Source organism: Streptomyces sp. WM6386, assembly GCF_000972385.1.
Lineage (GTDB): Bacteria > Actinomycetota > Actinomycetes > Streptomycetales > Streptomycetaceae > Streptomyces.
Window position 1 is genome coordinate 165409 of the sequence record NZ_JXTE01000004.1, and the last position, 41075, is coordinate 206483.

At 71.3% G+C, this 41075-nt stretch carries 35 protein-coding genes and 2 pseudogenes (1 of these 37 running past the window's edge); 13 read left to right on the forward strand and 24 right to left on the reverse strand.

Annotated elements, in window-relative coordinates:
* Positions 1 to 1716: the 3' portion of an RICIN domain-containing protein gene (locus TN53_RS04145; RefSeq protein ID WP_046256936.1), read on the forward strand. 144 nt of this gene lie to the left of the window's left edge; 1716 of the gene's 1860 nt are visible here — the last part of the coding sequence; the start codon falls outside the window, past its left edge; the stop codon is at positions 1714 to 1716.
* Between the two features lie 9 nt (positions 1717 to 1725).
* Here the strand turns inward: TN53_RS04145 and TN53_RS04150 are convergent, their stop codons facing one another.
* The 3 genes from TN53_RS04150 to TN53_RS04160 all read right to left on the reverse strand — a co-directional run bounded on the left by TN53_RS04150 (position 1726) and on the right by TN53_RS04160 (position 5136).
* The gene (locus tag TN53_RS04150; RefSeq protein WP_046256937.1) at positions 1726 to 2982 is read right to left on the reverse strand and encodes an arsenic transporter; all 1257 of its coding nucleotides are present in this window, start codon (positions 2980 to 2982) and stop codon (positions 1726 to 1728) included.
* A gap of 75 nt (positions 2983 to 3057) precedes the next feature.
* On the reverse strand, positions 3058 to 3702 hold the full coding sequence (locus tag TN53_RS04155) for a DUF4232 domain-containing protein (RefSeq protein WP_046256938.1): 645 nt from the start codon (positions 3700 to 3702) through the stop codon (positions 3058 to 3060).
* Positions 3703 to 3783: 81 nt separating this feature from the next.
* Complete coding sequence (locus tag TN53_RS04160) at positions 3784 to 5136, reverse strand: serine/threonine-protein kinase (protein ID WP_046256939.1); 1353 nt, start codon at positions 5134 to 5136, stop codon at positions 3784 to 3786.
* Between TN53_RS04160 and TN53_RS49460 the strand changes: the two are divergent.
* A pseudogene (locus tag TN53_RS49460) lies at positions 5053 to 5355 on the forward strand (RNA polymerase sigma factor); the annotation flags it as partial. The gene TN53_RS04160 and the pseudogene TN53_RS49460 overlap by 84 nt on opposite strands.
* A gap of 5 nt (positions 5356 to 5360) precedes the next feature.
* On the opposite strand, the gene TN53_RS04165 reads toward TN53_RS49460, so the two are convergent.
* On the reverse strand, positions 5361 to 7739 hold the full coding sequence (locus tag TN53_RS04165) for a SpoIIE family protein phosphatase (RefSeq protein ID WP_046256940.1): 2379 nt from the start codon (positions 7737 to 7739) through the stop codon (positions 5361 to 5363).
* Positions 7740 to 7998: 259 nt separating this feature from the next.
* Here TN53_RS04165 and TN53_RS04170 point away from each other — a divergent pair, with 259 nt between their 5' ends.
* Entirely contained in the window at positions 7999 to 11097 is a 3099-nt protein-coding gene (locus TN53_RS04170; protein ID WP_046256941.1) for a glycoside hydrolase family 2 TIM barrel-domain containing protein, read from the forward strand.
* 224 nt (positions 11098 to 11321) lie between these two features.
* Positions 11322 to 13565: a glycoside hydrolase family 9 protein gene (locus TN53_RS04175; RefSeq protein ID WP_046256942.1), complete on the forward strand. Its 2244-nt coding sequence runs from the start codon at positions 11322 to 11324 to the stop codon at positions 13563 to 13565.
* A gap of 62 nt (positions 13566 to 13627) precedes the next feature.
* Here TN53_RS04175 and TN53_RS04180 read toward each other — a convergent pair whose 3' ends face one another.
* Positions 13628 to 14350, reverse strand: coding sequence for a 2OG-Fe(II) oxygenase (locus TN53_RS04180; protein ID WP_046256943.1), 723 nt, complete (start codon positions 14348 to 14350; stop codon positions 13628 to 13630).
* Between the two features lie 14 nt (positions 14351 to 14364).
* On the reverse strand, positions 14365 to 14856 hold the full coding sequence (locus TN53_RS04185) for a methylated-DNA--[protein]-cysteine S-methyltransferase (RefSeq protein WP_046256944.1): 492 nt from the start codon (positions 14854 to 14856) through the stop codon (positions 14365 to 14367).
* Between the two features lie 192 nt (positions 14857 to 15048).
* Between TN53_RS04185 and TN53_RS04190 the strand changes: the two genes are divergently transcribed.
* From TN53_RS04190 to TN53_RS04200, 3 genes are all read left to right on the forward strand, one after another.
* Positions 15049 to 15294 (forward strand): hypothetical protein, encoded by a 246-nt coding sequence (locus TN53_RS04190; RefSeq protein WP_046256989.1) that lies wholly within the window; start codon positions 15049 to 15051, stop codon positions 15292 to 15294.
* Positions 15295 to 15297: 3 nt separating this feature from the next.
* Positions 15298 to 15675, forward strand: a complete 378-nt coding sequence (locus TN53_RS04195) for a toxin Doc (RefSeq protein ID WP_046256945.1) — start codon at positions 15298 to 15300, stop codon at positions 15673 to 15675.
* 522 nt (positions 15676 to 16197) lie between these two features.
* Entirely contained in the window at positions 16198 to 17799 is a 1602-nt protein-coding gene (locus tag TN53_RS04200) for an RICIN domain-containing protein (protein ID WP_046256946.1), read from the forward strand.
* Here TN53_RS04200 and TN53_RS04205 read toward each other — a convergent pair.
* The 4 genes from TN53_RS04205 to TN53_RS04220 form a co-directional block, all read right to left on the reverse strand.
* Entirely contained in the window at positions 17796 to 18773 is a 978-nt protein-coding gene (locus TN53_RS04205; protein WP_046256947.1) for a 2-hydroxyacid dehydrogenase, read from the reverse strand. The genes TN53_RS04200 and TN53_RS04205 overlap by 4 nt on opposite strands.
* Positions 18770 to 19939 (reverse strand): lactate 2-monooxygenase, encoded by a 1170-nt coding sequence (locus TN53_RS04210; RefSeq protein WP_046256948.1) that lies wholly within the window; start codon positions 19937 to 19939, stop codon positions 18770 to 18772. The genes TN53_RS04205 and TN53_RS04210 overlap by 4 nt, the downstream gene beginning before the upstream one ends.
* A gap of 81 nt (positions 19940 to 20020) precedes the next feature.
* Positions 20021 to 21604: a purine-cytosine permease family protein gene (locus TN53_RS04215; protein ID WP_046256949.1), complete on the reverse strand. Its 1584-nt coding sequence runs from the start codon at positions 21602 to 21604 to the stop codon at positions 20021 to 20023.
* Between the two features lie 204 nt (positions 21605 to 21808).
* A complete protein-coding gene (locus TN53_RS04220) occupies positions 21809 to 22360 on the reverse strand; it encodes a hypothetical protein (RefSeq protein WP_046256950.1) in 552 nt (183 codons plus the stop codon).
* A 324-nt stretch (positions 22361 to 22684) separates the two neighbouring features.
* Here TN53_RS04220 and TN53_RS04225 point away from each other — a divergent pair, with 324 nt between their 5' ends.
* The gene (locus TN53_RS04225; protein WP_046256951.1) at positions 22685 to 23107 is read left to right on the forward strand and encodes a subtilase-type protease inhibitor; all 423 of its coding nucleotides are present in this window, start codon (positions 22685 to 22687) and stop codon (positions 23105 to 23107) included.
* A gap of 133 nt (positions 23108 to 23240) precedes the next feature.
* Here TN53_RS04225 and TN53_RS04230 read toward each other — a convergent pair whose 3' ends face one another.
* The 8 genes from TN53_RS04230 to TN53_RS04260 all read right to left on the reverse strand — a co-directional run bounded on the left by TN53_RS04230 (position 23241) and on the right by TN53_RS04260 (position 28925).
* A complete protein-coding gene (locus TN53_RS04230) occupies positions 23241 to 23642 on the reverse strand; it encodes an STAS domain-containing protein (protein ID WP_046256952.1) in 402 nt (133 codons plus the stop codon).
* 204 nt (positions 23643 to 23846) lie between these two features.
* A complete protein-coding gene (locus TN53_RS04235) occupies positions 23847 to 24044 on the reverse strand; it encodes a CDGSH iron-sulfur domain-containing protein (RefSeq protein WP_046256953.1) in 198 nt (65 codons plus the stop codon).
* The gene (locus TN53_RS04240) at positions 24025 to 24675 is read right to left on the reverse strand and encodes a HemK2/MTQ2 family protein methyltransferase (RefSeq protein ID WP_095046284.1); all 651 of its coding nucleotides are present in this window, start codon (positions 24673 to 24675) and stop codon (positions 24025 to 24027) included. Before TN53_RS04240 ends, TN53_RS04235 begins: the two co-directional genes overlap by 20 nt.
* A gap of 21 nt (positions 24676 to 24696) precedes the next feature.
* Positions 24697 to 25710 (reverse strand): iron-containing redox enzyme family protein, encoded by a 1014-nt coding sequence (locus tag TN53_RS04245; protein WP_046256955.1) that lies wholly within the window; start codon positions 25708 to 25710, stop codon positions 24697 to 24699.
* 124 nt (positions 25711 to 25834) lie between these two features.
* The gene (locus tag TN53_RS47765; protein ID WP_199924509.1) at positions 25835 to 26011 is read right to left on the reverse strand and encodes a hypothetical protein; all 177 of its coding nucleotides are present in this window, start codon (positions 26009 to 26011) and stop codon (positions 25835 to 25837) included.
* A gap of 32 nt (positions 26012 to 26043) precedes the next feature.
* Positions 26044 to 27051 carry a hypothetical protein gene (locus TN53_RS04250; protein WP_046256956.1) on the reverse strand — a complete coding sequence of 336 codons (1008 nt, stop codon included), beginning with the start codon at positions 27049 to 27051 and terminating at the stop codon, positions 26044 to 26046.
* 27 nt (positions 27052 to 27078) lie between these two features.
* The gene (locus TN53_RS44670) at positions 27079 to 27354 is read right to left on the reverse strand and encodes a hypothetical protein (protein ID WP_199924510.1); all 276 of its coding nucleotides are present in this window, start codon (positions 27352 to 27354) and stop codon (positions 27079 to 27081) included.
* Positions 27355 to 27422: 68 nt separating this feature from the next.
* Positions 27423 to 28925, reverse strand: coding sequence for an MFS transporter (locus TN53_RS04260; RefSeq protein WP_046256957.1), 1503 nt, complete (start codon positions 28923 to 28925; stop codon positions 27423 to 27425).
* Between the two features lie 124 nt (positions 28926 to 29049).
* On the opposite strand from TN53_RS04260, the gene TN53_RS04265 reads away from it, so the two are divergent.
* Genes TN53_RS04265 through TN53_RS04275 form a run of 3 tightly spaced genes read left to right on the forward strand, consistent with a single transcriptional unit; the run spans position 29050 to position 30776 of the window.
* Positions 29050 to 29880: an alpha/beta fold hydrolase gene (locus TN53_RS04265; protein ID WP_046256958.1), complete on the forward strand. Its 831-nt coding sequence runs from the start codon at positions 29050 to 29052 to the stop codon at positions 29878 to 29880.
* A 32-nt stretch (positions 29881 to 29912) separates the two neighbouring features.
* A complete protein-coding gene (locus TN53_RS04270; protein ID WP_046256959.1) occupies positions 29913 to 30257 on the forward strand; it encodes an ArsR/SmtB family transcription factor in 345 nt (114 codons plus the stop codon).
* Between the two features lie 6 nt (positions 30258 to 30263).
* Positions 30264 to 30776, forward strand: a complete 513-nt coding sequence (locus tag TN53_RS04275; protein WP_046256960.1) for an SRPBCC family protein — start codon at positions 30264 to 30266, stop codon at positions 30774 to 30776.
* A 4-nt stretch (positions 30777 to 30780) separates the two neighbouring features.
* Here the strand turns inward: TN53_RS04275 and TN53_RS04280 are convergent, their stop codons facing one another.
* The 5 genes from TN53_RS04280 to TN53_RS04300 all read right to left on the reverse strand — a co-directional run bounded on the left by TN53_RS04280 (position 30781) and on the right by TN53_RS04300 (position 37815).
* Positions 30781 to 33597 carry an NHLP bacteriocin export ABC transporter permease/ATPase subunit gene (locus tag TN53_RS04280; RefSeq protein ID WP_046256961.1) on the reverse strand — a complete coding sequence of 939 codons (2817 nt, stop codon included), beginning with the start codon at positions 33595 to 33597 and terminating at the stop codon, positions 30781 to 30783.
* A gap of 1 nt (position 33598) precedes the next feature.
* Positions 33599 to 35821 (reverse strand): NHLP family bacteriocin export ABC transporter peptidase/permease/ATPase subunit, encoded by a 2223-nt coding sequence (locus tag TN53_RS04285; RefSeq protein ID WP_046256962.1) that lies wholly within the window; start codon positions 35819 to 35821, stop codon positions 33599 to 33601.
* Complete coding sequence (locus TN53_RS04290) at positions 35818 to 36624, reverse strand: HlyD family efflux transporter periplasmic adaptor subunit (RefSeq protein ID WP_046256963.1); 807 nt, start codon at positions 36622 to 36624, stop codon at positions 35818 to 35820. Before TN53_RS04290 ends, TN53_RS04285 begins: the two co-directional genes overlap by 4 nt.
* A gap of 116 nt (positions 36625 to 36740) precedes the next feature.
* Complete coding sequence (locus TN53_RS04295) at positions 36741 to 36956, reverse strand: hypothetical protein (RefSeq protein WP_046256964.1); 216 nt, start codon at positions 36954 to 36956, stop codon at positions 36741 to 36743.
* A 445-nt stretch (positions 36957 to 37401) separates the two neighbouring features.
* Positions 37402 to 37815, reverse strand: a complete 414-nt coding sequence (locus tag TN53_RS04300) for a PaaI family thioesterase (protein ID WP_046256965.1) — start codon at positions 37813 to 37815, stop codon at positions 37402 to 37404.
* Positions 37816 to 38004: 189 nt separating this feature from the next.
* Here TN53_RS04300 and TN53_RS04305 point away from each other — a divergent pair, with 189 nt between their 5' ends.
* Positions 38005 to 39405, forward strand: coding sequence for a S1 family peptidase (locus tag TN53_RS04305; RefSeq protein ID WP_046256966.1), 1401 nt, complete (start codon positions 38005 to 38007; stop codon positions 39403 to 39405).
* Between the two features lie 234 nt (positions 39406 to 39639).
* Positions 39640 to 40224, forward strand: a pseudogene (locus TN53_RS48130) (LuxR C-terminal-related transcriptional regulator); the annotation flags it as partial.
* Here the strand turns inward: TN53_RS48130 and TN53_RS49270 are convergent.
* Positions 40147 to 41075, reverse strand: a 929-nt coding sequence (locus TN53_RS49270; RefSeq protein WP_159038096.1) for an ABC transporter ATP-binding protein, incomplete at its 5' end; no start/stop codon positions are given. The pseudogene TN53_RS48130 and the gene TN53_RS49270 overlap by 78 nt on opposite strands.

Sequence of the window (41075 nt, forward strand, 5' to 3'; positions counted from 1 at the left end):
GAAGCGGCCTTCGCCTATGCCCGGCTGTGCACCGACAGCGCGCGTTCCGCCGGAATGCTCACGACCGCGGCTTTCACCCGGCTCTTCGGTGAAACCCTGCGACAGAACGGGCCGACGGCCGCCTGGCGTCCCCAACTGCTCGTCACCGTGCGCCGGATCGCCGCGGAGTGGGACGGCGACCGCAGACGGGAACAGCTCCACCCCGAACTGCGCTCCGGGGCCGAGGACAGCGACCGCGCCGCCGTCCGGCTGCTGCCGCCCGCGGAGCGGCGACTGCTGTCCGGCGCGTACCAGCGGCTGCCCCAGTCGGCCCGCTGCCTGCTGTGGCACAGCGAGGTCGAGGCCGAGCCGCTGTCCGTTCCGGCCTCCCTGCTGGGACTGGACGAGGAGGACGCCGGCGTCGAACTGCGCCGGGCCCAGGAGCGGTTGCGCGAGGAGTGCCTCCATGTGCACCGCGAACTCGCCCCGGAGCAGGAGTGCCGCAGCTACGTCAGGATGCTGGACGTCACCTACCGGCGCGGTGGCGTCGACGTCGACCCCGATCTGCGCGCACACCTGGACCGCTGCAAGCACTGCCGCGACACCGCCGACCAGCTCCACCAGTTCAACGACGGCCTCGGCGTCGCCCTGGCGGAAGCGGTGCTCGGGTGGGGCGGCCGCGCCTACGCCGAATCCCGCAGTGCCGCGCACGAGGAGCCGGCTCAGGCGCCTGAGCCGCCGCAGGCGCAGCCCATGGCCGTTCCGGGCGAGCCCTTCTTCGACGTGACCCCCGCCGCGCCGCGCGCGGCCCGCGGAGCCTGCCCCTCGCGCACGGCACGCAAGGAAGCCCGCCGCGCCGCCGCCCGGCGCCGCAACCTCGCCGCCGCGGTCCTCACCGTCAGCGGGCTGGTCGTCCTGCCCCTCGTCCTGTGGTCGGTCCTCAGTGGCGGGGACACCACCCCCTCGGCCGGCGGCACCCAGGCCTCCGAGACACCGGACACCGGAGCGGGCAAGTCCTCCTCCGACTCCTCGTGGGTCGGCTCCGGCAAGGACGTGGAAGGCACGCTGCGCGGCCGGCTGCACAACGTCGACTCCGGACTCTGCATAGGCGTCGTCGGCAAAAAGGCCGTCGAGGACGCGGAGACCGAGCTCGCCAAGTGCTCCTCGAAGACCGACCAGCAGTGGACGTACGAGACGAACGGAACGCTGGCCAGCGTCGCGGCCCCGGACCTGTGCCTGGACTCCCACCTCGGCTACTCGGTGCGGCTGGCCCCGTGCACCGGCACCGACAAGGCGGAGACCAAGAACATCCGCTACGACTTCACCCTCCAGGGCAACCTGGTGCCGCGCTGGGACCAGGACCTGGCCCTGACACCCGCCGCCACCGACGGCACGGGCGCTGTGGTCCTGAAGTCCCGTGCCGACATCGCCGCCCAGCGCTGGGTGTTCGACACTTCCAGGACCGACCCCCAGATGGAGGTGGTCAACTGGGACGCGCAGGTCGGCACCACGAAGAAGGCGCCCGCCGTGACGCCTACGCCGACGCCGACGAAAAAGGCCTCACCGACGCCGTCCCCGAGCCCCTCGACCGCTGGGCCGACCCCGACGAGCCCGTACCCCAGCGGCATGCCCTGCTACGGGTACTACTGCTCCTGGGACGGCCAGTACGGCAGCGGATACGGCGGAGGTTACGGCTACGGCTACGGGGGATACGGCGGGTACGGCGGCCGGCGCTGACCGCCCGGCTCACACCCCGACGACCTGTTGCGACACCCACAGCGCCAGTGTGGCCGGCACCAGCGCGGCCGGGACGGCGAGCAGACCGAGCCGGGTGAACTCCCCGAGCCCGACCTCCTGCCCGTGCCGCTGCACGATCCGCCGCCACAGCAGGGTGGCGAGCGATCCGGCGTACGTCAGGTTCGGGCCGATGTTCACCCCGATCAGCACCGCGAGCACCGCCCCGGGACCGGCCGTGGCGGTCAGCGGCAGCAGGACCAGCACCGCGGGCAGGTTGTTGATCAGGTTCGCCAGGACGGCGGCCAGCGCGGCGATCCCGAGCAGCGCCACCAGCCCCGAGCCCTCGGGCAGGACGTGCCGCAGCGCGTCGGCGAGCCCGTTGTCGACGACCGCGCGCACGACGACGCCGAGCGCCAGCACGAACGCCAGGAACCCCGGAGCGGCGGACTTCACCACCGTGAGCGGGGTGGCCTGCCGGCGTACGAGCGCACGCCCCGCCAGCACCAGCGCGCCCACGAGGGCCACCCACGCCGGCTCGATGCCGACCGCGGACGCCACGACGAACCCGGCCAGCGTGCAGCCCACGGTGACGAGCGCGAAGACCGGCAGTTCGGGCGTCTCAGCGGTGTCGGACCGGGCCACGGGGGCTTTGAGGTCGTCCTCGAAGAAGCGCCGGAACAGCAGATACTCGGCGCCGATCGCAACCAGCCAGGGCAGTGCCATCAGCGCCGCGAACCGGGTGAAACTCAGCCCGCTCGCCGCGAACGCCAGCAGGTTGGTCAGGTTGGACACCGGCAGCAGCAGCGACGCCGTGTTCGACAGGTGCGCGCAGGCATAGAGGTGCGGCTTGGCCCGGACGCCGCCGCGGGCCGCGGTGGCCAGCACGACCGGCGTCAGCAGCACCACCGTGGCATCCAGGCTGAGCACGGCCGTGATCGCCGACGCCAGCGCGAACACCGCGGTCAGCAGCCGGCCGGGGCGGCCCGCGGAGCTGCGAGCCATCCATGCCCCGCAGGCCCGGAAGAGTCCCTCGACATCGCAGAAGTGGGCGAGGACCAGCACCGCGGCCAGGAAGCCGACCACCGGTCCGAGCCGCTCGACCTCCGCCCACGCATGGTCCGGGGAGATCGCCCCGGTCGCGATCACCAGCCCCGCCGCCGGGACCGCGAGCACCGCCTCCGGCAGGCCCTTGGGGCGGACGACGGCCCAGGCGAGTACGGCGACGAGCAGGGCTATGGACAGGGTTTCGGCGAGCGGGGTGTTCAGGAGCGGTCCTTCGAGACGTGGTCGTGCCGTACCTCTGCATGAAAACAGCCCGAGGTAAGAGCCCCGTGCACCGGGTCAGGCGCCGGGCCCCTTGTCGAAGAACGTGATGGACACCGCGGACTCGTTGCCGGACACCGGCACCTCACCGGCCGACCACGCCACCTTCAGCGGGTCCCGCTCGTCCGGCGGGGTCACCAGCAACGCGTCCGGGTTGGCGGTACGGGCCCCGCTGACCTCCGGGTTGGAGAACGTGATCCCCGACCACGCGTTCTGCCCCGGCGCCAGCTTCACGGTGACCGGCGTGCCGGGGGTGCGCTTCGGGTCCGGCCCCAGCTGTTCGCCGGAGGCGTCGACGAACGCGGCGCCCGGATAGCCGTGGAGGGTGCAGGTACGGGACGAAGTGTTCGTCAGGATCACGGGGAAGTTCTCCTGCCCCGCCCCCGGGTCGTTGCGGCCGAGCGTGGCCTCCAGCTCGGAGGTGTGGCAGCGGGTACGCCTGCTGGGCGTGCCGGACGTGCTGGTGGCGGGGGAGGGCGTCTCGGCTGTGGCGGTCGGTTCCACCGTGGACGCGGCCGTCGTGCCGTCGCTGGTGGCCGGGGCGGCCGTGCCGGGCAGCGTCCGCGGCGCGGACGCGGAGCCGCCGCCGTCACCGCAGGCGGTCAGAAGGCCCAGCAGTGCGGCCGCACTCACCAACAGAGCCGATCGGTACGTGTTCACCATGACTCTCCACACTCCTCCTATGGCGCGGTGTGCCCCGTCATGAAGGTCCGATGCGGGCGCGGCCGGAAAAAGTTCGCGCGGTCAGCCCCCGACCCGGACCGAGCCGAGGACCCGCCGGATGCCCGACGGCTCGCTCTGCTCCCGGATCTGTACGTACACCTGCGGCTGCCCGCCGCCGTCCGGGGGAGTCAGCCCGGCCTCGACCACGGAACCGCCGCCCGGGCAGTCGCTCCACGTGCGGACCCGGCCGTGCCACACGGACAGGGTGTGGTCGCGGGCCCCGTCGTAGTGACAGCCGGGATGAGTGAGGGCGTTCACCAGGGCCGTGACATCGCCCCGCCCGACCATGCCGACGAACATTCCGTCGACGTCCGCGCCGAGGTCCTGCCACCGCGCCAGGTCGTCCGCGACGGCGAACCCCGGCTGATGGCCGGCGGGCAGACCCAGCACACGCGGATCCCACCCCGAGCCACGCACCTGACCGGCCCACGTGGCGGGCACCACGGCCGCGACCCGGCCGGTGGCGTCCTCGATCCGCAGTTCGGTCGGCGCCGACCCGTGGTCCATCAGCGCGAAGGCCGGGCCGGCCACGGCCACCCCGGCCGCCAGAACGAGCAACCGGTGGCGCCGCCGCCGGGGCCTCGGACCCGTCGCCAGCCGCTCCAGCTCCTCGGCGAAGGCCCGCGCATCGGGCCAGCGGCGCTCCCGGTCCGGCCGCAGCGCCCGCATCAGGGCCCGCCGTACGCCGGGATCCAGGCCCGGACGCAGCCGGTCCGGCCGTACGACCTTCCCCGGCGCGCCCGGCACGCTGCCGGTGACCAGGTGATAGCCGACCGCGCCCAGGCTGTACACAGCGGCCCGCGCGTCGATGCCCGCACTCGGCTCGGCCTGCTCGGGCGGCCGGTATGCCGCCGAACTCGCGGCCGGCGTGAGCCCGGACGCCTCGGCCGGCGTCTTGGCCGGCCCGAGGTCGGCGAGCAGGACCTCCCGGGCGCCGTCCGGGCCGGTGCGCAGCAAGAGGTTGGACGGGTTGACGTCCCGGTGCCCGATCCCCGCCTCGCGCAGCGCGGCGGCGGCACGGGCCGCCAGCGCGGTGAGCCGCAGCGCCTCAGGGACGGGGAGCGGACCGTCGTCGAACAGGTCGGCGAGGGTGCCGCCGTCGGCGTACTCCATCACGAAGTACGGTCTGCCATCGGGCAGTTCGCCGATGTCGTAGACCTGCACCACCCGCCGCGAACCGGCCCGGCGCAGCAACCGGGCCTCGGACAGGAAGAGTTCGCGGATGTCCAGTCGGTGCGACCAGTTGTCGGCGAGGACCTTCACGGCGACCGGCGCGTCGAGTGTGTCGTCGTGCGCGAGCCACACGGTTCCGAACGTGCCTGTACCCAGGGGGCGTTCGATCCGGTAGCGGCCGATGCGCTCGACGGAGTGCATACGACCATCATGCCTGCCCCGCGATCCACAGTGAGGGGAGCGCCGCGTGCCGTCCTCGACCGAGGAGCGGAGGCGGCGCAGGACGTGCTGCTCCAAGTCGCCCGGAAGATCGGCAGGTTCGAGGGCCGCAGCCGATCCAGCACCTGGCTCCACACGGTCGTCGCCAACTGGGCACGCCAGAAGTACCGCGAACTGAAACGCCGTTCGGCCGAGCGGCCCGACCGTCAGTCGTCCTCCTCGAGCAAACCGATCTCGGCCCAGATCGTCTTGCCCTCGGTGGTGTGCCGGCTGCCCCAGCGCTGGGTGAGCTGGGCGACCAGGAGCAGTCCGCGGCCACCCTCGTCCCACGTCTTGGCGCGCCGCAGATGCGGGGCCGTGTGGTTGGTGTCCGACACCTCGCAGATCAGCGTGGTCTCGTCGTGGATTAGCCGCAGCCGGATGGGGCGCGCGCCGTAGCGGATGGCGTTGGTGACGAGCTCGCTCACCACCAGCTCCGCGGTGAACGACGCCTCCAGGAGCTCCCAGGTGCCCAGCTGGTCGACGACCTGTTTGCGGATCGGGCCGACGAGCGCCGGGTCGGCGGGGATGTGCCAGGTCGCGACCCGGGCGGCGGGCAGCCCTCGGGTGCGGGCCAGCAGCAGCGCCACGTCGTCGGCGGAGCCGCCCGCCGGGAGCAGGGTGTGCAGGACCCGGTCGCAGGTCTCCTCCAGCGACTCCGAGTACACCGACAGCGCCTCGCGCAGCAGTGCGTGACCGGCGTCGGCGTCCCGCTCACGGGACTCGATCAGGCCGTCGGTGAAGAACGACAGCACGGTGCCCTCACGCAGCTCCAGTTCGGCGGACTCGAAGGGCAGTCCGCCCACGCCCAGCGGCGGGCCGGAGGGCAGGTCGACCAGCTGCGGAGCGGCGCCCGGCGTGATCATCACCGGCGCGGGATGTCCGGCGCGGGCCAGGGTGCAGCGCCGCGACACCGGGTCGTAGACCGCGTACAGACAGGTGGCGCCGACCTCGCCGGGGCTGCCCTCGCCACCGGCCTCCGCGGACAGCCGGACGACCAGGTCGTCGAGGTGGGTGAGCAGTTCGTCGGGGGCGAGGTCGATGTCGGCCAGCGTGCGAACGGCGGTGCGCAGCCGGCCCATCGTGGCGGAGGCCTGGATGCCGTGGCCGACCACGTCCCCGACGACCATCGCGACCCGCATCCCGGACAGCGGGATCACGTCGAACCAGTCGCCGCCTACCCCGGCCCGCGCTGCCGGGAGATAGCGCGAGGCCGCGTCCACGGCGGCGGTGCGCGGCAGCTTGCGGGGCAGCAGACTGCGCTGCAGGGCGAGGGCGGTCTCCCGCTCGCGGGAGAAGCGGCGGGCGTTGTCGATGCACACGGCCGCGCGGGCCGTCACCTCCTCGGCCAGCAGCACATCGTCGGGCGTGAACGGATCCGGCCGCCGAAACCGTGTCAGCACCGCGACGCCGAGGGTCAGACCACGGGCCTGGATCGGCACCGACATCGTCGAGTGGATGCCGTACTCCTGGACCCGCTCGCTGCGCGCCGGGTCCCAGGACAGCCACTGGTCGAGCTCCCCGGAGGCCACGGTGGCGACGATGGTGGCGCCCGCCACCAGTGAGTCGGCCTGGGGTGAGGTGGCCGGGTACGGCTCCAGCTGTCCGGGCTTGACGACGGCCTCGGGGGTGCCGGGGTTGACCGACTGGTGCGCGGCTCGGCGCAGCCCGACCGGCGCGGTGAGCACCGGCGGCGGATCGCCGTTCTCCTGCGGGTCCAGCAGGTCGATGCTGACGAAGTCGGCGAGCGCGGGCACACAGACGTCGGCGAGTTCCTGCGCCGTCCGGGTGACGTCGAGGGTGGAGCCGATCCGCACGCTCGCCTCGTTGACCAGCTGGAGCCGCTCCCGGGCGAGGTAGTTCTCGGTGAAGTCGTGCGCTGCCAGGCACACCCCCCGCACCCGCCCCTCGGCGTCGGTGACGGGGGCCATCCGGGCCAGCCAGGCGTGCGCGGCCCGCTCCCCGCCGGTCCGCATGTACGTCTGGACGTCCTCGGCGCGGCCCGAGGCGAGCACCCGCAGCAGGTGCCGCTCCAGCTCCGCGCTCTCCGGCTTGCCGCCGATCTCCGACAGCCTGAGGCCCCGGATGCGCTCCTCGGGCAGCCCGATCACCTCGGCCATGGCGTCGTTGACCCGGGTCAGCCGCAGCCGCTCGTCGTAGACCGCGACGGCGCAGGGCGACTGGACGAGCGCCGCCGTGGCGAGGGGGCCGTCCGGGGAGCCGGTGACCTCCAGCGGGGTGACCACGAGCCATTGACCCGGGCTGCCGTCCCGCGAGCGTCTGTGGTGGGCGAGCAGCCAGACGGACACGGTGCCGCCGTCGCGGTGGCGGAGCGTGACGGTGCCGTCCCAGCGCGGGCCCCCGGGCGCGAAGACCGCGTCCGGACCGCCGTTGACCAGCAGATTCGCGGCGGGGCGACCCAGGACATCAGGAGCGGGGTGGCCCAGCAGGCGCTCGGCGCCGGCGTTCCACTCCCGCACCGTACCGAGGTCGTCGATGACAGCCCGTGCCGTCGCGGCATCGTCGAACGGGTAGTCCGGGCTCATCGTCGCCACTCCATCGCGGACACTCACAGTGAACAGGCGCGTCACTTGAGTGCCAGCCTAGTCCGTCACGCTCGCGCGCGGACGGGAACCCCCTGGGCACCCGGAGGCACCGGCATGGGGGACATCCGGCCGTTGTGACGCGCGGGGCAGCCGTGTGTGATCGCACCCTTGACGGCCCGGTGTGGCACGGCGTCAGAATCTGTGTGTTCACGATCAGTTGTGAGTACTTCTGGGCCCTGATGAGGGAGAGCCGCACGCCATGACGGTCACTCGCAGATCTGTCCTGATCGCCTCCGCCGCCGCGCCCGCGGCCGGAGCGTTCCTGAGCCCCTCGGCGGCACTGGCCGCCGAGGCCGCCGCGCAGGGCGCCTCGGGCCGCAGCACGGTCGCCCTGCGCGACGGCTGGCGCTTCGCGCTGGTCAACCCGGGCGGGATCACCGACCCGACCGGCGCCTACGCCGGCGCCGCCGACCCCGACTACGACGACTCGGGCTGGCGTCAGGTCGCCGTGCCCCACGACTGGAGCATCGAGCTCGCCCCCACCACACAGAACGGCACCACCAGCGGCACCGGCTTCTTCCCGGGCGGCCTCGGCTGGTACCGGCTCGCTTTCACCCTGCCGCCCGCGTACGCCGGCAAGCGGATCTCGGTGGAGTTCGACGGCGTCTACATGGATGCGTACGTGTACTGCAACGGCACCGAGGCCGGCCGCCACCCCTATGGCTACACCGGTTTCGCCTTCGACGTCACCGACCTGCTGCACACCGACGGCTCCACCGAGAACGTGATCGCGGTCAAGGTGCAGAACCGGCTGCCCAGCAGCCGCTGGTACTCGGGCAGCGGCATCTACCGCGAGGCCCGCCTCGTCGTCACCGAGCCGGTGCGCGTGAAGCGCTGGGGCACCTACGTCACGACACCGCAGGTCACCGAGGAACGGGCGCTGGTCCGGGTGCAGACCTCCGTGGTGAACGGGTCCGGCACCGCGAGCCGGGTCGAGATCCGCTCGACGGTCCAGGACGCGCGCGGCCGGACGGTGACCCGCGCGGCGACCACGCTGGCCGTCACCGACGAGGCCACGCAGACCCATGAACTCACCGTCCCCGAGCCCAGGTTGTGGGACTTCGACGACCCGCACCGCTACACCCTGCTCACCGAACTCCGCGTGGCCGGCAAGACCGTCGACACCCACCGCACCCCCTTCGGGATCCGCACCTTCGGCATCGACCCCGACGAGGGCTTCCACCTCAACGGCACCCACGCCAAGTTCAAGGGCGTCGACCTCCACCACGACCTCGGCGCGCTCGGCGCCGCCGTCAGCATCGACGCGATCCGCCGCCAGATGACCATCATGAAGTCGATGGGCGTCAACGCCTTCCGCACCTCCCACAACCCGCCCTCGCCGGAGATGATCCGGGTCTGCGAGGAGCTCGGCATCGTGATGCTGGTGGAGGCGTTCGACTGCTGGAAGACCGGCAAGACGCGCTACGACTACGGCCGGTTCTTCGACGAGTGGTGCGAGAAGGACGCGACCGAGATGGTGCTCGCGGCCCGCAACTCGCCCGCCGTGCTGCTGTGGTCGATCGGCAACGAGATCCCCGACTCCACCTCCACCGCCGGACTTGCCATGGCCGACCGGATCATCGACGCCATCAGGGCCGTCGACGACACCCGCCCGCTGATCATCGGCTCCGACAAGTACCGGCGGCTGCCCGCCAAGGGCTCGGCGGCCGATCTGATGCTGGCCAAGCTGGACGGCCTCGGCCTCAACTACAACACGGCCAAGTCGGTGGACCAGTTGCACGAGGCGTACCCGCATCTGTTCCTCTTCGAGTCCGAGTCGTCCTCCGAGACCTCGACCCGCGGCGTCTATCAGGAGCCCGAACACCTCAACACCGGCGAGAACCACACCCCGGGCGGACGCGCGGTGTCCTCCTACGACAACAACCTCGCCTCCTGGACCATGAGCGGCGAGTACGGGCACAAGAAGGACCGGGACCGTCAGTGGTTCACGGGCCAGTTCCTGTGGTCGGGCATCGACTACATCGGCGAGCCGACGCCGTACGACGTCTTCCCGGTCAAGGCCTCCTTCTTCGGGGCGGTCGACACGGCCGGCTTCCCGAAGGACATGTACTACCTCTTCCGGAGCCAGTGGACCAGCGAGCCGATGGTTCATCTGCTGCCGATGACCTGGAACCACACGGAGGGTGGCACGGTCGAGGTGTGGGCGTACTCCAACGTCGCCACCGTCGAGCTGTTTCTCAACGGGAAGTCCCTCGGCACCCGGACCTTCGACACCAAGAAGACCGTCGACGGCCGGGAGTACCTGGAGACCACCGAGGCCACCGGCGACGACAAGACCTTCACCGACGGCCCCTACCCCGGCAGTTACACGAGCCCCAACGGCAGCGCGGGCAAGCTCCATCTGACGTGGAAGGTGCCGTACCGGGCGGGGGAGTTGAAGGCGGTGGCCCGCCGCGGCGGCAAGGTCGTCGCCACCGACGTGCTGCGCACGGCAGGCCCGGCGCGTGCCGTACGGCTCAGCGCGGACCGCAAGTCCCTTTCGGCGGACGGGCGTTCGCTGGTCTTCGTGACCGCGGAGATCGTCGACGCCCGCGGAGTGGTCGTACCCGACGCGGAGAACCTGATCACCTTCGAGGTGAAGGGCGGCTCCCTCGCCGGACTCGACAACGGGCGTGAGGAGAGCGCCGAGCGCTACCAGGCCGCCACCCGGACCGCCTTCTGCGGGAAGGCGCTCGCGATCGTGCGGTCGGGCACGGAGCCGGGCGCGCTGAAGGTGATCGCCCGCGTGGAGGGCCTCAAGGCGGGCACCGCGAGCCTGCACACCGAGCCGGCCCGGTCGGCCGCGACCACTCCTGCGGCCGATTTCGCCCCGGACCACCCGGCACCGCCGAACTATCCGTACGCGGACGCCAGTTACTCGGGCCGTCCGGACACCCTCCCCGCCGCCATGCTCGACGGCGACGCGACCACCGGCTGGTCCAACGCCTTCAGCAAGGCCGCCACGGCCCTTCTGCCGCTCTTCAACGGTGCCAGGGCCGAGGACTGGGTCTCGGTGGACCTCGGACGCACCCGGACCTTCGACCGCGTGGAGGTCTCCTTCACCTTGAGCGCCACCCACGCCCTGCCCGCCTCCGTCGAGGCCGAGGTGTGGGACGGCAAGCGGTATGTGCGGGTACAGGGCGCGGCGGTCGAGTGGGCCTCGGACTCGGACGCGCCGACGGTGATGACCTTCGCTGCGGTCCGAGGCTCCCGACTGCGGCTGAACCTGACCAGTAGCCGCCCGGGAGAGGTGCAGGGGGCGATCCGCATCAGCAGGCTGGAGATATCCGCCACCTGAGTAGCGTCACGGTCCGGACAGCCGGTTCCGGCAACACCCCAGGGGCGCGGAGAACTGCGGACCAGCCACGATGGCGCCGCAGCCGAAAACGGCCCACCCAGCGGAGTGTTTCGTCTCGTCCGGACCGTTGACGTGGTGTCATGCCTGCAACAAGCATGACCTCGACCGTCTATTGGGAGCGCTCCCATACCGATCGCACCCGCAGCTCACCGAGGAGCCCGGACGTGAAAAGACGCAGAACCGCCCTGTTGTCCCTGACGGCCCTGCTGGGAGCGGCACTTGTGGCCTCCCCGGTGTCCACGGCCGCCGCCGAGGAGGTCGAGCAGCTCAAGAACGGCACCTTCGACACCACCACCGAGCCGTGGTGGGCGTCCAGCAACGTCACCGCGGGCCTGTCCGGCGGACAGCTGTGCGCGCAGGTGCCGGGCGGCACCACCAACCGCTGGGACGCCGCCGTCGGCCAGAACGACGTCACCCTGGTGAAGGGGGAGTCGTACAAGTTCAGCTTCACCGCGAACGGTTCGCCCGCGGACCACGTCGTCCGCGCGATCGTGGGCCTCCAGGTCGCGCCGTACGACACCTACTTCGAGGTCAGCCCCCAGCTCAGCGTGTCCGGCGACTCCTACGCGTACACCTTCACCTCGCCCGTCGACGCCACCCAGGCCCAGGTCGGCTTCCAGCTCGGCGGCAGCGCGGACCCCTGGCGGTTCTGCGTGGACGACGCCTCACTGCTGGGCGGCGTGCCGCCCGAGGTGTACGAGCCGGACACCGGGCCCCGGGTGCGCGTCAACCAGGTCGCCTATCTGCCCTCCGGTCCGAAGAACGCCACGCTGGTCACCGACGCGACCGCGAAGCTGCCCTGGCAGCTGAAGAACGCCGCGGGCCGTGTGGTCGCCCAGGGTTCGACCACGCCTCGCGGCACGGACGCCTCGTCCGCGCAGAACGTCCACTCCATCGACTTCGGTTCCTACAAGAAGCAGGGCAAGGACTTCACCCTGGTCGCCGACGGCGAGACCAGCCGCCCCTTCGACATCGGCACGAGCGCCTACGAGCAGCTCCGCACGGACGCCGCGAAGTACTACTACACCCAGCGCAGTGGCATCGCGATCCGTGACGACCTGCGCCCGGGCTACGGCCGCGCGGCCGGCCACATCGACGTCGCGCCCAACCAGGGCGACGGCGACGTGCCCTGCCAGCCGGGTGTCTGCGACTACACCCTCGATGTCACCGGCGGCTGGTACGACGCCGGCGACCACGGCAAGTACGTCGTCAACGGCGGCATCTCCACCTGGGAGCTGCTGAGCACCTACGAACGCTCCCTGCACGCCCGCACCGGACAGCCCGCCAAGCTCGGTGACGGCACCCTCGCCATCCCGGAGAGCGGCAACAAGGTGCCGGACATTCTCGACGAGAGCCGCTGGGAGCTGGAGTTCCTGCTGAAGATGCAGGTGCCCGCCGGTCAGCCGCTGGCCGGGATGGCGCATCACAAGGTCCACGACGAGGCGTGGACGGGCCTGCCGCTGCTGCCGAGCGAGGACCCGCAGAAGCGCGAACTGCACCCGGCGAACACCGCGGCGACCCTGAACCTGGCGGCGACGGCCGCACAGGCGGCCCGCCTCTACCGGCCCTACGACAAGGCGTTCGCGTCCAAGGCCCTCACCGCCGCCCGCAACGCCTGGACCGCGGCCCTCGCCCACCCGGACATCTACGCCGACCCCAATGACGGCACCGGCGGCGGCGCCTACCCCGACAGCGACGTGACCGACGAGTTCTACTGGGCGGCGGCCGAGCTGTATCTCACCACCGGGGAGAAGACCTTCGCGGACCGCGTGCTCGCCTCGCCCGTCCACACCGCCGACATCTTCGGCCCCCTCGGCTACGACTGGGCCCGTACCGCCGCGGCCGCCCGCCTGGACCTGGCCACCGTGCCGAACAAGCTGCCCGGCCGGGACAAGGTGCGCCAGTCGGTGGTCAAGGGCGCGGACGGCTACCTCGCGACACTCAAGGCACAGCCGTACGGCATGCCGTACGCCCCCGCCGACAACCTCTACGACTGGGGCTCCAACCACCAGATCCTGCACAACGGCATCGTCATCGCCACCGCGTACGACATCACCGGCGGCTCCAAGTACCGTGACGGCGCCGTGCAGTCCATGGACTACATCTTCGGCCGCAACGCGCTGAACATGTCGTACGTGACGGGCTACGGAGAGGTGAACTCCCACAACCAGCACGCCCGTTGGTACGCCCATCAGCTCGACCCGAGCCAGCCGAACCCGCCGAAGGGAACCCTGGCCGGCGGACCGAACTCGAGCATCCAGGACCCCTACGCACAGAGCAAACTCCAGGGCTGCGTCGGTCAGTTCTGCTACATCGACGACATCCAGTCCTGGTCGACCAACGAGCACACCATCAACTGGAACTCCGCCCTGACCCGGATGGCGTCCTTCGTGGCCGACCAGACGTAGCGCGGAAACTGCTCGCCGAGGGGCCCCATGACACTCCCACGAGGTCATGGGGCCCCTCGCGGTCAGGACGCGTCGTGGAAGACGAGCCCCAGTGCGTGCCGCCGGCCCGAGCGCACCGTGCTCACGCCGTGCCGCATCGCCCCGGCCGACCAGCCGCGCCGGGTGCGCACCGGCCGGTCCCGGGTGGTGAACACCAGACCGTGGCCCTGCCGCAGCACGGTGGCCGTGCCCCGTGACTGGGCCCTGGGCCGCTGCTCGACCATCAGGAACTCACCGCCCGTGTAGTCCGTGCCGTACGCGTCGAGCCCGACCACCACCTGGAGCGGGAAGACCAGTTCGCCGAACACGTCACGGTGCAGGGCGTTCCAGTCGCCCTCCCCGTAGCGCAGCAGGATCTGCGCCGCCCGGTCCTGCCCGGCTGTGTGACACCGCTCCAGCCACTCCTCCAAGGAGTCCGGCCACGGTGCCGGACGGCCGAGCCGGTCCGCCCAGTCGCGGGCGACGGTCAGCAGGCGCGGATAGAGCGCGGCCCGCAGGGCGGCCACCGGGGCGGGCAGGTCGTGGGTGAAGTACCGGTACTCGCCCGAACCGAAGCGATGCCGGGCCAGGTCGACGGTGGTGCGGAACAGCTCCGGCTTCTCGTACAGCGCGGCCAGGTCGGAGCACTCGGCGGGCGTCAGCAACTGCTGGGTGGGTGCGCTGCCGTGCTCGTCCAGTGCGGCGGCCAGCGCGTCCCAGTCGGTCCGGGCGACGCGCCCGCGGGCCTGTGTGAGGGTGGGGGTCATGGTGGTTCCTCCCGTCATCCGAGCATCGGCTGCAGCGCACCCTCGAGCGTGAGCAGCCGCACCTTGCGCTCCACGCCGCCCGCGTAGCCGCGCATCGAGCCGTCTGCGCCGATCACCCGGTGGCAGGGCCGCACGATCAGCAGGGGGTTGGCACCGAGCGCGGCGCCCACCGCCGGGGTGTCGGCCCGCGCCACACCGAGCTTTTGGGCGAGCGCGCCGTACGTGGTCGTGGTGCCGTACGGGACGCTGTCGAGCGCCTGCCACACCCGGTGCCGGAAGTCCGTGCCGTCGGCGGCGAGCCGCAGCTCGAAACGGGTGAGCCGGCCCGCGAAGTAGGCGGACAGCTGTTCCTCGGCCTCGGCGAAGGCCGCATCGTCGCGCCGCCACTCGGGGCGGACGGCCGGCGCACCCCGCTGCCCCGGCATCGACAGCGAGGCGAGTCCCGACTCCCCGCCGACCAGGAGCAGTTCACCGAGCGGGCTCTGCATCGTCGTGTACGTCGTCATGGGTCCGTTCCCTTCCCTTCCCTTCCCTTCCCTTCCCTTCCCTTCCCTTCCCTTCCGCTACGAGTCTGCTGCGCGGACTGGGAGGGTGCTGGCGGAAATCGGACAGGGTGCTCAAGCCTCGCGGTACCCCTGTGCACTGGCTTTGAGCAGGGAGTATTTACGAGTAAGTACCTCAGCGGTACCGTGAAGGGCATGCCAGCTCTCAACGTGGAGTTCAGTGACCGCGAGCTAGAGGACCTGCGGCAGATCGCCAAGGAGCGCGGTACGTCGATGAAGGCCCTCGTACGGGAGGCGGCCGCGGCCGACATCGCACGGCATCGCGCGCTCCAGGAGGGTGCGGAGGCCTTCCGGCGGTTCTTCGCGGCCCATGCCGACGAGTTTGCCGCCGCGTTCCCCGACGACGAACCGGCGGTCAAGGGCGAGGGACGGGTCGTCTGACCGATGTCTCCCGTGGTCCACATCGACGTGCCCTGGCTGCTCCAGCGTCACGAAGAGGTCCTGCCCGACCAGCCCACGATCAACGACTTCTCCGCCTTGGTGGCAGCCGTCGCCCGCCACCGTGTCGACCCGCCCCGCCTCGGCGTGGACTCCGACCCGGCCTGGCGGGCCGCCGCCCTGCTGCACACCCTCGCCCTGCTCAAACCCCTGCCGTCGGCCAATGCCCGTTTCGCCTGTGCGACGGCGGTGGCCTACATGTTCGTCAGCGGCGTCGGCATCGACCCGCCCTACGGCGCCCTCGTCGACCTCGCCCGCGATCTGATATCCGGCAAGACCGATGTGTACGGCGCGGCCGACCGGCTGCGCTCCTGGCAGATATAGGGCCTGACCGCCGACCGGCCGCCTTCGCCTCAGGCCGGGGCCGACCCCGTCCCGCCCTCGGGGCCGCCGACCGAGGGCGGGAGGATCGGGGTCGGCGGCCGTTTCGCGCAGGAGAGCCGCCGTCCCGCGCGTGGCCTTCGAGGGGCCGGTACCAGTGCACTACGGGGTGGTGCGCGCCGGGAGCGTGCGCGTCGCTCCGGCGCGTGCGCGTGTTTCACACGGGGCGCCTGAAATGCCGTGGAGCACCACGGACGACCTGCGTGGCGACCGGTTCTGACTTTCCTTCAACGGTACGTATGTTGCTCAAGTGCCTTGTTGGTCATGACAGTGTTGTGCAAGGGTGAACTGCCCGTGCGGGGGGTAATGGCCGGGTCTTCTTTCGTCCGGTGGGGAACCCGGGCGGACGGGTCTGGTGAATTCGTGCTCCTCGCGCCTCGCCAAAAAAAGGTATACACCAATCCCCGACTTTTTCGGCGAGCAGAACTTCTCAGAGTCACCTGCGCGTGGGAAGGAATCCGCTCAGTGCCAACCCCCCACCCCCCTCGCCCTCCTTACCCGCCGCCAGGCGGAGTTGCGGGCGAATCCGACGACGACCTCGCCTCCCTGCTCAGAGGTCGTCCGGACGGCGAGGCTGCCCAGGCCGCCGCGCTGTTGATGGCGCGGCACTGGCCGCCCGTCCACGAATACGCCGTCATCTGTCTCGCCTCCCGGTCGGACGTCGCCTCCATGGTGACCGCGGCCTCCTTCCACCAGGTCATGGACCGGCTGGCACTCGGCGAGCAGGCCACCGCACTGCGCCCGAGGCTTCTGGTACGGGTGCGCGACACCGTTCGTGAGTGGTCGGCCGAGGACCGAATATCCGGTGTTCTGCCGGACCTCGGGAAACCGGCCGGCGGCCGCGGTATGCGGGCGGCGAAGTCCATGACGCCCGAAAACCGGAAACTCGCCGAGCGTTCTTTCCAGCTTCTGCCCGGACTCGCCCGCTGTCTGCTCTGGCACACCGAGGTCGAGGCCGAGCCGATTGCCGTCCCCGCCGGTCTCCTCGGCATGGATACCGACACCGCGTCGGCCGCTCTCGAACAGGCGCGGGAAAAATTCCGCGAGGGTTGTGTACATGCCCATCGGGAACTCGCGCCGACCAAGGATTGCCGGTTCTACAACCGTCTCCTCGACGTCCCGATACGCCGTGGCGGAGCCCTGCTGCCGGATGTGCAACAGCATCTGACCGAGTGCCGCTACTGCCGATTCGCCGCTGAGCAACTGAGCCATTTCGAGGGCGGCCTGGGCGTCCTGCTCGCCGAGGCGGTGCTCGGCTGGGGCGCCCGCCGCTACCTCGAGTCCCGTCCGGGACGTACCGATTCCGGCCCGCGCGGTCGTGGCGGTGCCCGGCACGGTGGTGGACGCCGTGGCCTCCTGTCCCGTATCCCGTCCCCCGGCCGCCGCCCCCCGGAGGGGCCGCGGCCCTCACGGGTACTGCTCACCGGGGCGGGCCTGGCCTCCGCCGGACTGCTCGCCGGCGTGCTGGCCGCGAACCTGTGGTCGGACGACGGCGGCGCCGAGCCGGCCGCATCCACCAGCGCCTCAGGGGGCCGCGCGTCGGCCTCGGGCGGCGTGTCCGCCTCCCCGCCGGGCACGGCCCAACTCCCCCTGATTCCACAGCAGTCCAGGCTGCGGAACGTGGCCGCTGACCTCTGCCTCGACATCCGGGGCGAGGTGAGGAAGGGAGCCGGCACCGAGCTGGAGACCTGTTCGGACGCGGAGAGCCAGAAGTGGACGTACGACGACGACGGACTGCTGCACAGCGCCGCGAACCCCGACCTCTGCCTCGACTCGCATGTGGACGCCGGTGTGGTGATCCTCGGAACCTGCGCGGACGAGAAGACCAAGCGCGCGGACGACGTGCGCTACGACATCACCGTGCAGGGCGAGTTGCTCACCCGCTGGGACGAGCAGCTCGCCCTGACCTCCACCACCGGGGCGGCGGACGCCGACATCGTCGTCAAGGTGCGTGACGGTTCCGACGGGCAGCGCTGGGTGACCGACCCGGTGTCGCCGACCGCCGGTGCGCTCTCGGTCCCGGGCACCGGCACCCCGTCCGCCCGGGCGGTCGGGGGACCCGTCTAGTTCACGACGTCGCGGGGCGGGTCGCCCGCCAGATGGCCGGCCACGTTCTGGACGGCGGCCAGGGCGATCCGCACCAGCGTCTCCCGGGTGACACCCCCGACGTGCGGGGACAGCACCACGCCCGGGGCCCGCAGCAACCGCAGGGCCGGCGTGGGCGGTTCGGGATCGAAGACGTCGATGCCCGCCCCGGCCAGGGCGCCCTTCTCCAGGGCGTCGGCGAGGGCGTCCTGGTCGATCAGGGCGCCCCGCGCCGTGTTGATCACGAACGCGGAGGGCTTCAGGAGCGCGAGCCGGCCGGCGTCGAGGAGATGGCGGGTCGCGTCGGTCAGGGGTGCGTGCAGGGAGACGTAGTCCGACGTGCGCAGCAGTTCGTCGAGGGGGACATGACGGGCGCCGCCCAGCTGTGCCTCGGTCTCCTCCGGCAGTCGGCCCCTCCCGGCGTAGACGACGTTCATGTCGAACGCGACCGCGCGCCGCGCGACTTCCCGCCCGATCTGCCCCAGCCCCACGATGCCGAGCGTCTTCCCGGACAGTTCGGTCAGGGAGCGCTGGAGTCGGGGCAGCGCCCAGTCGGCCTCGACGAGCGCGGTGTGCGCCGGGACGAGCTGCTTGGCGAGCGCGAGCATGAGGGCGAAGGTCTGCTCGGCCACGTTCTGCGCCTCGGCGCCGCTGGAGCCGATGGTGCAGACGTCCACCGCGCGGGCCCGCGCCGCCTCCACGTCGACATAGTCGAAGCCGTGGCTGGCGCACTGCACCAGCTCCAACGCGGGTGCGGCGGCGATGTGTTCGGCCGTCACGGGGGAGAGCGCCGTGATGATCACATGCGCAGCGCGCAGCGCCTGCGGGTTCTCGTCGGCCTTCTCCACGACGGTCACGATCGCCTCGCCCGGGAAGAGCGTGGCGAGCCCCGCCCCGGAGGTGCGGCCGCCCACATGGGGCGCGACGACGGCGAGCACGTTCTTCGGGGTCGTCATACGGGGTCCTCGATCAGGTCGGCGGGGCCCACGGTGGTGGGGGAGGCGTGCCCGGACAGGGCGAGCGTGAAGTCCAGCTCGGCGAGCAGACAGCGGATCACGTGCTCCACGCCGGGCTGTCCGTCCAGACCGAGGCCGTACACGTACGGCCGCCCGACGAGCACCGCCTCCGCCCCCAGCGCGAGCGCCTTGAAGACGTCGTCGCCGGTGCGGATCCCGCTGTCGAAGAGGACCGTCAGCCGGTCCCCGACCGCCTCCGCGACCCGTGGCAGCGCATCGGCCGCCGCCACGGAACCGGCCACCTGCCGGCCGCCGTGATTGGACACCACCACCCCGTCCATCCCGGCGTCCGCGGCCGCCCGTGCGTCGTCCGGGTGCAGGATGCCCTTGAGGACGATCGGCCCGTCCCAGTTCTCCCTCAGGAACGCCAGATCCGGCCAGGTCTTGCCGGGGTCCGCGAACATGCCGACGAAGTGCATCACGGCCGCGTTCGGGTCCTCTGCCACCGGCTTGGCCAGGCCCGCCTGGAACGCCGGGTCGGAGAAGTAGTTGGCGGTGCCCACCCCGTGCAGGAACGGCAGATAGGCCTGGTCGAGGTCGTGCGGCCGCCAGGCCAGCAGCGGGGTGTCCAGCGTGACGACGAGCGCGGTGAACCCGGCCGCCCTGGCCCGCTCGAGGAAGCTCAGGGCCACCTGGGGGTCCTTCGGCCAGTACAGCTGGAACCAGCGCTCGGCGTCCCCCATCGCCTCCGCGACCTGCTCCATCGGGGTGCTGGACGCCGAGGACAGGATGTACGGCACGCCCTGCGCCGCGGCGGCCCGGGCGGCGGCGGACTCGGCGCCCGGGTGCATGATCGACAGCACGCCGACCGGTGCCAGGGCCAGCGGGGCGGGCAGGGCGCGGCCCAGCACCTCGACCGACAGATCCCGTTCGTGCACGTCCCGCAGCATCCGCGGCACGATCCGGCGCCGCTGGAGCGCGGCCCGGTTGGCCCGGGCGGTACTCCCGTCACCGGCGCTGCCCGCCACGTATCCGACCGGGCCGGGGCCGAGGCGCTGCTCGGTGAGCTCCTCCAGCCGGGTCAGATCGGTGGGCAGTCGCGGTACGGCGCCCGACATGCCGTTCAGATAGATCTCGTACTGGAAGTCCGCCCAGTGCTTCGCCATCCGTACGTCCCGCCTCTCGTCGCTGAGAACGCGTTGCGCTCCGACGATACTGGCGAGTAAACGCCGGTCAGAACACCGGGGTCAGCCGCCGTTGGTCACCGCCACGGGCTCCGGTTCGCCGGACTCCGCGCCCGGTCCCGTGATCGGCGGCACCGGCACGTCGACGGTACGGGCCAGCCGCGCGCCCTCGGGCCCGTACACCGCCCGGGGCTCGGGGAAGAACCGCAGCAGCGACAGGAACAGCACCGCGGCCACGACCAGGGACAGCGGCAGACTGATGTCGACGCCGCCCGCGAGCTCGCCCAGCGGACCGACGAACTGGCCCGGGATGTTGGTGAACAGCACACCGATCACCGCCGACACCCACCAGGCGGTCATTCCGCGCCAGTTCCAGCCGTGCGAGAACCAGTAGCGGCCGCCGCGCTGACGGCGGTTGAAGACCTGGAGGGCGTCGGGGTCGTACCAGCCGCGGCGGGTCCAGAAGCCCAGCATCATCACGACCATCCACGGCGTGGTGCAGGTGATGATCATGGTGGCGAAGGTCGAGATCGACTGCACGAGGTTCAGGCCGAACCGGCCGACGAAGATGAACGCGATCGACAGCACGCCGACGAAGAGCGTCGCCTGCACGCGGCTCAGCCGGGGGAACACGGACGAGAAGTCCAGGCCGGTCCCGTACAGCGCGGTCGTGCCCGTCGACATGCCGCCGATCAGCGCGATCAGACACACCGGCAGGAAGAACCAGCCCGGCGAGATCGCCAGCAGGCCGCCCACGAAGTCGGGGGCCGCGGGGTCGACGTAGTCCGGCGCCTTCGCCGCGATGATGCTGGCGGTCGACAGGCCGAAGAGGAACGGCAGCAGCGTGGCGATCTGCGACAGGAAGGCGGCGCCGATCACCTTGCGGCGCGGGGTGCTCGCCGGGATGTAGCGCGACCAGTCGCCGAGGAACGCGCCGAACGACACGGGGTTCGACAGCACGATCAGCGCCGCGCCGATGAAGGACGGCCAGAACAGCGACTGCGTGGCCGCGTCCGCCGAGTCCGTGAAGACGCCCGCGTACGACGGGTCGAAGTCGCCGGCGAACGCGATCGCGCCGAGCAGGAACAGCAGGCTCGCCGCGGCCACCGCGACCTTGTTGACGAACAGCATGAACCGGAAGCCGTACACGCACACCGCGAGGACCAGACAGGCGAACAGCGCGTACGCCACGACGTACGACAGGTCGCCGCGCGGCAGGCCGAACAGCCGGTGGGCGCCGCCGACCAGGGCGTCCCCGGAGCTCCACACCGAGATGGAGAAGAACGCGATCGCGGTCAGCAGCGACAGGAACGAGCCGATCACACGGCCGTGCACACCGAGGTGCGCGGAGGAGGACACGGCGTTGTTGGTGCCGTTGACCGGACCGAACACCGCCATCGGGCACAGGATCAGCGCACCCGCCACGACTCCGAGGAGCGTGGCCGCCAGGCCCTGCCAGAAGGAGAGGCCGAACAGGATCGGGAAAGCGCCCAGCACACAGGTGGAGAACGTGTTGGCGCCGCCGAAGGCGAGCCGGAACAGGTCCAGCGGGGTCGCGGTGCGCTCGGCGTCGGGAATGCGGTCGACGCCGTGGGTCTCGACCTCGGTCAGGGACGGCGCGGGGGAGGTGTCGGGCTGCGGGGACAAGGGGGCTCCAGCGAGGGGACCGGCGGTGGAGCGCGTCGTGACGCGGAAGGGGCGGGGTGAGGGACGGCCGCTCGCCTTGGCGGGGGTGTGCGGCGCGAGGGGATGCCGTCCTCTCGGGGGTCTGCCGACGGTAAGGCCGGGGTCAACAGCCACACCAGAGGACGGTTCATCCATCTTTTGTGTCGCGGCTGTACGAAACCTCCATCACTTGGTGTCCGACGACGTGTCCTCCGGTTCGGCGTCGGGGCCCTGGGCCCGTACCCGCTGGACGTGTTCGAGGGACTCCCGCAGCTCGGCGAGCCAGTCGTCGGTGTGCTTCTGGACCAGGCGCACGCACCAGGCGAGCGCGTCGCTGCGGCTGCGCGCCACCCCGCCCGCGATGAGTGTGTCGAGGACCTGGCGCTCGGGCTGGCGGAGCCGGGTCATGACGGGTGCGGACACATGGGTGAACAGGGCGCGCTCCCCGTCGCACTCCACACCCCAGGAGACCTTCCTGCGGAACCGCTGCTCGGCCTCGACGGCCACCTCGATCCGGGCCTGCCGGGTGCGCTCCCGGAACTCCTGCACACGGCTCTGCACGGCGGCCTCCCGTTCGGTGGCCGAGGCACCCTCGGCGAGCCGGGGCGCGGGGATGCGGCCGATCACGGTGATCTCCTCGCGGTCGACCGTCAGCTCGGCCAGCTCCTCGAAGAGGTCGTCGGGCAAGCGGCCGGCGAACCAGCCGCGCAACTTCTCTCGCTGCTCTGTCGTAATCATGTAATGACGATTACTCCACCGAAGCATGAACGCAAGGGGTGGGCGGGGGGTCCGCCGAGAGCTCAACCGGAATGTTTCAGGCCTATTGCGGAGGCGAGGTGAACCGGCCATTCGGTCGGTCATGACGATCAAGAACCCCGTGGTTCCGGCGCTGACACGTTCGAATTACGTGACTTCACGCCACTGATTCAACACGCAAGGTTACTGAAACCCATGGGGTCGATGTGAGATTCGGCCGCGGACTCGGCAGACTCCCGCTCGCCGGTCCGGCACCGATCGCGCCGGGCCCGGTACCACCCCCGTATCAGCGGAAGGATGCACACAATGCGGAACACCGCGCGCTGGGCAGCGACCCTCGCTCTGACGGCCACCGCCGTCTGCGGCCCCCTCACCGGGACCGCGCTCGCCGCCCCCGCCTCGCTCTATCCCCCCTCGGCCCTGGTGCTCACCGTCGGCCACGGTGACAGCGCCGCCCTCGCCACCCCGGCGCGCGCGGTCACCCTGGCCTGCGCCCCCACGCCCTCCGGCAGCCATCCCGCGGCAGCCCTCGCCTGTGCCGAACTGCGCACGGTCGGCGGGGACTTCGACGCGCTGACGGGCCGGGGTGACGTGCTGTGCACCAAGCAGTACGACCCGGTGGTCGTCACCGTCGACGGTGTCTGGCAGGGCAGCCGCGTCTCCTACGAGCGAACCTTCGCCAACGAGTGCGTGAAGAGCACCCACGGGACCAGCCTCTTCGCGTTCTAGGGACCGGGGTCGCGGGGTCCCGTGCATCGACAGCGGCTCGTGGCTGGGGAGCGCGAGCCCTGACGCGGGGATCCCTCGCGATCTCGTACGGGGGCCGGCTGGGCGGAGTGGGGCCGCCCGGCCGGCCTTCGGATCAGCCCCGCCGCTCCGGCAGGTCCGGCAGTGGCGGGAAACGGCCCAGGAGCCCCGAGGCGCGCAGCAGCCGCCGTATGCGCGCACTCCGCGAGACGATCCGCAGCCGCCCGCCGTGCTCCCGCGCCCGGGAGTCCGCCCGGCACAGGACCCGCAGGCCGGAACAGTCGAAGAAGTCGACCGTACGCAGGTCGACCAGGACGTCCGGCCGCTCGCCCTCGGTCGCGGCGTCCAGATGCTCGGCCAGGGAACCCGCGGTCGCCATGTCGATCTCGCCCGCGGCCTCGATCACCGTGCAGCCGTCGCGCCGGTAGGTGTGGGCGTACGGGTTGGCCACCGGGGGTCCGGATCCGCCGGTGCCCTCGGAGGGTCCGGGGGCACGATCGCCGGACTCCGGTGTCATGTCGGCTCCACCTCGGCAGGGGCGCGTATTCGATCTCGGTAGCTACCCCGGTCGGGTGCGCAGCATCCCTGCGGAGCCCGGCGCAAGATCTGGTTCACTCGACATGGTGAATTCCGCGAGTAGTTATTGACTTTTAGTCGACGTTTCTGCAATTCGGCGCCCTGCTCAAGCGGTTGTACGAGCCTTGCCGGTGACGCGCGGAGCCTAGGACCGCTCGCGGTGGCTGGTGTCGCACCACGGATAGCGGCGGCTGCGGCGGCAGGTGCACAGGGCGACACGGAAACGGTCGGAGGAGACCGTGGTCCCGTCCTCCAGCTCCACTTCGACGGGGCCTTCCACCAGTAGCGGACCACGGCGTTCGAGCCGGATGCGGCAGGGCGGGTCAGCGGGGGACTTCGGCACGGACCACCACCAGTTCCTCGCTGTTCTCGGCCGCGGACAGCAGCCCCCACTCGCGCAGCCAGTCCTCCCGGGATCGCAGCACCGGACCGAAGGCGATCCGGCGACGCTGGGTCACCGAGGCCTTCAGCCCGGCGGAGCGCAGGTGCCCGAGCGTCTCCTCGGGGCCGCTGAACGCCGACTGGACGAGGAGCAGCACGCCTCCCGGGCGCAGCAGACCCGGAGCCTCCCGGCAGATCCGGTCCAGGATCAGCCGGCCGTCACGGCCCGCGTCCCAGGCCCGGGAGGCGCGTCGGGGGACACGTCGGGAGGTCGGCGCGGGCACATAGGGCGGGTTGGTGAGGATGAGGTCGAAGGACCGTCCCCGTACCGGAGTGAAGAGGTTGCCGCGCCGCGTGCGGACCCGCACCCCGGCCATCCGGGCGTTGAGTTGTGCGGTGCACACCGCACGCCACGACACGTCCACCGCCGTCACCCGGGTGCCGCGGCGCGCGGCCGCCAGTGCCAGCACCCCGCTTCCGGTCCCCACGTCCAGTACTTCCGCGCCCGGTGGGAGCGGCTCGTCGTACAGCGCTCCGGCCAGCAGAGCGGTGTCCTCCTGCGGGGTGTACACACCCGGTGGTACCAGCGTCATGCGGCTCGAGTACCCCGGCATTCAGGAGATATGGGGGATTTCGGAAGCGAGTGGTACCCGCAGGGACGACCGGCCCGAGCGCCAGGCGGCCAGGAGGTGGCCGGCGAAACGGTCCTCGAGGTGTCCGGTGGCGTCGACACCGAAGGCCACGTCGGACGCGAGATGCGGCTCCTCGGTGAGCAGTCCGCCGATGACTTCGTGGCGGACGACCTGCTCATGGACCGCGTCGGCCTCGACGTGCTCGTCGTAGAAGTGTTCGGCGGCCGCCCCGGCGCCCGTGCGGCGCATGGCCTCGGCCAGTCGCCTCGAACCCGGTGAGGAGGCGACCTCCACCGCCGCGAAGTGGCCCACGAGGGCGCCCCGCAGGGCTCGGTGCAGACCGAAGAGGGACATGAGGTTCACCGTCGCCAGGACTTCCGCGCAGGCGGCATCCAGGTAGTGCCCGTACGTCGTGTCCAGGCGCAGGTCCGTCATCAGGTCCGCGAACAGCTGTGCGTGCACTCGTTCGGGGCGGCCGCCGCCGTACTCGTCGAACTCCACCGCCGCCATGGCCGCCTTGGCCCGCCCCCACAGCCGCGGCAGCACCCAGGCATGAGGGTCGGCCTCCTTGAGGTGGTACAGGGAGCGCTGGGCCGCGTACTCGCGCAGCTGCCACAGTTCGCCCTCGTCGCGCAGATAGTGGCTGGCGCCCGTGCCGTCGAGAGGCTCGACGAGGAGTTCCCCCAGGGCGTCCTCGACGCTGTCGTGCACCGGCGTGTCGGCGCGCAGGGCCGTCAGGAAACGGTGCTCCAGCGCGGCCCGGGTGCGCAGCAGGGCCGGGTCCCACTCGGTGTCCGGCGTGACACCCGCGAAGCCCCGGTAGTGCAGCTCGTAGCAGAGGTAGAGGGCGAGCTGGAGGTCGTCGCCGTAGACGGCCGCGCCGGCGACGTCCGCGTCGCCGGGCAGGGGTCCAGCGCCCAGAAGATACTCCGAAACGGCTGCGGAGACCGGCCCCCGGGCGGGGGGCAGCCGTGGTCCTTGGGGGTCCTGTGCCATGCGCCCCGGGTACCCGGGCGGCACGGGGTCACCCGTCCGTGAGGGGTGCGGGCCTGCGGGCTCCCCTGCACGGCGTGGCGCGGGCCCCGAGAGTCCCGTCGGGCCCGTCGCCCGCGCGGTGCAGTCAGTCGCCCGTGGACTCCTCCTGGGCGCGGGTGTTGGGCGTGACGGCATCGCCCGCCTCGCCCCGGCGCCGTCGCTGCTCCTCGGAGTCCGAGGTGCGCCGCTGTGCCTCCTCGGCCTCCTGGAGGACTTCCTCCAGGGCGGTCTCGGGACGGTTCCTGTCGTCAGACTCGGACACGATGTTTCCTTTCCCGGCGTTCTTCGCCTTTGTCAGCTTCCCGCGGCCGCGATGCGCAGGGGGACCGGTTCCTGGGAGGCGGTCGCCTCGTTGAGGCGGCTGACCTCCGTCCACCAGGACGCGCCGTCCTCGATGTGGCGCAGCAGGACTCCCTCGCGGATCGCCCATGGACACAGGGTGACCGTCTTGATGCCGGTCAGCTTCAGCGCCGTGTGCGCGACCAGTGCACCGGCCAGGCTCTGGTTGGCGCGTGGCGCGGAGATGCCGGGCAGCAGGGAGCGCTGGGCCGCGGGGAGTCCGGCGAGGCGGACGATCGCCTCCCGCAGGTCCGAGCGGCGCAACCGGCGTTCCATGAAGGGCCCGTGCCGTCCGGGCGGGGCCCCGCACAGCCGCCCCAGCTGCTGGAAGGTGCGGGAGGTGCCCACCGCGGTGTGCGGCCCCTCCCAGCGGATCCGGGCCGCGACGTCCCGCAGTTGGTGGCGGACCCGGCGGCGCAGCGCCCGCACCAGATCCGGCGTCGGCTGATCACCGCTCTCGAAGAACTCATGGGTCAGCCGTCCCGCGCCCAGCGGCAACGAGGCGACGAAATCCGGCAACCGGCCTCGCCCGAAGGCCACTTCGAGCGAGCCGCCGCCGATGTCGAGCAGTGCCAGCGGACCCGACCGCCAGCCCATCCAGCGCCGCGCGCCGAGGAACGTGAGCTCGGCCTCCAGTTCGCCCGGCAGCGTGTACAGCGCGACCCCGGTCCGTGAACGCACCGCGCGCAGCACCTCGCTGCGGTTGGAGGCGTTGCGCACCACGGCGGTCGCGAAGGCCTGCGGCGGTGCCGCGCCCCACTTCGCCGCGGTTCTGCTCGCCTCGGCCACCGCGCCCACGAGCCGTTCGACGGCCTCCTCGGGCAAGGGGCCGCCCGGGTCGACCTGTTCGGACAACCTCAGCCGCCACTTCGCGGTGTGCACCGGCAGCGGCACCCCACCCTCCGCATCCGCCACTACCAGCCGGACCGTGTTCGAGCCCACATCCACCACGCTGATTCGCATGGACTCGTGAGTACCCTTTTCCGGCCCTCACTCACCATGCCAGGGCACGAGCCGAGGGAACCAGCCGGGCACGGCACCGCGGTAGCGCGTGTACTGCGGACCGAACCGGTCGGCGAGCGCGGGCTCCTCGTACCACCGCGTGAACGCCCACATCAGCGCCCAGGCACCGGCGCCGTAGCCGAACAGCACCGGCCGGGCGGGCAGCAGCCCCTGGCCGCCACCACGACCGCAGCCCGGCCACCGTGCCGGGCGCGAGCGCGAAGAAGACCGTGCTGCCGAGGGCTGCCACCGGTGTGCGCACACCGCCACCATGACAGCGAGGAGGGGCCGCCGTCTCCCTGCGGACGGCGGCCCCTCGGTTCAGGTGGCGCTCACATGTGGACGACGGGTGCGGCGTCCGCGTCCTGCTCCGGTACCCCGCGCCGGTAGAGCAGGAAGACGATCAGCGCACCGGCGGCGAAGAAGCCCGCCGACCACCAGAAGGCGGTGGTGTAGCTCTCGATCGTCGCCTGTGCCTGGACCAGCTTGTTGGTCGCGTCCTTCCCGGCCAGGTAGTCGGTCGCGGCGCTGGCGGCCAGCGTGTTCAGCAGCGCCGTACCGATCGAACCGCCCACCTGCTGCATCGCGTTGACCGTGGCGGAGGCGACGCCCGCGTCCTCGGCCGCCACTCCGCCGGTGGCCAGCTGCATGGCCGCCGGCATGACCAGGCCGAGACCGGCGCCGATGATGATCAGCTGGGGCAGCACGGCGGTGAGGTAGTGGGAGTCGTTGCCGATCCCGGTCAGCCAGGCCATGCCGGCCACGGAGATCGCGAAGCCCAGCGGGATGACGGCCTTCGGGCCGATCCGCGGCACCAGGGTGGTCGTGCCGAGCTGGGCCATGACCATCAGCGCGGCGACCATGGGCAGGAACGCCACTCCGGTCCTGGTCGGGCTGAATCCCAGGTTGAGCTGGAGGTAGTAGGTGAGGAAGAGGAAGACGCCGAACATGCCCGCGCCGGAGATCAGCACCGCGATCAAGGAGGCCGCGCGGTTGCGGTCGAGCAGGATGCGCAGCGGCAGCAGGGGGTGCGCGGCCTTGGTCTGCCACCAGGTGAAGGAGGCCAGCAGCACACCGCCGGCGATCAGGAAGCCCCAGGTCTCGGGCGAGCTCCAGTCGTGCGTCTCGGCGTTGGAGAAGCCGTAGACCACGGCGAACAGACCGGCGGCGACGAGGATCGTGCCGGGCACGTCCAGCTTGGAGCCCGCGGCGTCGCGGTGGTTGTTGAGCAGGAACCAGCCGCCGACGAAGGCGATCACGGCGATGACGACGTTGACGTAGAGGGTCCAGCGCCAGTCGAGGGCGTCGGTCAGGATGCCGCCGAGCAGCAGACCCACCGCGCCACCCGCGCCGGCGATCGCGCCGTAGACGCTGAACGCCTTGGCGCGCTCCTTGGCGTCGGTGAACGTCGTGTTCAGGAGGGAGAGCGCGGCGGGCGCGAGCAGCGCGCCGAAGGCACCCTGGAGGGCACGGGCGGTGACCAGCATCTCGAAGTTGGTGGCGGCGCCGCCGAGCGCGGAGACCGCGGCGAAACCGACGACACCGATCAGGAAGGCCGGCTTGCGGCCGAAGAGGTCGGCGATCCGGCCGCCGAGCAGCAGGAGGGAGGCGAAGGCCAGCGCGTAGGCGGTGACGATCCACTGCCGGTTGCCGTCGGAGAAGCCGAGGTCGGCCTGGGCCGAGGGAAGGGCGATGTTCACGATGGTCGCGTCGAGGACCACCATCAGCTGGGCGAGGGCGATGACCGCGAGGATCCACCACCGCTTGGAGGAGGCCTCGGGCGACGCCTCGACCGCGCCCGTCGGGGCGCTTTCGGTCAGGGTCTTCTGGGACATGGCGGAACCACTCCAGGGAAGTCGTTCGGATTTTACGAAGTCGTAAACGAAACTGTTTCGTACACCTTGAGGCTAGAACACTTTTAGCGAAACGGCAAAGTTTCGATGAGGGGAGAGGTCGATTGTGATCAGCGGCACATTCGAGGTCGACGGCGCGGGCCTGTACTACGAGCGGCGGGGGAGCGGTCCGGCGCTGCTGATGATCAGCGGCGCGGGCGGAGACGCGGGCTACTACACAAAGGTCGCGGCGGACCTCGCCGACGCCTTCACCGTGATCACCTACGACCGGCGCGGCAACTCGCGCAGCACCGGCCGCTGCGGCGTGCCGATGGATCTCGCGCAGCAGGCCTCCGACGCCCGCACCCTGATCGACGGCCTGGCCGGCGGCCGGGCGCTGGTGTTCGGCAACAGCGGGGGCGCGATCATCGGGCTGACTCTCGCCGCACTGCACCCCGACTCCCTGGCCGGCCTGATCGCCCACGAACCGCCCGCCGTGAACGTCCTGCCCGACGGCGACCCCGCCCGCGGCTTCTTCGCCGACCTGGCAGAGCGCTACGCGCAGGGCGGAGCGCCGGCGGCGGGCCGCCGGTTCGCGCAGACGGTGCGCGGCGAGGGGACATATCGCTGGCCGGACGATCTGTGGCGGCGCTTCCTCGGTAACCAGGACCACCTCTTCGGCACCGAATGGCAGGGCTTCGCCCGCTTCCGCCCCGACGAGGCCGCCCTGAAGTCGGCGCCGTTCCCGATCGTCCTGGGCGCCGGCGCGGAGGACCGCGGTACGTACTACGCCCGGCCGTCGGTCGAGATCGCCCGCCGGATCGGTGCGCCCTGGGTGGAGTTCCCCGGCATCCACATGGAGTTCCTGCGCCACCCGGACCGGTTCGCGGCCGCGCTGGGGGCACTGGCGACCTGGGTGCATACGGACGACCGGTCTCCCGAGCCCCGTATGCCTTGACTGGCATATAACCGCAGAGGCATATTGGAGTCATGTCCGACGCCGCGCTCTGGACCGCCCTCGCCGACCCCCACCGGCGGACCATCGTCGCGCTGCTCCTGGAGCGGCCGCGGCCTGTCGGGGAGATCGTGGAGGAATGCGGTCTGAGCCAGCCGAGCACCTCGAAGCATCTGAAGGTGCTCAGGGAAGCGGGTCTGGTCCGGGTCCGGCAGGACGCGCAGCGCCGTGTCTACGCCCTCGACCCGGCCCCGATCGCCGCATTCGACGCCTGGCTGGCCCCCTACCGCAGGCTGTGGAACAACAGCCTGGACGTACTGGGCCGCCGCCTCGACGAGACCGCGCCGGACGACCCCGAGGAACCCTCTTCGAAGGACTGATCCACCATGTCCGCAGACCTCACCGGCACCTACCTGACCCTGGACGACGGTCGCCCGGCCGTCCGCTTCAGCCGTACCTACGACCATCCCGTCGAGCGCGTCTGGCAGTTCGTGACCGATGCCGACGAACTCGCCCACTGGTTCCCGTCCCGCGCCGAGATCGACCCGCGCCCCGGCGGGGAGATCAGGTTCAGCGGCGACCCGAACATGGCGGACTCCAAGGGCCGGGTCCTGTCCGTCGACGCGCCCCGGCACCTGTCCTTCGAGTGGGGCGGCGACGAACTCCACTTCGACCTGGAGGCGTTGGACGACAAGCGCACCCGCTTCACGCTCACCAACGTGCTGAGCGAGGCGAACACCGCGGCCCGCAACGGCGCCGGCTGGGAGGTCTGCCTGGCCGCCCTGGAGACATACGCCAACGGGTCGCCCACCAGGAGTCAGGCCCCCTGGAAGGAGTTCTACGACGGCTACGTGGCCGCCGGTGTCCCCTCCGGCGCCCCCGTCCCGGGCCTCGACTGACCCCTCACGCCAGCTGTCGGCGCACCAGCTCGTGCAGTCGCCCGCCCGTGTCCGCGAGCAACTGCGCGGGCGGGCCCTGCTGGGCGACCTTGCCGTCCTCCATCACGATCACACGGTCGGCGTCCAGCACCGTCGAGAGGCGGTGTGCGATGACGATCCGGGTGGCGTTGAGGGCCTTGGTGGACTCGATCACCCTGCGCTGTGTCTCGTTGTCGAGGGCGCTGGTCGCCTCGTCGAAGAACAGGATGCGTGGCCGGCGGATCAACGCCTGCGCGATCATGAGCCGTTGGCGCTGGCCGCCGGAGACCGCACCGCTGCCGGAGACGATCGTGTGGAGCCCCATCGGCATCCGCTTGATGTCCTCCGCGAGCCCGGCCATCTCGGCCGCCACCATGACCTCCTCCGGCGTGAACGGCTCGGTCCCGCAGATGACGTCCATGATCGAGCCGTTGAACGGCTGGGCGTGCTGAAGTACCACCCCGCACTGCCGGCGCACCGCCGACTGGTCGAGCGCCGCCAGGTCCTGACCGTCGTACAGCACACTGCCCGAGACCGGTGGATCGAAGCCGATCAGCAGCCTGAGCAGTGTCGACTTGCCGCAGCCGCTGGGGCCGACCACCGCCACGAACTCGCCGGGGCGTACCTCGAAGGACACGTCGTCCAGCACGAGCGGGCCGTCGTCGGAGTAGCGGAAGGACAGCCTGCGCGCCTCGATCCCGCCGGACAGCGGGCCCGGCCGGGTGGTCGCCGTGCGCACCTCGGGGGCGGCGTCGAGGACCGGCCTGATCTCCTCGAACAGCGGCAGCGCGCCCACCGCCGAGACGAAGGAGCCGGTCAGCTGGGTGACGGAGGTCAGCACCATCGTCACCGAGGTGTTGAAGGTGAGGAACGCCGCCGCCGACATCGAGCCGCGCGCCGGGCCGGCGAGCAGCATGAACATCAGCAGGGTGCAGATGGGCAGATAGACGGCGCCCATCACCGTGGTGAGGTTCTTGATCCGCCCCACCTTCTGCTGGAGCTCCCGGCTGCGTGCGAACTCCGAGGCCCAGGCCGCGTACGCGTAGTTCTCGGCGGCCGCGACCCGCAGCTTGGGCAGACCGCGCAGGGTCTGGAAGGCCTGGTTGTTCAGCTTGTTGCCGAGCACCACCAGGCGCCGCTGCCAGCGCACCTGCCACAGCCCGAGCCCCAGGAACACCCCGGCGATCACCACGAGCATGCCGATCGCCGCCATCGCCATCGGGGCGCTGTACCAGAACAGCAGCCCCAGGTTCATCGCGCCGACGGTCACCGACTGGGCGACGACCGGCCCCACGCCCGCCAGCAGCCGGCGGATCGAGCTGATGCCCATCGCCGCGCTCGCCAGCTCACCGGTGGACCGCTCGGTGAAGAACTTCGTCGGCAGCCGCAGCAGCCGGTCCCAGACCGCCGGTTGGAGGGTTGCCTCGATACGGCCCTCCAGACGCAGGATGGTCAGGTTCTGCAGCAGCATGAACGCCGCCGCCACGAAACTGCTGATCATTATCGCGAGACAGACCTGCACGATCAGGTTCGTCTGCGCCTTGGGTACGAACTCGCCGAGGATCTTGCCGGTCGCGATCGGCACGATCGCCCCGATCGCCACCGTGACGAGCCCGCTGAGCAGGAGGTTCGTCAGGTCCCCACCCATGCCCTGCATGCTGAACCGCAGCAGCCTGAGCGGACTGAGCCGCCGCTCGGGCAGCGGCCGGTAGAACATGACGGCACGCGGCTCGAACTCCTCCGCGTTGGCCTTCTCGATCGGCGTCTCACGGCCCGTCGCCGGATGCACCGCCACATAGCCGCCGCGCCGCCACAGCAGCGCGACCGGCGCACCGGACAGCGCGCGATGGCCCACCAGCGGGCCGACGTTGTCCCGCCACCAGCTGCCGTCCAGACGCACGGCCCGGGCCCGTATGCGGGAGGCGAGCGCGATCTGCTCGACCGGGTCGAGACGATCGCTGCCGGTACCGCTCTGCGCCGGGTCGGCGAGCGTGATCCCGGCGGCCTGGGCGACCAGCTTGCACGCCGCGTAGGAGGCGTCCGCGTCGGCGGGCGTCGTGCGCTTGCCCGAGGACTTGCCGATCGACGCGAGCAGGGTCCGGTCGGCCTGGGCGCGGACCGCCTCACCCGCCTTGATGCCCTCCGCCGTCCGGTTCTCGTGAGTGCGCTCCAGCTGCTCGATCCAGCGGTCCAGCGTGGTCAGCAGCCGGTACTGCTGGTCGACCATGCTCTGCCATACCGCCGGGTCCATCAGCAGATCGGCGGCCGCCTCGGCGCCGTACAGCGATCCGTACTGCACACTGCCCGGCGGCACCTGCATCCAGAACACGTCGTCGTCGGTGATCTCCGCGGCACGCTCGTTCGCCATCGGAGCCTGGAAGAGGATCGAGAGGCTGCGGCCGACGCCGAGGGCGAGGGCGTACTCCAGCGGGCTCGAAGTCGGCGGTACGTACTGGGGGTTGCCGTACTCGTCGTAGGACCAGGTCTGGGTGTTCGCGGGCTGGTACAGCTCCCGCAGTCCGATGCGGTGGACCACGCAGTCCCTGAGCGGGCGGGCGACCAGGGTGTGCTGGGGACCGGGGCCGGGTCCGAGGATCAGGGAGCCCGCCTCCAGGCGGCCCAGGTGATGCCAGTGGCCCTGCTGTTCGACGTCCACCGCGAACAGGTCCACGGCTCCGGACGCGACCAGCCAGAGCACCTGCGGGCCTTCGAGGTCGAGGCGGTTGAGCCCCGAGCAGTCGATGGGGGTGCCCATGGCGCCGAGCGCGGTGAGGACGACGTCCCCTTCGTGTGCGGTCGTCATCTCAACGCTCCCTGACCAGCGCCGCGTACGCACCGCCGTGCGCCACCAGCTCCTCGTGCCGCCCGCGTTCCACGATCGTGCCGTGCTGGAGAACGACGATCTCGTCGCTGTCGCGCACGGTGCTGAGCCGGTGTGCGATCACCACACACGCACAGCCGCGCCTGCGGAGGTTGTCCATCACGATCTGCTCGGTCTCCGCGTCCAGCGCGCTCGTCACCTCGTCCAGCACCAGGATGCTGGGGCGGCGGACCAACGCCCGGGCGATCTCCAGGCGTTGGCGCTGGCCACCGGAGAAGTTGCGGCCGTCCTGCTCGACCCGGCTCTGGATGCCGCCGGGGCGGCGCATCACCACGTCGTACAGCGCCGCGTCCCGCAGCGCGTCCACCACCGCCTCGTCCGGGATCGACGGGTCCCACAGCGCCACGTTGTCGCGGATCGAACCCTCGAAGAGGAAGACGTCCTGGTCGACGAAGGAGACGGAGGAGGCGAGCGCCCCGCGCGGGATGTCCTCCAGGCGCTGTCCGTCGATGCGGATGACACCCTCCCAGGCCGTGTACAGACCCGAGATCAGCCGGGAGACCGTGGACTTGCCGCTGCCCGAACCGCCGACGAGGGCCACCTGCTGGCCCGGCCCCACGGTCAGGTCGAAGCCGGTCAGCAGGGGCTTGTCGAGCGGGTTGTAGCCGAAGGTGATGTTCTGCAGCTCGACATGGCCGTGCAGACGGCGCGTGGAGTCGCCGGCGCCGGGGCGGCCGTAGAGCGGGTCCGCCTGGAAGTTCTCCACGTCCTTGAGGCGGGCCACGTCCGCCGCGAAGTCCTGGATGCGCCCGGCGACTCCGTTGAGCCGGGTGATCGGGGCGGTGAAGCGGGTGACCAGGGCCTGGAACGCCACCAGCAGACCGACCGAGATGCCGCCCTCCACCGCGCGCATGCCGCCGATCCACAGGATCAGCGCGCTGTTCAGCGAGGCCAGCGTCGGGGCGACCACGCCCAGCCAGGCACTCGGCACGCCGAGCCGCTGCTGCTCCTCCAGCGTGGTGGCGTGCTGTCCCGCCCACTTGCGGAAGTAGCCGTCCTCGCCGCCCGTCGCCTTCATCGTCTCGATCAACTGGAGGCCGGTGTAGGCGGTGTTGGTGAGCCGGGCGCTGTCCGCGCGGAGTTTCGCCGTACGGGTGGCGCGCAGGCGGATGACGACCCGCATGGCCACGATGTTGAACAGGGCTACGCCGATGCCGACGAACGTGAGCTGCGGATCGTAGGTGTAGAGCAGCAAGGCGTAGAGCACGACCACCACCGCGTCCACGCCCGCCGCAGCGAGATCGCGGGCCAGCGTCTCGGCCACGGCGTCGTTGGACTGGAGGCGCTGCACCAGGTCGGCCGGGCTGCGCTGGGAGAAGAAGGTCACCGGCAGGCGCAGCAGATGGCGCAGGAAGCGGGCGCTGGAGAGCGTGGAGGAGATGATGCGGCCGCGCAGCAGGTTCGCCTGTTGCAGCCAGGTGAGGACCAGAGTGAGCAGGACACAGGTCCCCATCGACGCGAACAGCACGCCGAGCAGGGAGGTCTGCCCCCCGATCAGGAACATGTCGATATAGGTACGGCTCAGCGCGGGCACCGCCGCGCCGACCAGCACCAGGAGCAGGCTCGCCAGCACCGCGGCGGGCATCGTGCCCGCGGTGCCGCGCAGCCGGGCCGGCATCGCGCCGAGCACCCCCGGTTTGCGCCCGCCCTTGGTGAAGCCGTCGCCCGGCTCCATCACCAGGACGACACCGGTGAAGCTGGAGTCGAAGTCCTCCATGGGCACGAACCGGCGGCCCTTGCCGGGGTCGTTGATGAACACCCCGCGGCGGCCGAAGCGGCGGCCCATGCCGTCGTAGACGACGTAGTGGTTGAACTCCCAGAACAGCACGGCCGGCGTCCTCACCCCGGCGAGGGCGGCCGTGTCCATCTGCATGCCCTTGGCGGTCAGACCGTAACTGCGGGCCGCTTTGAGGAGGTTGCTCGCGCGGGAGCCGTCGCGCGAGACACCGCACGCGATGCGCAGCTCCTCCAGCGGGACGTGCTTGCCGAAGTGGCCCAGCACCATCGCCAGCGAGGCGGCACCGCACTCCACGGCCTCCATCTGGAGGACGGTGGGCGTACGGACGGTCTTCGCCCTGCCCTTGGGGACGGGCCGCTTGGGCGGGGTGGCGCGGCGTCTGCTGCGGGTGTCCTGTGCGGTGCTCACGGCAGCAGCCAATCGACGGGGCGCTGGTCGGCCAGCCGGATCGAACCCGTGGCCACGGTCATGGAGGTCAGGGTGAAGGGCGGCCCGTCCTTGGAGGACCACTTGTAGCCGCTCTTCGTGCCGGACGCCTTGTCCAGCTTCACCAGGACGGCCACCGGCCTGCCGTCCTTGCTGAACTGCTCGCCGAGCTGACTGTCCCCGAGGAACGCGGAGATCTGCTGCGCGGACTGCGCCGAGCGCTCCACCGACTTCACATGGCCGCGCAGCACGCCGTACTCCTGGGTGGGCACCGAGGAGACGGTGAGGTCCACGGCGGCGTGCGCGGGGATGGAGGCCGCGTTCTCGGCGGGCACGTACACGGTGGCGTACAGGGGGTCCTTGGTGTGCGCGACCTTTTCCACGGCGGCGACGTTCGCCCCGGTCTGGATGATCTGCCCGATGGTCGCGGCCAGCGCGGTGACCCGCCCCGCGGCGACCGAGCGGACGACGGTATCGCCCTGGGACGTACGGACCTTCAGTACGGGAGAGTTGGCGGGCAGTTGCTCGCCTTCCTCGGCGAGGACCGCGGTGACCTGGCCCGCGACGGGGCTCTGCAGGATGTAACTGCCCTGACCGTGGGTGAGGATCGCGGACGCGCTCACGGTGGAGGCGACCGAACCGGTCACCGCCCACACGGACGCGGCGGCCATGACGACCACGGTCACGGAGAGCGCGAGCCAGCCCTGGGGGCGGGCGAAACGCACCGGAAGGTCGAGCTCCTCCGGTGACTGGAGCTTGGCGAGGGCCTGTTGGCGGAACTGCACGGAACTTTCCCTCACCTGAAAACGACAGTGGACCGGCCCTGGGAGCCGGTTGCTTTATCGCATCCGAGAGTCCCGGAGCCGGGAAACGGCTCCGGGACTCTCGGCACAAGGCGCGATCAGAGACCGGCGACCAGGTTCGTGACCGGGGCCACGGAGAGGCCGGTGACACCCTCGACGGTGCCGACGGCCGTGTCGACCAGGCCGGAAACCGGGGCGATGCCGTCCACCAGGCCGGTGACGGTGCCCAGGGCGTTCAGCTGCAGGCCGCCGGAGACGTTGTCGAGCTCGGCGTCGGAGATCTCGACGGTCTCAACCTGGGGGGTGGAGTTCATGATGGAACTTCCCTTCATATGGATATTCACAAGGGGGAGCGGTGACCCCTCTGGGGACGGCCGCGACCGCAGGCGCCAAGCGCCCGTTTCCGAAGCCCTGTGCGGCTCCTGCGGTGCGATGGATCAAAGCACGCGGCGGCCGTGCCCTTCCAATCAACCAATGGCCTCACCAGGCAACTTGAGCCCCACAAGCACCGAACCGTGCAGGAGTGCGCACGTCTCGGTGGCGACTTCTTCACACCTGGCGCGTGTTCCGTTCATACGAGCCCTTGCGGCCCGGGAAGCGAATGCGACACTCCCGCCCCAATGACGTACGAGGCGGTGCGGCCATGTGCAGAACCACCGCGCCCGGTGACTTCGTTGAGTATGGGATGTGCAGATTCCCTGAAGCCAGGATTCGGCACGGAGTTCGGAACGGACCGTTGTCGACCGGTCGCGGACCGTGTCAGCCCAGTAGTGCGTACACCGTGCTCGCACGGGCCGCGAGTTCGCCCGACTCCGCGTCGGTCATCGTGATGTCGGCGAACGCCATACGCCGGCCCAGCTTGGTGACGACCGCCTCGATCAGGACATCCGAACCGGCCACCGCACGCTGGAACGACGTCGACTGCTGCACCGTCGTCATCGGTCCGTAGGCGCCGCGCGCCCCCGAGACGGCGATCACCATGGCCGTGTCGGCGGCGGCCATCAAGGCCTGTCCCGACAGTGCCCCGCCCTCCCGCGACAGACGGTCCGACCAGGGCAGACGCAGGGTGGCGCGGCGGTCGTCCAGGGCCTCGACCGACAGGCCCAGTTCAAGGACCCAGGGGGCGAAGTTGTCGGCGAGGATCTTGTCGGCTTCGGCGGTGGTCATCGTCATATGGGGGATTGTTCCCGCTCCCGGCCCGTCGGACGCGGACCCTGGCCGATTCGCGATTGCGTAAAGAGATTGCCTGCAAACGGAATTGAACGCCCCACGTGACTCCTGCGTACCCACTGCCATCCAGGCGCCCCGACAAGCCGCCGACGACCGGCGGCACTGACCCCGTCCTTCAGGAGGTCGAGTAGTTTGAGTCACAAGCGAATTCCGAAGCGCAAGGCCGCGATCGCAGCGGGCGGCGTGGTGGCGCTCGGAGCAGCCGCAATTCTCCTGCCGCAGGCGAACGCCAACCAGGACGGCTCCTCGGACCAGGCCGCAGCACCCAGGACCCTCAAGGCATCGGACGCCTCGGATCTCGCCTCGCAGCTCGCCGACCTGCTCGGCGAGTCGTTCGCCGGTTCGTACTACGACGCGGACCAGCAGCAGCTCGTCGTCAACGTCATCTCGGGCGACAACAACAATGTGATCGTCCAGGCGAAGAAGGCCGGCGCGGAGATACGCGAGGTCGACAACAGCCTCGCCGAACTGGCCGCCGGCGCGCAGACGCTGAAGTCCGACGCGACCATCCCGGGCACGGCCTGGGCCGTGGACCCCCGGACCAACAAGATCCTGGTCACCGCCGACAGCACGGTCACCGGCGACAACTGGGACCAGCTGGAGTCGACCGTCCAGACCCTCGGCTCCGGCATGGCGACCATCAAGAAGTCGGCCGGCACCTTCAAGACGTTCCTCTCCGGCGGCGACGCCATCTTCGCGGGCGGCGCCCGCTGCTCAGCGGGGTTCAACGTCACCGCGGGCGACAGCTCCCCGGCCTTCCTGACCGCCGGTCACTGCGGGGTCGCGGCGGCGGAGTGGTCCGATGCGGACGGCGGCGCTCCGATCGCCACCGTCGACCAGGCCACGTTCCCCGGTGACGGCGACTTCGCACTGGTCAAGTACGACGACCCGGCGACCGTCGCCCCGAGCGAGGTCAACGTCGGCGACCAGACCGTCGCGATCTCCCAGGCAGCGGACGCGGAGGTCGGCCTCCAGGTGTTCCGGATGGGCAGCACCACCGGGCTCAACGACGGCCAGGTCCTCGGACTCGACGCCACCGTGAACTACCCGGAGGGCACCGTCACCGGGCTCATCCAGACCGACGTCTGCGCCGAACCCGGCGACAGCGGCGGCTCGCTGTTCACCCAGGACGGCCTGGCCATCGGCCTGACCTCCGGCGGCAGCGGCGACTGCACGGTCGGCGGCGAGACCTTCTTCCAGCCGGTCACCACCGCCCTGGAGGCGGTCGGCGCGACCCTCGGCGCGGGCGACGCGGCGGGCGGCGGCGAAGAGGCGGGCGCGGGTGACGAGGCCGGCGCCGGCGAGGAAGCGGGTGCGGGCGAGGAAGCCGGGGCGGGCGAGGAAGCCGGTGCCGGTGAAGAGGTCGGCGGCCAGGAGGTAGGCGGCGAAGAGGTTGGTGGCCAGGAGGTCGGCGGTGAAGAGGTCGGCGGTCAGGAGGTCGGCGGTGAAGAGGTCGGCGGTCAGGAGGTCGGCGGTGAGGAAGCCGGCGCGGGCGCGGAGGACGGCTCCTCCGGTCTGACCGAGACCCACTGACCCACAGACCCACAGCGCTCCACCAGCAGTCCACGGACACGGTCCGGCCCTCCGGCGGGAGGGTCGGACCGTTCGTGCGTCCCGGCACGACGACGAACGCCGGCATCTACCCCCTCGGCCCCCTCCCATGCCCCCACAGTCGAAGCGCGCGGCGGCGTACGGGCTCCGGGTGTGCGCCCCCGCGCACCCTGTTGGCCGGTTCTTCGCGCCCGGGAAAGGTGCGGGGCGCGAACAATGGGGCACGCGCTCCTCACCCCATGGAACCGGCGAACGGTGAATCGAAGGGACGGGCAGTTGATCCGGGTTCTTCTGGTGCACGACGAGTGTCTGGTCAGATCGGTTCTGGCGGAGTGGCTGCGCCGGGAGCCGGACCTCGGGGTGTTCGACGCCCCGTGGCGCAGCGCACCGAGCCGGCTGCGAACCGTCGCGCCGGACGTCTGCGCGGCGGACCTGGAGTGCTCGGACAGCTACGGCATACCCCCACTGCGCGACCTGGGCGCGCGCCAGTCCGACACGCCGCCGCTCCGCCTGCTGGTCCTGGCCAGCGCCAACCGGCCGGGGCTCCTGAAACGCGCGGCCGAGGCGGGAGCGCTCGGCTATGTCGACAAGGAGGGCTCACCGGAACACCTGGTGCGTGGCATCCGGCGGGTCGCCGAAGGGAAACGTTTCATCGACGACTCGCTGGGCTTCGGCTTCCTCAGGGCCGCCGAAATGCCGCTGACCAGACGGGAGTTGAGCGTCTTAGTCCTGGCCGCCGAGGGTGCCTCCGTCGCGGAGATCGCGGGGAGCCTGCATCTGTCCCACGGGACGGTGCGCAACTACATGGCGGCCATCACCCGCAAGACCGGGGCCCGCAACCGCGTCGACGCGATCCGGATCTCGCAGGGCGAGGGCTGGCTCTGACGGCACGGGCGTCCAACTGCCGACGAGATCCCGGTAGAGCGCCGAGCACCGCATGAGCTCATCATGCGTCCCGTAGGCCGTCTCCCGGCCGTCCATGACCAGGACCCGGTGGGCGCGACGGGCCGAACTCATGCGGTGCGCCACGACCACCAGGGTGCCGCCGGGCCGCTCGGCGAAGGCCCGCTCCGCACGCTCCTCGGCCTCCGGGTCCAGATGGCACGTCGCCTCGTCGAGCAGGACGAGCGGGGCGTACGACAGATAGGCGCGGGTCAGCGCCACGAGTTGCCGCTCGCCCGCGGAGAGCGCGGCCGGCTCGACCGTCGCCCGCGGCCCGCCGAGCGTTTCGAGCAACGGCAGGAGCCCCACCGCCCCGGCCGCGGCGAGCAGTTCGGCCTCGGGCACGGGGTCGGGCCGCAGGTGCCCGAGATTCTCGGCGAGGGTGCCGGTGTGGACGTACGCCTGCTGCGGGATGAGCACCCGGCACGCGGCGGCCGCCGCCCCGGGCACGGGGTGCCCGCACACCCGGACCGAGCCCTTTCCGGGCTCCAGCAGCCCGGCGACCAGTGCGGTGAGCGTGGACTTCCCTATGCCGCTCGGGCCTACGACGGCGAGGTGGGCGCCGGGTGGCAGGGTGAGGTGGAGGTCCTGGACGACGGGGGCGGCGGCGGGGCCGTAGGCGAAGGTGAGCGAGGTGAGGGAGAGGGCGGGGGCGTCGGATGGGCCGGTGGAGGGGAGGGGGAGTCGGGCGGGGGGTTCGCCGGGGTGGG

Coding starts and splice junctions, on each gene's coding strand:
- TN53_RS04205 (WP_046256947.1), bottom strand. CDS start 18,773: ATGACGACCCCGAAGAACGTGCTCGCCGTCGTCGCGCCCCATGTGGGC.
- TN53_RS04225 (WP_046256951.1), top strand. CDS start 22,685: ATGCGGAACACCGCGCGCTGGGCAGCGACCCTCGCTCTGACGGCCACC.
- TN53_RS04280 (WP_046256961.1), bottom strand. CDS start 33,597: ATGACGACCGCACACGAAGGGGACGTCGTCCTCACCGCGCTCGGCGCC.
- TN53_RS04300 (WP_046256965.1), bottom strand. CDS start 37,815: ATGACGATGACCACCGCCGAAGCCGACAAGATCCTCGCCGACAACTTC.
- TN53_RS04160 (WP_046256939.1), bottom strand. CDS start 5,136: ATGCACTCCGTCGAGCGCATCGGCCGCTACCGGATCGAACGCCCCCTG.
- TN53_RS04240 (WP_095046284.1), bottom strand. CDS start 24,675: ATGACGCTGGTACCACCGGGTGTGTACACCCCGCAGGAGGACACCGCT.
- TN53_RS04155 (WP_046256938.1), bottom strand. CDS start 3,702: ATGGTGAACACGTACCGATCGGCTCTGTTGGTGAGTGCGGCCGCACTG.
- TN53_RS04295 (WP_046256964.1), bottom strand. CDS start 36,956: ATGAACTCCACCCCCCAGGTTGAGACCGTCGAGATCTCCGACGCCGAG.
- TN53_RS04275 (WP_046256960.1), top strand. CDS start 30,264: ATGTCCGCAGACCTCACCGGCACCTACCTGACCCTGGACGACGGTCGC.
- TN53_RS04220 (WP_046256950.1), bottom strand. CDS start 22,360: ATGATTACGACAGAGCAGCGAGAGAAGTTGCGCGGCTGGTTCGCCGGC.
- TN53_RS04260 (WP_046256957.1), bottom strand. CDS start 28,925: ATGTCCCAGAAGACCCTGACCGAAAGCGCCCCGACGGGCGCGGTCGAG.
- TN53_RS04195 (WP_046256945.1), top strand. CDS start 15,298: ATGTCTCCCGTGGTCCACATCGACGTGCCCTGGCTGCTCCAGCGTCAC.
- TN53_RS04250 (WP_046256956.1), bottom strand. CDS start 27,051: ATGCGAATCAGCGTGGTGGATGTGGGCTCGAACACGGTCCGGCTGGTA.
- TN53_RS04270 (WP_046256959.1), top strand. CDS start 29,913: ATGTCCGACGCCGCGCTCTGGACCGCCCTCGCCGACCCCCACCGGCGG.
- TN53_RS04165 (WP_046256940.1), bottom strand. CDS start 7,739: ATGAGCCCGGACTACCCGTTCGACGATGCCGCGACGGCACGGGCTGTC.
- TN53_RS04210 (WP_046256948.1), bottom strand. CDS start 19,939: ATGGCGAAGCACTGGGCGGACTTCCAGTACGAGATCTATCTGAACGGC.
- TN53_RS04190 (WP_046256989.1), top strand. CDS start 15,049: ATGCCAGCTCTCAACGTGGAGTTCAGTGACCGCGAGCTAGAGGACCTG.
- TN53_RS04185 (WP_046256944.1), bottom strand. CDS start 14,856: ATGACGACGTACACGACGATGCAGAGCCCGCTCGGTGAACTGCTCCTG.
- TN53_RS04180 (WP_046256943.1), bottom strand. CDS start 14,350: ATGACCCCCACCCTCACACAGGCCCGCGGGCGCGTCGCCCGGACCGAC.
- TN53_RS04230 (WP_046256952.1), bottom strand. CDS start 23,642: ATGACACCGGAGTCCGGCGATCGTGCCCCCGGACCCTCCGAGGGCACC.
- TN53_RS04245 (WP_046256955.1), bottom strand. CDS start 25,710: ATGGCACAGGACCCCCAAGGACCACGGCTGCCCCCCGCCCGGGGGCCG.
- TN53_RS04170 (WP_046256941.1), top strand. CDS start 7,999: ATGACGGTCACTCGCAGATCTGTCCTGATCGCCTCCGCCGCCGCGCCC.